Here is a 46,005-nt window from a genome sequence, read left to right on the forward strand (position 1 = left end):
CGACGGGCGCCAGGAGACCGGCCGCACCGGTGGCCGGGTTGCCGCGCAGCACCCGCTCGGCGACGTCGAGCGGCAGGTGGGACGGCACGTCGTCGTGCGGACCCGGTTCGAGCCCGGCCTTCTTCCACGCGGTCTCGATCGCCGAGCCGATCAGGTTCAGGTCGCGGGGCATCAGCCGCTGGTTGTGCAGGTGGGAGCCGCCGATCCGCAGCGGGTTGATGTCGACCTGCCCGTAACGGGTGCCGAAGACCGGGCCTCCCATGAGGGCCCGGTCGATGTAGAGGGGGCGCAGGGTGTTCGCGTGCTCGCGGTAGTAGTCCCAGGGGCCGAGCAGGTGGGTCAGCTCGTGGGCGAGGACGGCGAGGCCCTCGCCGGGCAGGTTCCACTGCCGTGCCTCCATGCGGCCGCCGGGCGCGAAGGAGAGGTCGACGAGGTGGACACCGTTGCTGGGGCTCTTGAGGTAGCCGTCCTCCCAGCGCTCCACGGGTACGTCGGCATCGGTGAACTCCACCGCGACGTGGAGCAGGTCGCCGTTGGGGAGCCGGTAGCGGGGGGCGTTGAGGTAGGTGTCGAGGGCGGTCCCGGCGACTCGCCGGGCGGCCTCGGCGAGGTGCTCCTGGCCGGGCCCGTGGAGCAGCTTGACGGGGAGGGTGACCTCGGCCCGGACGGATCCGTCGGGGAGCAGCACGCGACGCGCTCGGAAGGCGCGGCTCTCGATCGGTCCGAGGTAGCCGAAGCGCCCGTGCTTCTCCCGGCTCGGGGGCGGGACGTCGACGGTGCCGAGGACCACCCCTTCGGCGGTGTCGTTCCCGCGCCAGGTCTCGACGTGGGCGGCGGCCTCGGCGGCGGGCAGGTTCCGCCACGCCCGGACCGCCGCGTGCGGTGTGGCGCCGAGTGTCTTCTGGTGGACGAGGTAGTGGGCGAAGGAGTCCAGTTGCTCGGTGCCGAGGGCGTCGACGTTCCGGTCCCCTGCCCCTGGCCCGGCCAGCACGGCGAGGTCCGCGGTGGTGAAGCCGTGGTGCGCGAGGTCGACGCGGAAGGAGGCCGCTGCCGCGTCGATCGCCCGGGGGGCCGCGGCGTGCCGGGCGAGATGGTGTCCGAGCAGCCCTCCGAAGGGGACCAGGACGGCGGCGTCGACGGCCAGGTTCCGGGCGAGGGCGCGGGCCTCGCCGAGCCCGGCGCCGCGGCCGAGGGCGGTGGCGAGGCCGACGGCCTGGGCGAGACTGCCGTCGGCGAGGAAGTGGGCGGCGGCGGCGCGGAACTCCGCGAGGGTCTCCCCGCCCGTGGTGTCGGCGGCACCGGCGAGTCGGGCGAGCGCCTGGACGTCGACGCCGGCGGGGAGGTCGCCGAGGTGGTGCACGGACGCGAGGTACCAGCGGGCGACCGCCTCGCGCACGTCCTCGTCGGTGGTGCGGCCGAGGTGCTCGGGGCCGCCGTGGGCGGTGTGCCAGGCGCGGAAGTCGGCGAGGGCGGGGCCGTGGCCCGGCCCGGGGGTGGTCGCGGGGCCGGTTCCGGTGGCGGTGCCGATCTCGGTTCCGGTGCCGGTCTCGAGGCCGGTGCCGGTCTCGGTTCCGGTGCCGGTCTCGGGGCCGGGGGCGGTCCCGGGGCCGGTCCCGGTTCCGGTGTCAGGGCCAGGGGTGGTCTCGGGGCCGGTCCCGGTTCCGGTGTCAGGGCCGGTCTCGGGGCCGGGGCCGGTCCCGGTTCCGGTCTCGGGGCCGTTCACCGTGCCGGGGGGAAGGCCGAGGTCGTTCACGGCGGCCCTGATCCGCGCGGTGTCCTGGAGGTCCCGCAGCCGGGCGACGGCGTCGGGGTGGGCGTCGAACCAGGCGGTGCCGATCCCCTCCGGTCCGATGCCTCCGTTCTCCCCGACGGCACGGACGAGACCGTCGGCGTCGTGCAGGCCGTGCGCGCGCAGGAGTCGTTCCAGGTGGTCCGGCCGTGTGCGCAGCCAGTGCGCCGCGCTGCTTACCGAGGGCGACGGTTGGTGGACGGGCGCGGTGAACCAGTCCACCACCGCCTCGCGTATGCGGTCGCGATCACCGCCGCCGACCAGACCGGCGAGCGTGGAGCCCCGGCGGGCCAGATGGTCGTCGAGGGACGCCCAGAGGGAGCGGTCGAAGCCCAGTTCGGTCATGTGCTGGTCGAAGGCGGCGAGACCCATCACGGGCAGGCCCAACCGGGCTCCCAGACCGGCGAGTTCGTCGTCGATCACGACGGTGACGGTGGTTTCGTCGTCGGTCGCGGTGGTCTCGGTGGTCGCGGTGGTCTCGCCTTCGTCCCGGGTGGCCGGGGTGAGCACGTCGAAGATTCCCTGGGAGACGGTGTGGTCGTCCGTCGTACGGCCGGCTTCCCCCTCACCCGTCGTCTGGGAGGCCGTGCTCGGTGACGGCATCGGAGACGGAACCGGGTCCGGAGGGGAGGTCCGCGCGTGCTCCCGCGTCCCGGACTGCTCCTGCGGCTGCGCCGGGACCGGGGGCGGCGTCGCGGTGTCCGGCTGCGCCGGGGGCGGGGGCGGCGTCGGCAGCACCGTTCGGTGGTCGACGTACCGGTACGTCCTGCCCTCCGGGTCGGCCTTCAGGTGCAGCAGGACGCCCCGCTCCCTGTCCCCCGGCTTCGCCTCGCCGCCGCCCGGCAGGAAGGTGTGCAGTTTCCCGTCGTGCGCCACGGTCACCGGCACCTTCCACAGGGCCGCCGCCAGCGCCGGGTAGAGGTCCGCCGTGCCGTGGCCGGCCAGCGTCTCGCGGTCGCCGTCCCGGCCCGCGGAGATCTCGGCGAGCGTGCGGCGCTGCTGCTCCGTCAGCGCCTCCTTCATCGGCGGGACGGCCCCGTCGCGGTCCTGGAACTCCCGCCCGGCCTTGGTCGTCGGGTCGAGGAGGGACAGCAGCCCCGCCCTGGTGACGTCCTCCGCGGTGAACGCGTCCGCCAGGTCCGGCGGCGCCATCGCGGCCAGCTCGGCGAAGCGTCTGGGCGTCTCGTCCGGTGTCCGCAGTTTCCCGGCCAGCTCCTGCCACAGCTCCAGGCCGTTCGCCCCGGCCCGATCGGGGTGCACGCCCCGCCGGAACCCTTCCGCCAGGGCGTTGAAGAACCCGCGGCCGTCGTTCTCGACGTCCACCAGGGGGTGGGTCGTCCCGTCGATCGTGATCGTGACCGGGGTGCCGCCGTCCTCGTTCTCCGAGAACTCCTTCTTCTCGCCCTCCGGCTCCGCACCCGGCTCGTCCTCGTGGCCGTACTTCTCCCTGAACCTGTCGGCCGCGGCCTGGGCGGCCCGGGTGTCCTGGATGTCCGGCCCGTCGCGGAAGATCGGGTCGGTCAGCCGTCGGATCTCGAAGTACTCGCTACGGGCCTTCCGCACCGCCTCCGCGAGGTCCTCCAGCGGCTTCACGAGCTCGTCCGGCGGCGCCGTGAGCTTGTTCAGTTTCGCCGTGAGGGCGGCCAGTCTCGCCGTGGACTCGTCGAGCCTCGCCTGATGGAACTCGCGCTCCCCGGGGTCGGAGCGGAGGTCGCGTTCGATGGCGTCGTGCTCCTCCTTCAGTTGCTCGTGCTTCTCCCGGTACTCCTCGACGCTGTCGAGTTCCTCCCGCAGCTTCCGGCGCTCCTCCCAGTACTTCTTGTCGCTGTCCTCCCACGCCTTCTCGGCCTCGGTCACCTTCTGGGCGGCCTTCTTCTCCGTTTCGACGAGCTGCTCCAGCTCGGCCCGGTCGTCCTTGCCGGTGGTCTCGGCCTTCGCTCTGGAGAGCCGGTCCAGCCCCAGTTCCTTCACCCGCTGGTCGCTCAGCCAGACGAGGACCGTCGCCTCCGTCTTCCCGGACTGCAGGGCGGCCGGGGCCGTGAACGGCCGGCCGACGGCGCTGTCCTTGAGGTGGCGCTTCGCCTCCGCGGCGAGGTGGAAGGTGGCGGGGACGGCGTACAGGTGGCCGTGCCCGGCGGGCGGCTTGAGGTTGAGCCGGGACTGCTCGGCCTGTCCGATCCGGTGCGTCTCGCCGGCGCTGTTGCCGACGCCGGCGCCGGAGACACCGGGGGTGACGAGCAGGTTGGCACCGGCGACCGCGCTGCCGGCGGCACCGGGCCCCGCCGTCCAGGTCAGTCCGGTCCCGTCGGACATCTCGCCGCCGGTGCCGGTGCCGGTCAGGTCGTCCAGCCGCACCTGGCCGCTGACGGCTATGCGGCGCGCGTTCGTGAAATCGAGGTGGGTGGCCAGGGTGAGCGTGGCCTCGACCCCGCCGACCAGGCTGTTGTCGGAGACGGTGACGGTGTGCTGGCCGCTCTGGGCCGCGCCGGAGGACAGCGCGGCGGTGAGGGAGGGGTCGTTCAGGGCGGTGCCGAGCGCGTCGGCGCCGGAGCCGCCGGGCTTCACGAGGCCGCTCGCGCGCGTGGCGTGGTTCAGCGCCTCGGTGAGCGCGTCGCCCTCGTACGGGGACTTCGGAGGGTTGCCGAGGTCGTTGCGGTGGGCCCGGGAGACGAGCAGGGTGCCGAGGTTCTGCACCTGTTCCGCGCCGATGACCTCGTGGATGTGCAGGCCGCCGTCGCCCTTGCGGGCCTTTTCGTCGTTCTTCTTCGTGGTCTCGGCCAGCAGGTCGGCGGGGCCGGCGCCGCTCTTCGGCGGATCGACCGTCACCGCGGCCTTCGGCCGCAGGCTCGTGGGCGGCGCCGGAGGAGTCGTCGGAGGCGTCGTCGAGGACGATGCCGGGGATGATGCCGGAGACGACGCCGGGGGGCCGTCCCCGTCGCCGTCCGGCTCCAGCATCAGGTACGACTCCGACGTGGTGACGGTGGCGTTCCAGGTGACCGGGTCGATGACTTCGCTGCCGTCGGCGTAGGTGACGGTGACGGTGGTCTTCCAGTCGGTCCTCAGCACCGCCTTCGGGCCGGGAAGGGTGGTGACCTGGGTGGTCACGCCGGAGACGGACTCGGTCGCGGTGACGGAGTCGCCGGAGCCGGCGCCGGCTCCGGCGGTGGGGCCGCCCGAGCCGCTCGGGACGCGCACCAGTTCACCGCCGTTGACGCCGTGCGCGCCGGTCCTCGACGAGGAGACGGACTCGTCCTGGGCCGTGCCGCGGTTCGCACCGAACTCGTGGTCGCCGAACAGGGTGTCGACGATCTCGGGCTTCCCGACGCGTTCGTGCCGGACGGTGATGGACACGTCCCTGCCCAGGACGTTCAGCGTCCGGACATGCGCGAGGGCGGAGGTGCGTCCGCGGGCCGTCAGCGGGCTTCCGCTCTGGAGGGCGGACCGGCCCGCGCGGGCGGACACCATGGCGTTGATGGTGTGCCGGGTCTGCTCGGCGATGCCCGCCCGGTCCAGGGCCTCCCCGAGTTTCTTCAGCCCGGCGGCGTCCTGCGGCGCGGTGTGCGCGAAGGCGCCGCGGCCCGCTCCGGCGAGGTCGTGCCGGTGGCGCCATTCCTCCTTGGCACCGGCGTCGGAGGCGGTAGTGACCTCGGCGGCGGTGGCGGAGCTCTTGGCGGCGGTGGCGGAGCCCTCGGTGGCGGTGGCGGAGCTCTTGGCGGCGGTGGCGGAGCCCTTGGCGGCGGTGCCCGTGCCCGGCACCGGGCCCAGACCGTCGTCGATCAGCTTCGCCCTGATCGCGTCGCGTTCCCTGATCAGACCGACCCAGCCGCCCGGCTTCCGGATCACCGGCGAGGAGTCGGCGCGGTGGCTCCCGAAGGGGCGGCCGAAGAGGCCCAGCGACCTGTGACGGGTGTCGATCCGGTAATCGGTGTCGCCGACGACCAGGACCCACCGGTCGTTGCCCAGCACCTGGTTGAGGTCGCGCGTCGAGGTGACGGCGGTCCCCTTGGTCGAGGTCCGGAACTTCTGCAGCCAGGTGTTGGCCGTTCCGCCCTGGCCGGTGAGGTGCGTGGCGCCGGCCGTCTCCCCACCGGCGAACATGCCGGTGGTGCCGAACGAGCCGCCCCACGATCCGCTCCGCGAGTAGCCGAACGCCTGCTCCAGCGCGGTGTTCATCTCGGGCGACGCGGTGAACGAGGTGCCCACCACCGTCAGGTTGTGGCGGGTCCCGGTGAGCGAGACGGACTCGTCCCCGGCGAAGAAGGTGCCCTTGTCGTGCAGGTTGCCGACGCTGTGGCCGCCGGTCGAGAACACCTGGTCGGAGAAGGCGGTGAGGGAGTGCTGCCCGAAGGCCCGCCGGATCCGCTCGGACATCACCGCCCCCGCGTCGGTCAGCTGCCACGCGTTCCCGGACGTCTTCCCGGCGAGGGCGAGCGCCGGGCCGAGCAGGTTCTGATCGGCCCGGACCGAAAGGGTGATGGCGGTCAGCCCCTCGGAGAGGATCGTGTCCGGCTCCGGGATCTCGACCCCCGACGGCTCGCCGGCCTGCGTCTTCCCGGTGAACCGGTCCCGGTCGGCGTCCGACATCCCACTCGCCCTGGACAGGGCGTCGGGCACGCCGAAGGTGAACGCCACCCGGTGGGAGGTGAGGGGGACGGACCTCTCCCCGTTCCGGACCTCGCCGATCCCGCCCAGTCCGGCCTGCTCGCGCAGCCACTCCACCGCCCGCAGGTGCGAATCCGCGCCGTACCGCGCCAGGGCCCGCATCCCGCCCAGGGTGAGTGCCTGCATGAGCGGCTGCGGAAACGCCGAGCGCTGGATCTCGAACGTCAGCTCGCCCGTGAAGTCGTAGTGGTCGGTGCCGGGGCCGGGCACGAACAGGTCCTCGCGGGTGGCGGTCCCCCCGGACTTGACCTGCCGGGTGGTCGTTCGGCCGCCGCGCGCGCCGATACCGCCGGTGCCGGTGGTCTGCGGTGCGCCCAGGGCGTCCTTCGCGTTGTCCCGGGCGGAGAAGGTCGCCTCCAGGCCCAGGTTCCAGGAGTGCGTGACCTGGTGGGCGGTGTCGAACCGTTCGCCGCCGCCGGTCGCCTCGGTCGGGGTGCGGCGGTTGCTGCCCGCGTACGTCGGACTGTTCAGGTCGGCCCGGATCGTCAGCGTGTAGCCGCGGTCCCTGGTGAACGACGAGCCGAGCAGCGGGACCCGGATGCCCTCGGCGGTGGCCGCCTGGTGCATGCCCTCCCGCAGCGCCTGGTCGGACAGGGCCGTCATCAGGCTGCGGGCGTTCGCCACGGCGAGGGCGGAGGTCCTGCCGCGGGGGAGGATCCTCTTGAACCAGGGGCGGTGCTGTCCGGCGGCTCTCACCTCGTCCCGGGTCGCGAGGGGCAGGCCGGGGTCGGCCTTCTTCAGGTCGTCGAAGAGGGAGTCGAAGAGCTTCTCCTCGGGGGTCCGGACGTCGTCCGCCGCCGCCTGCGGATTCCGCCGGGGCGTGTCGACGTGGATCGCGCCCGGCCGCCCCGGCCCGAGCAGGGTCACCTTCCCGTCGCCCCAGTAAGCGGGCTTCTTCGGTTCGTTGACGCCGGTGCGCAGGCCGTCCTGGTTGTCCCAGCCGGCCAGTCGCTGCGCCTCGCCGAGCGGCATCCGGACCAGGCTGCCGACGGTGAACGTCTCGTGCGCGCCGTCCGGCATCCGCACCGTGACCTTCGACTCGCGCAGCACGAGCACCGTCCGGACGTCCTTCGGGGAACGCTCGGCGTGCTTGACGCCCGCGGTGCCGCCCAGGTTGGCCGTGTTACGGGAGGAATGGCTGTAGCCGAAGGTCAGGCCCGCCTGGACGCGGGGCGCGGCGACGGCGTCCGAGAAGCCGGTGGGGTCCAGCTGGGCGCCCGCGAACAGGGTGGCGTCGAGGCTGTGGTCGCGGTGGACGCTGCTCTCGTTCTTCTGCGTGAACTGGCCGGTGTCGCGCAGTTCGAAGTCGGTGCCGGCGTCGATCACCCAGTGCCGGTGGGGCACCGGCCGGTCGACGGTGACGGTGCCGGACGCCGATCCGTCGGACGTGTGCAGGCGCAGCGGCGGTACGGGGGAACGGCCGTCGAGCTGGGTGAAGTGCTCGGCCGAGAAGTGGTCGACGACGGCCTTGTAGGTGGTGCTGCCGACCGGCGAGCCGGTCTGCTGGAGCACCCAGTCCGTCATCGCGTCGAGGTGGAAGTACGCCTCGGTGTGCTCGATGCCCGCCCGCTCGCCGGACTCCGTGGTGAACGTCAGCGGCACCCGGTCCTTGCGCGGGTCGGGCCGGGTGCTGGTCGTGTGCGACTCGGGGACGCGGACGATCAGGCCGCCCTTGACGGTGTGGGTACGGACCTCCGGGGGCTCGGCGGACTCGGTGGCGGGGACGTCGTGGAGGGTCAGTTCGTACGTGACGTCGGTCTTGAGCTCGACGGACGCGCCGTGGCTGCGGGTCTCGCCCTGCGCCAGCAGCTGGGTGGTGAGGTTGTGGTCCCGGCCGGTGGTCATCGCCGGGGTGACGGTGATCCGCCCCACCGCCCCCGCGCCGACCACCGCGGCGGAGACCGGCGCCCGGACGGTGCTGGACTCGGAGTAGGACGGGCCCTCGGTCTGCTGGGAGCGCTGGACGGTGTCGAACTTGACGGGGGTGGCGGGGGCGTCCTTGTCCGGTGGGGCGTCCTTGTCCGGCGGGGCGTCCTTGTCCCAGGCTTCCCGCCGGGGGAGCGCCTTGACGCGCAGCTCCTGTGCACGGCCGTCGGTGGTGGTGACGGCGAAGCGGCGGCCGTCGCCGAGGAAGGTGTGCGGCTGCTGCGCGAGGGCGAGAGCGAGGGCTTGCGGCTCGTGCAGGGTGACGTCGGCCTTCTTCACCAGCTCGTCGGCGAGCTGCGCGGGGTCCTTGCTGCCGTGGTCGAGCCGGACGGCGAGGTGCCCGCCGACGGCGCCGCTGAAAGGGGGCTTGTCCTCGGTGCCGTCGAGGTAGGCGGAGACGTCCTTGAGGAAGTCGGGGACGGGGGTCTGCGTCGTCCCCTCCGGCGTCGTCGCGGCGTTCGGCCGGGCGCCGCCGGTGTTCCCGGCGGTGACGTCGTCGCCGTTGTCGCCGCCGTTGTCGTTCCCGTTGGCGTCCTCGGTGGTGGTGACATCGGTGGTGGTGACATCGGCGTCGGCGTCGTTGGTGCCGGCCGGGGCCGGGCCGCCGAGTTCGGTCAGCTCGATGTCCTGGGAGGCCGTCTCCGGCACGGACGCGGATGCCGTGGTGGGGGCGGGGGTGACCGTGGGCGTGGGGGAGCTCGTCGTGGTGACGACGGGCTCGGTCCGCGTGCCGAAGCCCTCCTGCGCGGTCGGCTCCAGGGGGCTCGGGGCGCTGAAATGGCGCATCCCCGAGGAGGGGCCGGGAACGGGCGTGCTCGATTCCGTGGGCCGCGGGGCGAAGGACTTCTGCGCGGGCGGCGTGCCCGGTCCGTTCCCGGGCCCGGACGGTGCGGGTGTCCGGGGTGTCGGCTGCGTCTGCGTCTGCGTCTGGGGGGTCGGCTGGGTCTGCGTCTGGGGTGTGACGTGCGTCTGCGTCTGGGGTGTGACCTGCGGCTGCGACTGGGGCGTCGGCTGCGTCTGCGTCACCACCGGCGAGGGCGCCGGGGAGGCCGTGGGGTCGGTGGACTCCGGGGAGGCCGTGGGGCCCGTAGTACCCGGGGAGGTCGTGGGGTCCGTGGGGGCCGTGGACGCCGGTGGCGTCGTGGGTGCGGTGGGCACCGTCGTCTCCGGCTCCGCTTCGGTGCCGGTTTCTTCGGTCGCCTGCGCGGTCTCGGTCACCTGCGCGGTCGTGGTCGTCTGCGCGCTCTCGGTGGCCACCGTGCCCCGTCCGAGCGGCGCCGAGGGGTCGTTCGGCGTGATCTTCGGCCCGTACTCGCCCGGCATCTTGTCCAGGGAGTCGAATTTCGCGTGGACGTCCTTGAAGAAGTTGGCGATCGGCGAGTCCGACCCGGCGAGGAGGGGGTGCACGATCGTGTGCCGTATCGCGTGGCCGAACGCGGTCGGCACGACGCCCGAGACGAACGTCTGCCAGCTGGTGGTGAACTCCCCCTGGGTCATCAGGTTGTACGTGCCCTCGGCCAGGTTCTGGGCGCCCGCCTCGACCAGTGCCGACGTCCCGTACAGGCCCGCCGCGTAGCCGAACTTCTGCATCCTGGTCAGCGTCTCGGACATCGTCTTGGAGCTGAGGGACTTCGCCACGTCCTGGGTGATGGCGTGCGACAGCGTCTTCAGGGCCGCCGCGTCCACCTGGCCGCCGACGCCCTTCGCCAGGTCCTTGGCGATCTTCTCGGACACCTGGTCCACGGACGCCGCCGTCGACCAGTGCTTGTTGAGGGAGCTCGCCCAGGTCTTGCCGACGTTCCGTGCCGCGTCCCCCTCCAGCCCGTTGAACCCGTACTTGGCGAAGGCGTTGCCGACCTTGTCGACGAAGCTGTCCGAGACCAGTTTCCCGGTGCTCTTGTTGAGGTTCTTCGCCAGTTCCCCGTCGGCTCCTCCGAGGAGGTTGCCGAGCGTGTGCGCCAGCCCCTTGTTCGCGGCGGTCTTGCCGGCCAGCGTGTCGAGGTGGTTGCCGATCTGCGTGCCCAGCCACTTGGCCGCGTCGCTGCCGACGAGCTTGCCGATCTGCTTGCCGAGCGCGCCGCCGGCCAGGCTGAAGACACCACCGAACACGCCCTGCACGGCACCGAATCCGAGCGCGCTCTTCGTCGCGTTCACGTCCCACTCGTCGCGGGTGCCCTTCTTCATCTGGATCAGCTGGACGATCACGTCCATCGCCCCGCCCATCGTGACGCTGATGGCGGTGTGGATCAGGATGCTCTTGATCAGCGCCTTGATGACGGACTGGGCGACGACCTTGAGCGCCACCTCCGCGGCGGCCACCGAGGCTTCGGCGACCGCGTTGATCCCGGGTATCCACCACACCGCCGCCAGGAACGCCAGCTCGGCCATCAGCTGGATGACCTGGCCGAGGATCATCCACTTCGCGTACTCCGCCTGGGTGGCGGTGTCCCGGGCGATCTTGGCGAGGTTCTCGGCCTGGGCGGCGCAGCCGGTCAGGACCGACTTCTCGCCGCCGCCCGCCAGGTAGTCGGCGTACTTGGCGAACTCCTCGGCGGCCTGGCCGGAGAAGTTCTCCTTGATGTAGTTCGTGGCGCTGGTGAGGTAGGTCTGGAGTTCCTCGAAGTTGCCGACCAGCGCGTCGTAGTGGTCGGCGGCCTCCCGCAGCAGGTCCTCGTCGACGGACGGCCACTTCTCGCCCGAGAAGACCATGAGCAGCGTCTGCGCCTCGGGGGACGGGGTCAGCACGGGCGCCGCCGCGTGGTGGTGCGCGTCACTTTTCCCCTCCGGCCGCCTTCCAGTGCCGGGCCAGCAAGGTGGCCTGGTCCTCGGCTTCGCCGAAGATCTTCTTCACGTCCTGGCCGTTCTGGCCCAGCTGGGTGACCAGGATGTCCAGCATCTTCAGGGTGTCGGTGAGCGGCGGCATGCCCACCTTGATCTGCTCCAGGTACTGCTTCGACGACTCGTCCTCGCCGTCGCCGCCGCCGCGGGTGTTGAGGTCGTTGACGGCTTCGGTGTTGGCGTGCCCCTCGGCCAGGGCCGTGCTGAGGTTCTCGTACTCGGTGAACCCCTGCCAGGTGGCGTCGCCGGCCTTCAGTTCGTTGCCGTCAGCCATCGTCCCCGCCTCTCCGGGGCGCGGGCGTCTGACCGAGGTGCTTCGTCATCTCCCGGATCGGGGCGAGGAGTTCCTCGACGGGCGAGCCGGCCAGCATCGACCGGCGCATCTCCGCGCCCCTGCCGCGCAGCGGCTCGAACGCCTCGCGCGCGGCCTCGGCGCTCTCGGCCTGCGCCCTGCCGATCAGCTCCACCAGGACCTTGCCGAGGCGTGCCTGGTCCATCCGACGGTAGTCCTCGGTGTGGAACTTGATCTCGCGGACGTCGCCCTGGGCGCCGACGGTGACGCTGATGGCGCGGTCCTTGGAACGCACCGTGGAGGTGCGGGCGGCCAGTTCGCGCTGGACGGACGCGAGCTTCTCGGTGTGCTCGCGGACCTGCTGCTGCATCTCGTCGAACTGTTCCTGGAGCGTCGAGCCGAGGATCGACTCGAACTGCTCGCGCGCGGAACGGGGGCGCGGCGCGGAGCCCTCGCCCCGGACGCCGCCGTCGTTCTGCTCCGCCATCAGCCGATCACTCCCGTCGAGGTGCACTCCTGGGTGCCCCACGTCTCCTCGTCCTCGTCCAGGTAGCTCTTCCGCTCCCGGTGCTGCTCCTGTCCCGCCGGGGCCCCGCCGCCCGCGCCGGGCGGCGGCGTCATCGGCGGAGAGGACGAGGTGCGCGGCCCGCTGCCGGTCCCCTCGGTGACCCTGACGCCGGGCTCGGCCGAGGCGGTCCTGACCCGGCCGGCCGGTGGTTCGACACCGACGGGGCCCTTGCCGTTCTTGCCGAACGTGTACTCGGAGAACGTCCCGTCGGGGTTGCGGACCTTGAACACGCCCTTGCCCTGCTGCGTTCCGCCCTCGCCGTTGCCACGGGTGCCGGGGTGCTCGCCGGACAGCCGGGAGGTCTCGCGGAGGCGTGCCAGCGCCTTCTCGTTGTCGCGCCGCTGCTGCTCGGCGCGCCGCTGTGCCTCCTCCTGCTGCTTGAGCCGTTCCTGGTACGCCTTCTGCTGCGCCTCGGCCTCGCGGCGCAGCGCCTCCTGCTGCTTCTGCTGCTGCTGGAAGGCGCCGGGAGGAGCCTTGTGGACCGACCCGTCGGGGTTCTTGAGCGTCTTGCCGTCCGGGCCGGTGACGGTGCCGTCCTTGTTGATCGTGGAGCCGGGCGGGAGGTGCGTCAGGCCGCCGCCGGGGCCGAACACCCCCGGGCCGGTGACGTCCTTGTCGGTGCCGGTGCCGGTGCCCGTGTCGAGGTCCCCGAGGCCGGTGTTCCCGGTGTTCGTGCCCCCGTTGCCGGTGACGCCCTTGCTGTCGAAGACTCCCGGACCTTCGGCGCTCAGGTTCTTCAGCCGGTTCTCCAGCGCCGCTCCGGGGCCCTCGCCCCCGGTGCCGTTCTGTTCGAGGGTCCCACCGCCCCCGCTGAACTCTCCCTCGCTGTCGCCGCCCAGGAGCTGGTTCTCGTCACCGGTCCCGCCGATGCCGGGAGCCTTCTTCGTCGGATCGTCCGGGCCGCCCTGGGGGTTCTTCAGCCCCTTGAGCAGGGAGGCGATGGCGTCGGCCGTCGGGTTCTTGCCGTCGGCGAGGTTCGGGCCGCCCTGGCCGGTGCCGGCGGGGGCGTCCCAGGTCGGTTTGTACGGGGGGATGATGGCATCGGTTGCGTCGGTGTAGGCCTTGCTGATGGCGGTCGCCGCGGCGGATGCGGGCCGGTCGAGGCTCTCGCCGACCTGAGCGAGCCAACGGTCCTTGGCCTTCTGCTCGAAAGCGGTCCAGAAACCCGGCGCGTTCGGGTCGCCGAGCGTCGCTGTCGTCAGCCAGCCGTTGTTGAACGTGTAGGCGCCCTCCCCGAACTCCTCGCGGAACAGGTCCCCCAGGATCTGGGCGGGCCAGGCGTTCTTCTCCGTGCCGTACTTCAGGAACAGGTCGTACAGGCCCCGCAGCTCGTTGGTGGCCACGGTCCGTGCGTCGTCGATCTGCTTGGAGGGGTCACCGGGGTTGATCATCTGTGTATGCAGGTCGCCGAACTGGTTCGCAACGCCGATGAGCATGCTGCGGAACTGTCCTGCCGCAGTGCCCTGGAAGTCGGAATCGGGGACGTCGATCTCCTCGGCCCAGCCCTTGATCCTGTGGAACCAGTCCTTCAGGAACCGCTGGACACCCTTGACCGTGTTGCTGGCGTCGTCGAAGCTGAGCAGCGCGAAGACGGAGTTGCCCTCGTTCGAGAGCGCCTTGCGGAGGGTTTCCCTGGCACGGAAGTGCCACAGGTAGACCGCTTTGTCCCGGGGCAGTGGGTCCTTCAGGTCCGGGCTGATGTTGAAGCCGACCTGGTAGTTGACGAGCAGGATCTCGTTCAGGTACCACGTCTTGTGCCAGCCGAACTCAAAGCCCCCGGGTGCGCCGACCTCCCCCGCCGCGTGGTGCCAGGGATTCACGTAGTGATTGGAGATCCACTGCAGACCGGTGACGTCCGTCCGCTTGGCCGGAGGGGTATCGGATTCGGCGAAGAGGCCCAAGAGTTCCTCCCAGTTCGCGTTTGCCATCCTTCCTCCCTGAACTCCCGGCCTGCTCCGCCGTCTCGACGCGCGGTCAACTACCTGTGCTGGTCGGCTGGTTGCCCGCTGTCGGCTGTGTGTTCTTGCCGCTGCCGCTGAACAGGGCCAACGGCTCCCTGAGGTCGTCCATCATCGACTGCAGGGCGAGGTCCTTGGCTTCCTGCTCGCCCTGCTGAGTGATGTGGTTGACCCCGATCACCTTGTCGGAGAGGACCTTCATCCCGTCCTGCAGACCTTCCAGGATCGTCACCATGTCCGTGGCGAACTTCTTGAAGTCCTCCCGCAGGGCCTTCGCCGAGGTGACCACCGAATCCGGGTTGCCCGTGAGGAGCTCGTCGTACTCGCCGGATCCGCCCTGGCCGCCGTAGCCGCGCAGCTTCTTGATGTACGGCTCTTCCCTGAACTGCTCGAGGAACAGTCCGTTGATCTTGTCCCGCGCGAAGCCCTGCAGGTACTCCGCCGAGACCTGGTAGGTGGAGGTGGTGTCCTCAGCCACGACTCACCCCCGTCAGCTCGCCATGATCTTGGCGCCCTGGCCGTCGTGCTCGTGATGGGTGCTGCCCATGTTGTTCAAGGTCTGGTGGCCCTGGTTGAACGCCTCGTCCATCCTGCTGATCGCGGCGTTGAGCTGTGTCTGGACCTCGACCCAGGTGTTGGCGCTGTCGCCCTTGGCGTTCACGGCGAGGTCCTGCACGCCCACGATCAGCTCCTCCAGCGCGTTGCGCATGTTCGCCGTGAGCTGCTGCATGTCGCTGGTGGCATCGGCGAGGCCATTCCAGTTGATCTTGATGTTGCCGGACACGGCGTGCCCCTCTCCCGTACGACGGATGTGGTCGGATCAGCTGCGGTCGGGGACCCTGATCAGTTGCGGTTGAGGACGTCGAGGATGCCGTCCGAGACCGCGGTGCTGTCGAACCCGCTCTTGGCGTGCTGGAGGGCGGCTTCCTCACCGGCGTCGAGCACCTGCTGCTGCTGGTTCAGCTTGTTCCAGACGTCGTCGACGGAGCGCATCGCCGCGGTGTAACCCTGCTGCCATGCCACGAACTTCTGCCGGAAGATCTCCGCGGAGCCGGAGTCCGTGTAGTAGTTCGCCTCGACGTTGGCCCTGATGCCTTCGGCCACCCCGCCGGCCTGCTTCATGAACCCGTAGTGCGTGTCCAGCGCGGTGACCGCCTTCTGCGCCGCTGCCGCGTCCTTGACAAGCTCGGACATCGCTGTCTCCCTCTGAGCCGGAACTCGGTGCATGGCGGGGGAAGGCATGGCTCAAGTGACACAGAGTTCACCCCAACCCCACGCGCATCAGTGAGATTAACTGCTGAATGATCACTTGTCGCCAGTCGCGCAGGGGAGTTATCGGCCCGCTGCCCCTTCTTTACTTTCCGGCGCCGCATTGTTCACGGATTCGTGTCCTTTTCGGGGGATCCTCCTCCCCGTTTTTCGTATCCGCGCCCGTCTCGCCACCCCCCGACACCGCGGACGGGTCCAGCACGGGACCGCTCGGAAGAAGGTTCAGCAGCCGGCCCGGAACGTCGACGGCCGTGCCCGCCCGGTATCCGAGTTGCTTCAGCCCCGCGGCGGTGACCGGATAGGAGACGCCCGACTCCGTGACCAGGTACAGGGAGTCGCCCGTACCGGCCGACGAACGGGCCCGGACCAGGGTGCCCGCTCCCGGGCGCACCCACGTCCGGTCCACCGGGACGCACGGTGCCGTCACCCCCGACTGGGCGGTGGGCGCCGAGCCGGGCACCTCGGCCGCCGGGACCAGGGCCACCGTCGTCGTGTGCCCCTCGGCGGACGGCGTCACCCGGGCACAGACCTGCTCCTGCGCCGGGTCCACCGTCGTCACCTCCGGCACCGAGCCGGGCAGTCCGGCCGCAAGCTGCTGCGCCGCCGACGCGGGGGCCTGATGGGCCGCCAGGTCGGCCGGACCGATGGCCCGTTCCACCACGGCCCGGCCGCCGTACGCCTGCTCCTGGGTGCGCGGATCGCCGTGCAGCAGGCGCCGGGCCAGCCCGGTCAGCGGCACCAGCCCGTCCGTGCGCAGCACGTAGTGCTGGCCCCCGGCCGAGAACAGCTGCCCGACGCGTGTGGCGTCGCCCGCGAGTGCCGGTCCGGGGCGGCCCCGCCCGGCGATCTCCGGCGGCGCCAGCCCCGGGCCGGCGTCCAGCGCCGTCAGGAACGACGCGCTCACCGGTACGGGCGTCACCCCCGCCCAGCCGAGTGCCGCAACCGTCCCGTGCCGGGTGTCGACGCGGAACCGGCGTCCCTGCCAGACCAGTTGCTGCCCCTCCCCCGGCGCCGTCACCAGCACGCCGCGGTCGGAGCCGAGCCCGTCCCCGGCGTCCGCCGGCCCCGCCACGACCACGCTGGTCAGCGGCTTCGCACCGCCCGTCGCGTCGGCCGGCCGCACTCCGGCGCACACCGCCCACGTCTCGGGGCCGGGCGCGGCCGGCAAGCCGTCCGGGGCGCCCACGATCCCGATGGGGGCGCCGCGCGGCGCGTCCTCGATCGACCGCGACGCGGCCTGTTCGACCGTCATCCGGTCCCCGGCCACCAGCCGGGCGGACGCCTCGTTGAGCACCGGATGGAGCGTCCCGCCGACGTTCAGGTAGCGGGCGCCGGTGTCCTTCACCACGACCAGCGCGCCAGGTGTCCGCCAGGACGTCCCGCCCCCCGGTCTGATCAGCCCGTACAGCACCGTCACCACGCAGGCCAGCGCCACCAGGAGCGCCCCCCACCGCATGCCGCGCCAGGTCCGCGCGGTCGGTGTGTCCGGTGCGTCGGGGTCGTCCCTCAGCAGGCCGCTGGCCAGCCTGCCCATCACGTAGAGGTGCGCCTGCACCTGGTCCTTGCGCGACTGCACCGGCATCAGCGCCTCACCCCTGGATTCCGCGCAGCGCGCCGAACACCCCGGCGAGCAGCACCGCGAGCGGCAGCAGCACCAGCGCGCAGAGGGTGTGCAGGAGGTCGGCGATCCGGCCCCAGTAGGGGACGAGCCGTCGGCCCGGCACCGTCCACGCGGCGATCGCGGTGGCCGCTGCGAGGGCGGCGACGGCGGCGGTGACCTCCAGCCGCCCCGGCATCCCCAGGTCCGTCGCGCGCACCACGGCCGCCAGGGTGATGCCGTACGCCCCGGGGACCGCCATCGCGAGCCGGTGCCACACCGCGCCGACCACCCTGACGTGCAGCAGCAGCAGCGTGCTCAACACCACGGCGAGCAGCGGGGGCGTCCAGCCGTCCCCGGCGGTGAGCAGCACCGTCTCGCAGGCGGCGGCCACCAGCCCGAGGGCGGTGTACATCCCGGTCAGGTACCGGTCGGCCAGCTCGGCGCGTTCGCGCACCTGCTGGGCGGGGAACGGCTCGATGCCCTCCTGGAGTTCGCTCGCGTTGGACGGCAGCGGCGGCATCCGCATCCCGGCGAGCCGGAAGCACAGGCCGGGCACGAATCCGCCCGCGAGCACGGTCGTGACCGCCAGCCACCCCGCGACCTGCGCGAACGACATCCCGGCCAGGGCGATCGCGCCGGCCGCCACCGTGAACACCGCCACCGTGAACGCCCCCAGGAAGAGCGGTGCGAAGGCGCCGACCGCGGCCAGGGCGACGATCGCCGCGCCCGCGCCCGCGGCCCCCCCGGCCAGCAGCCGCGGGCCGAGCATGTCCTCGCCGTACCCGGCGACCGGTACGAGTGCGCCCGCGACGGCCAGGTAGGGCACGGCCAGCACGCCGAGCACGGCCCCCGCGCCCGCGTCACCGACCGCCCGGGAGGCGGCCAGTCCGCCCGCCACCAGCAGCGACGCGAAGACGGCGGCGGCTGTGGCGCGCCAGACGGCCTCGCCCGGCAGCAGGACGGTGATCAGCCCGGCGGTCAGTGCCGCCACGGTGAACCCGAGGAGCAGGCGGCGGGTCAGCTCGGGCCGCCAGGTGTCGGAACGCGCGCGCAGCGACTCGCCGATGCCGTCGACGAGGTCGTCGTAGTCGACCTCGGGCAGGGACTCGTGGCGGGCCCGCAGGTAGAGCGTCTCGCCGTCGCGCAGCTCCAGGGCGGCCGGGGTGCGCTCCTCGTCGAGCGGGGCCGCGCCGAGCCGTTGCAGGCTCCAGCCGCCGTGTTCCAGGCCCTGTTCGTCGAGGTCGCCGCCCGCGTACTCGACGAGTACCGGCAACAGATCCGCGAGAGGGACATCGACGGGTATGCCCAGTTCGAAGGTTTTTTCCGGGCTCCTGATGGTTATTCGGCAGAGCCCGGCGGTCTTGTCGCTCACGGTGCGCGATTCACTCCCGCCATTTTTTCCGATCGGGATTCGCCCCGGGATCGGCTGCACATTATCGTGAAGATCGTTACGACTGTAAGGTCGTCCGACCGCACGGCAATCGGCGCCCTGAACGCCGATATCGCATCGCCGACACATCGATCCGGGAGCCGGTTTGAGCACCGTCACCTTTCGGCGGCCTCCGCGCCGGGTTGGCCCGGCCATGCCCGACGGCGAGCTGACGCTGCAGGAGCCCCCCTCACTGCCGGAGCCCCAGGGCGCCATGAGCGGCATCGTCACCTACCTGCCGATGGCGTTGAGTTCGCTCGGCATGGTGCTCGTCTTCATCCGCCCCGGGCAGGGCAACGGCGTGCTGATGTGGGTGGCGATCGGCATGATGGGCGCCTCGGCCGTCGGCATGCTGGTCGCCCAGTTCCTCCGGGCCGCCGGGGACCGCAAGCGTGCGCTGCGCGCCGAACGCCGGGACTATCTGCGGTACTTGACGACCAGCCGGCGCCGTGTCCGCAAGGTGGTCGAGCAGCAGCGGCGCGCCCAGGAATGGCGCCACCCGCTCCCCCAGGCGTTGTGGTCGGTCGCCCGCACCGGGCGGCTGTGGGAACGGCGCGCCACCCATGACGACTTCGGTGAGGTGCGGATCGGCACCGGCGAGCAGCGGCTCGCGCTGACCCTCTCGCCGCTTGCCACCAAGCCGGTCGAGGACCTGGAGCCGCTCTCCGCGCACGCGCTGCGCCGCTTCATCCACACCTATTCGACGGTCGGCGACCAGCCGGTCGCCATCCGGCTGCGGTCGTTCTCGCGGGTGCTCCTCACCGCGAAGGAGGAGCACCGCGACGCCTCCCGGGCCGCGGTCCGGGCGCTGGTCGGCCAGCTCGCCGTGGCGCACGCCCCGGAGGACCTGGCGATCGCCGTGGTGGCGGACGGCGACGCGCTGCCGTCCTGGTCGTGGGTCAAGTGGCTGCCGCACGTCCAGCACCAGTCCGACGTCGACGGGGTGGGCTCGGCCCGGCTGGTGGCCGAGACGGTCTCCGAGCTGGAGCCGCTGCTCGGCGAGGAGTTCGCCGGCCGGCCGCCGTTCGAGCCCGGAGCGGAGCCGAGCCGTGACGAACCGTTCACCGTCGTCGTCCTGGACACCGCGTCCGTACCGCCCGGGGCCCGGCTCGCCGAGTCCGGTTACCGCAACGCCGTCGTCGTCGACGTCCGCGGAACGCTGGACGGTGCCTGCCCCGCCCGCGGCACACTGCGCCTGCGGGTCGAACCGGACGCGCTGGCACTGCTGTCCACCGCCCCGGACGGCAAGCCCACCGAGACGGACCTGGGCCGGCCCGACGCCCTCGGACCGCACGCGTCCCGTGCCCTCGCCACCGTCCTCGCCCCCTACCGGCTGGGCGCCGCGGCGCGGACCGAGCGCCCGCTCCAGGAGAACATGGAGCTGACGGATCTGCTCGGCATCCGCGATCTGCACGCCGCCGATCCGGCCGGTCTGCACCGGCCGCGCAGCTCCGCGGAACGGCTGCGGGTCCCGATCGGCATCGGTGCGGACGGCTCGCACATCGAACTCGACCTCAAGGAGTCGGCACAGGGCGGCATGGGCCCGCACGGCATGCTGATCGGCGCCACCGGTTCCGGCAAGTCGGAGCTGCTGCGCACCCTGGTGCTCGCGCTGGCGCTCACCCACTCCTCCGAGACGCTGAACTTCGTCCTCACCGACTTCAAGGGCGGCGCCACCTTCCTCGGCCTGGACCGGCTGCCGCACACCTCGGCCGTCATCACCAACCTGGCCGACGAGGCCGCGCTGGTCGAGCGGATGAAGGACGCCCTGCACGGCGAGCTGGTCCGCCGCCAGGAGGTGCTGCGCAAGGCCGGGAACTACGCCTCCGTCCGCGAGTACGAGGAGGCGCGGGCGAACGGCGCCGCCCTCGACCCGCTGCCCACCCTGTTCGTCGTCGTCGACGAGTTCAGCGAACTGCTGGCCGCACACCGCGACTTCCTCGACCTCTTCGTGATGATCGGACGGCTCGGCCGCTCGCTCTCCGTGCATCTGCTGCTGGCCTCGCAGCGCCTGGACGAGGGCCGCATCAGCCAGTTGGAGAGCCACCTGTCCTACCGGATCGCGCTGCGCACCTTCTCGGCGATGGAGAGCCGGGGCGTGCTCGGTGTCCCGGACGCCTACGAGCTGCCCCCGCAGCCGGGCAGCGGTCTGCTGAAGAACGACGTCGGCGCGCTCACCCGGTTCAAGGCCGCCTACGTCTCCGGCCGGTACCGGGTGGTGCGTCCCGCGATCCGGCAGGCGGTGGTCGCCGGGCAGGTGGTGCCGTTCGAGGCGGGCTGGGTGGCGCCCCGGGCGCTGCCCGACGTCGGTCCGGAGACCGAGCCGGACACGACGGAGGAAGAGGAGGGGAACACCTCCGGTCCCAGCCTGCTCACCGTCGCCGTCGACAGGCTGGAGCGCTCCGGTCCGCCCGCCCACCAGGTGTGGCTGGCGCCGCTGGACGAGTCCCCGACGCTCGATCTCCTGCTGCCCCCGCCGGGGGCGCCCGGCGGGAAGTTCCTCACCGTCCCCGTCGGCGTCATCGACCGCCCCTTCGACCAGCGCCGTGACGAACTGGTCGCCGACCTCTCCGGCGCGGGCGGCCACGTCGGCATCGCGGGCGGCCCCCAGTCCGGCAAGTCGACCCTGGTCCGCACCCTGATCACCGCGCTCGCCCTCACCCACAGCCCGCGCGACGTCCAGTTCTACTGCCTGGACTTCGGCGGCGGGACGCTCACCTCGCTCGCCGGGCTGCCGCACGTCGGCGGCGTCACCGGGCGCCTCGACCCGGAGCGGATGGCCCGGACCATCGCCGAGGTCGGCAACGTCATCACGCACCGCGAACTGCTCTTCGCCGAGCGGGGCGTGGAGTCCATGGCCGACTTCCGGCGCCGCCGTGCCGAGGGCGAGTTCCCGGACGAGGCGCACGGCGACGTCTTCCTCGTCGTGGACGGCTGGAACACCATCCGGCAGGACTTCATGGACCTCGCCCCGGCGTTCAACCTGATCGCCTCGCGGGGCCTCAACTTCGGGGTGCACCTGATCGTCGCCTCCGGCCGTTGGATGGAGATCTCCGCCGCCCTCCGCGACCAGCTCGGCACCCGCTTCGAGCTGCGCCTGGGCGACCCCGTCGACTCGATGGTCAACATGCGGGCGGCGGCGACCGTCCCGACCGTCCCGGGCCGCGGCCTGACGGCCGACCGCATGCACTACCTCACCGCGCTGCCCCGTACGGACGGCGACCCGCGCGCGGAGACCGTCGCCGACGGCGTCGCCGCGCTCGTCCGGCAGGTCGCCGCCGAGTGGGACGGCCCTCCGGCGCCTCCCGTGCGGATGCTGCCGATGAACCTCCCGGCGGACGCACTGCCCGCCGCCGACGGCGACCTGCGCGTCCCGCTCGGCCTGGAGGACCAGCGGCTCGACGTCTTCCACCACGACTTCGAGGAGCACCCGCACCTGGTGGTCGTCGGTGACGTCGAGTCCGGCAAGTCCAACCTGCTCGCCCACGTCGCCGACGGCATCCGCGCCCGGTACACCCCCGACGAGGCGCGGATCGTCCTCGTCGACTACCGGCGCGGTCTCGCCGAGGCCGTCCCCGACTCCCACCTCCTGGGCTACGCCACCGGCGCCGGTCTGCTGGGGCAGATGGTCGACGGGGTGGCGCGGGCGATGAAGGAGCGGGTCCCGGGTCCCGACATCGCCCCCGCCCGGCTCAGACTGCGCGACTGGTGGAGCGGACCCCGGCTGTTCCTCCTCGTCGACGACCACGAACTGGTCTCCACGAGCGGCCTGTCGGGCGGCGATCCGTTCGCCCCGCTCCACGAGTTCCTGGCCCAGGCCGACGAGATCGGACTGCACGTCGTCGTCGCCCGCAGCGCGAACGGCTCCGGCCGGGCGATGCTGTCCGACCAGTTGCTGCGCCGCCTGGTGGAGGCCAACACGCCCGTCCTGCTGATGAGTTGCCCACCGACGGAAGGCCAGGTGGTGGCGGGGACGAAGCCGCGTATCCTGCCCGCGGGGCGGGGCCTGTACATCACCCGCCGCCGCACGGCGCAGATCCAGACGGCACACCGGTCCTGACGGCCCGGCCCCGCCCGCCGCGCCTCCGCCCCCGGTGCTCCGCCGTCCCCTGCGACGCGTCGGCGGCCACGACCGGCGGGACCGTGCCCGGCCCGGTTCCCGCGCCACCGGGTGGGCCGGGGCCGGGCGCCGGGGCGCCGGGATGCCGGGATGCCGGGATGCCGGGGGTCGGCGCGGGATCCGGCCACGACGACGCAGAGACGACGCAGAAAGGAACGCCATGGCCCGCCAGACCACCGTCGCGGACCCGTACCAGGGCATCACGTCGGCCCTCGTCGCCACGCGTCCGGGAGGCGTGATCCGCCTCCGCCCCGGCCGCTACGACGAGTCCCTCGTCATCACCAAGATGGTCACGATCATCGCCGACGACCCCGACGATCCGCCGGAGATAGCCCCCCGCTCGGGCACCGCCGTCCAGATCGTCGCCGAGGCGGTCAAGCTCTCCGGGCTGGTCCTGCGCGGTGGTGACGAGGACGCCCCCGTCGTCGACGTCCCCCGCGGCCAGGCCGCCCTGGAGAACTGCCGGGTGCACGCCGACTCCTGGACGGCGCTGCTCTCCCGCGAGCGCGGTTCCCTCGCCATGCGCGACTGTGTCATCACCAACCCGGCGGGGGCCGGGTTCGTCGACCTGTCCCCCGAGCCCAGCGTCGTGGAGCACTGCGTCTTCGAGGACCTCGGCAGCTCCGGCCTGGTGCTCGGCGAGGAGTCCGCACCCGCCGTCCGCGACTGCACCGTCCGCGACGCCCGCGGCAACGGCCTGCTCGCCAACGGCCGTGCGGGCGGCACCGTCCAGCGGCTCACGGTCGAGGGCACCCCCAAACCCGGGGTGGCCCTGGAGGAGCAGGCCGGGACCCGCCTCACCGACGTCCGTGCGGTGGGCTGCACCATCGGCTTCCACGTCTCCTCCACCGCCCGCCCCGTCCTCACCGGCTGCTGCGCCGTCGACAGCACCACCCACGGCGTGCTGCTCTCCGCCTCCACCGCGCCCGCCCTCGACAACGTGGAGGTCCGAGGTTCGGGCGGCAACGGCATCGTCGCGATCGACCGCGCCCGCGGGGTCCTCTCCGACTGCCTGGTCGAGGGCTCCGTCGCCGCCGGGATCCTGGTCCGCGGCGGCGCCGAGCCCACCGTGCAGCGCACCCTCGTCACCGGCGGCAACGCCGAGGGCGTCCTCCTCGACGCCGACAGCGCACCCCGCGTCGACCGGGTGACGGTGCACCGGCCGGGGGGTCACGGCATCGTCCTCGCCGGCGGGAACCGGGCCAGGCTCCGCGACGTGGAGATCGTCGAGGCCGGCGGGCACGGCCTGTACGCCCGCGACGGCGCCCGCGGACGCGTCGAGCGGACCACCGTCGCCGATGCCGCCGGGTGCGGGGTCCGCGTCGAGGGCGCGAGTCCCGCGTTCCAGGACGTCGCCGTCCGCGGCAGCGGCACCACCGGGTTCGCCGCCGCCGGGAAGTGCGACCCCGAACTCGTCGACGTCCTCGTCGAGGACTCCGGCGCCGACGGCGTCACGGTTACCGACGACGGCGCCGCCCTGACCGCCGTCCGGACCCGGGTGCTGCGCAGCCGCGGCCACGGCGTGCTCGTCGGCACGGACGCCTCCGCCGAGCTGACGGAGTGCGAGTTCGCCGACGGCGGGGCCGACGGCGTCCGGATCGCCACCGAGCGCCCCGTCCGGGCCGCGAGGTGCGCCGTCACGGGCAACGCCGGCGCCGGGGTCCGGCACACCGTCCCCGACGGCAGCCTCGCCGCCGACGACCTGACCAGTGCCGACAACGGCGAGCCGGACGTCCTGGGCGGGCGCGACGACGGCGCCGCCGCACCCGAGGCCGGGACCGCGGGCGACGGACCCCTCACCGGCCCGCTCGCGCAGCTCGACGAACTCGTCGGGCTGCGTGCCGTCAAGGAGCAGGTCGCCACCCTCGTCAACCTCAACAAGCTGGCCCGGCGCCGCCGCGAGATGGGCCTGCCCGTTCCGGCCACCGCCCGCCACCTGGTCTTCGCCGGGCCGCCCGGCACCGGCAAGACCACCGTCGCCCGCCTCTACGGCTCGATCCTCGCCGCACTGGGCGTACTGCGCTCCGGACACCTGGTGGAGGTGTCGCGCGCCGACCTCGTCGCGAAGATCGTCGGCGGCACCGCCATCAAGACCACGGAAGTCTTCGAACGGGCCCTCGGCGGTGTGCTGTTCATCGACGAGGCGTACACCCTCACCGCGGACGGCGGCAGCGGCCCCGACTTCGGCCGGGAGGCCGTCGACACCCTGCTCAAGCTGATGGAGGACCACCGCGAGGACGTCGTCGTCATCGCCGCCGGGTACTCACGGCAGATGGGGGCCTTCCTGGAGTCCAACCCCGGACTCGGGTCCCGGTTCAGCCGCACCCTGGAGTTCGAGAACTACTCGGTGGACGAGCTCGTCACCATCGTGCGGCGCCAGGGCGAGCGGAACCGGTTCACGCTCGGCGAGGACACCGAGAAGGCGTTGGCCCATCACTTCGGGCGGATGCACCGGGACGAGTCGTTCGGCAACGCGCGCACCGCCCGCAAGGTGTTCGAGGAGATGGTGGACCGTCAGGCGCTGCGCCTCGCGGAGTCTCCCGACATCACGGAGGAGGACCTGACCGTCTTCGTCCCGTCGGACGTCGGCGAGGAGGCCGCCCGTGCCGTCGCGGGCGAGAGCGGCGCGGACGGCGGACAGTCCGAACGCCTCACCCGTGTGCTCGCGGAACTGGACGGTCTGATCGGCCTGGACGGCGCCAAGGCGCAGGTCCGCGACCTCGTCAACCTGCTGTCGGCGGCGCGCCGCCGCAAGGCCGCCGGGCTGCCCGCCCCGAGCGTCGCCCACCATCTGGTCTTCACCGGGCCGCCCGGCACCGGCAAGACGTCGGTGGCCCGGCTCTACGGCGAACTCCTGGGCTCGATGGGTGTGTTGCCGCGCGGCCAGCTGGTGGAGGTGTCCCGGGCCGATCTCGTCGGCCGGTACGTCGGCCACACCGCCCAGCTCACCAAGGAGGCGTTCGCCCGGGCCCGGGGCGGCGTGCTGTTCATCGACGAGGCGTACACGCTCACGCCCGAGGGCGGCTCGGGGTCCGACTTCGGCCGGGAGGCCGTCGACACCCTGCTCAAGCTGATGGAGGACCACCGCGACGACACGGTCGTGGTGGCGGCGGGCTACGAGGGCGACATGGAGCGCTTCCTGGGCTCCAACCCGGGCCTGGCCTCCCGCTTCGGCCGCACCATCGCCTTCGCCTCCTACGACGCCGACGAACTGGTCGAGATCGTCCGCCGCCAGAGCGTCCGGGACGGTTACGAGTGCCCGCCCGCCACGTTGGAGGCGCTGCGCCGGCACTTCGCCGGGGTCGACCGCGGTCCGGGCTTCGGCAACGGGCGCTACGCGCGGACCGTGCTCGAACGGATGATGACCCGCCAGGCCGGGCGGCTCGCGTCCGTCCTGGACGTCGACACGGACCAGCTGCGGCTGCTGCTTCCCGAGGATGTGACGGTATGACGGACGACGGCAGGACGACGGGAAGGCTCCGGAGCACCGGGCGGTGCGCCACCTGCTTCGAGAGCTTCGACCCGGCCTGCCCGCGGGGGAGGCTGGACGAGGAGACGCGGGAAGTCCCCCGGATCGCGGACGCACCGGCGAAACCCCTGCCGCCCGCGTCCCACCCCCGGACCATGGCCGCCCCCGTCGGCCCCGCTGACGCCGCTGACACCGCTGACGGCACTGACGGCACTGACGGCACTGACGGCACTGACGGCCACGGAACCACCACCCGCCCCAGGGTCCTCGTGCAGCCGCCCGCCGATCCCCGCCCCGGAACCAGCGACCGGCCGACCGCCCCCACCCGGCCCGGCACCACCCGGCCCGGCACCGCTCCCCGGACAACCGACTCGGCTCCGTCCGGAACCGCCGACCGACCCGGAACCGCCGCACGGCCACCCGCCGCGCCCCGGACCGGAACCGCCGATCCGGCCGACCGGCCGGCCGCCGCCCGATCCGGGGCCTTCGCCGCGGGGCCGGACCGACCCGCGCCGTTCCCCGGCGTGCGCGGGACCGGGCGCCCCTCCGCTCCCGTCCGCGACCCGCGCCGCCCACGCACCGACACGACGAGCGGTTCGTCCCCGTGGCAGGAGCTCACCGCGCCCCGCGCGACGCCCGGCACGGTGTCCCCGGCGCCGGGGCCCGGCGCGTCGGGCCGTCCGCGTACCGCCACGCCCGGCACCGCCCCCGCCCGCGCGCCGCGTTCCGGCGCCGCCGCGCCCGGCAGGGCCGAGGCCCCGGCGACGGAGGGGGGAACCTCCCGATGACGTGCGCTCCCCACCGCCCGCAGCCGCCGTCCCGGACCGACGGTGACCGGCACGGTCCGCGGCCCCGGGCGGGCCGGCTTCCCCGCAGGACCGCCCGTACCCTCGGCACCGTCCTCGCCGCCCTCACCGTGACCGCCCCGCTCGCGGCGGCGTCCCCCGCCGCGGCCGACACCGGCCTGCCCCGGATCACCGCCGCCCCGCCCCGAAGCGGCGGATGCGTCGAACCGTCCAAGCAGCATCCCGTCGGTGTCCCGTGGCCGCAGCAGTACATCGCCCCGTCCCGCGCCTGGGACACCACCCGTGGCGCGGGCGCCGTCGTCGCCGTCGTCGACACCGGTGTGGACGCCACGCACAGCCCCGCCCTCGCGGGCCGTGTCACCCCCGCCACCGCCGCCGCCGGCACCGACTGCATCGGCCACGGCACGTTCGTCGCGGGCCTGATCGCCGCCGCGCCGCGCCCCGGCACGGGGTTCGCGGGTGTCGCCCCCGAGGCCGGGATCGTGGCCGTCCGTGCCACCGCGTCGGACGGCAGCGCCACCGCGGACAGCGTCGCCGCCGGGATCGAGGCGGCCGTCGCCCGCCGCGCGCGTGTCATCGCCGTACCGATCGCCCTGCCCAAGGGCAGCCCGGCACTCACCGCGGCCGTTCGCGACGCGGGCCGCCGCGGCGCGCTGGTGATCGCCCCGGCGTACGCGGCGGGCGGCACCCTCACGGGTTCCGGGGACGCCCCCGCACCGGCCGCCTACCCGGCCGCGCTGCCGGACGTCCTGGCCGTCGCGGCGCTCGGTCCGGGCGGCGTCCCCGACCAAGAACTCGCCCCCCGCACCGCACCCGACCTGGCCGCGCCCGGCAACGCCGTGATGAGCATCGGGCCGGGCGGCACGGGCAACTTCACGGGCGACGGAGCCGAGATGGCCACGGCGTTCGTCGCGGGCACCGCCGCGCTCGTCGTCGCCACGCACCCCGACCTGACACCTGCCGGGCTGACCGATCGCCTCACCTCCACGGCGTATCGCATCCCGGCCGGCAGGACGCTGGTCGGCGCGGGCACCGTGGACCCCGCGGCGGCCGTCACCGCCCCGGCCCCCGCCCCCGCGCCCCCGGCCCCCCGCGACCGGGCCGGCCTCCGCCTGCCGCCTCCCGAGGCCCACTCCGGCCGCACCACCGCCATCGCCGTCACCGCGGCCGCCGGGGTGGCCGTCCTCGTCACGGGCTTCGTCGCGTTCACCCTCCCCCGCGCCCGTCGCCGGGGCTGGCGCCCGGGCGGTCCGACACCCTGAGGACGGCCCCGCCCGGGGAACGCGCCCCTCACGCGTCCGGCACCCGGCGCACGCGCCCGTGCCCCACAGGCCCACAGCGCAGCGCGGCCCTGTGGGGCACCCGGTTCCCCAGCGCTCCGGCCCACGAGGCAGCCACCGTCCCGTCCCACCGCCGCGGGCGCCTCGCGGCTGTTCCCGGCGGCCCGCGAGCAGGGCGGGATCCGGCTGGAGGCCGGGATCGCCCTCGTCCCCACCGGGCGGGTGCGTCCGGCCGCCGAGCGGACCGGGCTGTCACCGTCCGAGGCCGACACCGCCACCGGCTCCCACGCCTCCGCCCGGCCGGACGGGCCGAAGGCGGTGACACTGGCCACGGGCGGTGTGGCGCTCGCCGGTTTCCGGTCACCTCGCATCCGCCGGCCGCCCGGGCAGTCGCCCGTCCGGGACCCCCGCCTGTGCCGCTCCGGCGGGCCGGCCGGGCCGACGGGTCGACGGGTCGAGCGCGGGAGGAGACACGGGTGACCGAGGACGAAACCGGAGCACCAGCGGCCGCGGACGGACGCAAGCGCCGGAACGAACACCGGGAACACGCGGACTACACCGGCGGCGTCTACGGCTCCATGCTCGCGGCCTCCGTCGTCATCGGTGCCGGCTCCTGGGGCTCGTTCCCCCGCGGCGAGCTGGTGCTGCTGCTGTTGCTCACCGGCCTGACGTTCTGGATCGCGCACGTCCACGCCGAGCTGTTCGGCGCACGCCTCGCCCGGCACACGCCGAACCGCCGGGTCGTCCTGCACGTGTGCCGTGACGAGTGGCCGATCGCCGAGGCGTCCGTGCCGCCCGCCGCGGCCGTCGCCATCAGCCCCTTGCTGGGACTGGACGTCTCGGGCGCCCTGTGGCTGGCGCTGTCCGTCGCCGTCGCCGGACAGGTGGGCTGGTCCGTCGCCGCGGCACACCACGCCGGTGCCTCGCGGCGGCTGATGGCCGTCACCGCGACGGTCAACGTACTGCTCGGCCTGGTGATCGTCGTCCTCAAGATCGTACTGACCCACTGATCCGGACCGGGGTCACCTGTACCGGTGTACCGGGTGGGGCCGCCGGGCCGTGGACGATGCCCTGAGCCCGCCGGTGGAGGAACGGCTCGTGCGCTGCGGGTTCCGGGCCGAGGGGCATCCGCCTCCGTCGCCGCCCGTGCCGCGGCCGTCGGTATCCGCCCGTCCGGTTGACCCACCAGGGGGAAACCCGGGCCCCACGGACGTGAGCGGTGGCTGGAAATCATCCCTGGTGAACAGACTGAGGAGCACGTCTGTGCTCGTCGCCCGGAGCGGGGTACCCCAGCGGCGCGCGAGTCCCCCTCTTCTTCAGGAGGCACCCCTCCCATGACGTTCAACCCCTTGGAGCAGCGGGGCATCCCGCTGGACCGCCAGGTGCGCAACTGGCGCGAGCTGAACGTGGATCCGATCGACCCGGACCACTGCGACCCGTACACCCGCTGCCGGATCATCACGATGAACGGGATCGAGGTGGAGGCGATCCTGTTCAGCCATCAGCTCGCCCGCCACACCGCGGACCCGGAGATCAAGCGGCAGCTGGCCCGCACCCGGTACATCGAGGCGCAGCAGCAGAAGGTCGTCAACTGGCTCCTGCCCGGCGTGTCCTCGGTGCTGGAGACGACCATCGCCTACGAGCAGGTCGCCGTGGACCTGACGGCGTGGGTGGCCCGGATGGAACCCGACCCGTACCTGAAGCAGGCGTACCAGTTCGGTGTGCTGGAGGACTTCGACCACCTGTACCGGTACGCGAACCTGTACGAGATGATCGAGCACCGCAAGGCGGAGTCGATCGTGGACGGCCTGACCGAGGTCATGCCGGGCCGGCCCACGCGGTACCACCACCGGGACGCGTACGACAACGTCCGCGACCCGTACGACAAGGACCGGACCGACCCGCTGTCGAAGCTGCACGCGCTGACGATCATGTCGGCCGAGCAGCAGACCATGAACTTCTACATGAACACCGGCCCCACCTACATGGAGCCGATCGCCCGTCAGCTCTACCAGGAGATCGGGCTGATCGAGGAGGAGCACGTCACCCACTACGAGTCACTGGTCGACCCGGGCGAGACGTGGTGGGAGCAGCTGGTCAACCACGAGTACAACGAGTGCTACCTCTACCACTCCTTCATGGAGCAGGAGAGCGACCCCAAGGTGAAGGCCATCTGGGAGCTGCACCTGAACATGGAGCTGGAGCACCTCCACGCCGCCTGCGACCTCATGCGGCGGCACGACGGCCGCGACCCCGCCTCCGTGCTGGCCCCCGAGCTGCCCAACGTGCTCACCTTCGAGCCGAACAAGCAGTACCTGCGCGAGCTGCTGGACACCCAGATGGACCTGACCACGCTCGGCGCCGGTTACGTACGCGAGGCGCACGAGCGGTTCGAGAGGATGCAGGAGCAGATCCACGGCGGCGAGGCACCGCCGAGCGACCGGGTCATGGCGGAGCACGACGCGATGTTCGGCCGCGAGTACCGCGTCCAGTCCGAGGGCGAGCACCCCGACCCCGCCCAGCGCGAGAAGTAAGGGGGCCGAGATGTCCGAGCTGCACACCCCGCAGGCCGGGGACGACCACGCCGAGGACGACGACGTCGTCTCCCTGCTCATGCGCCAGCACGGTGACATCCGCAACCTCTTCGACGAGGTCGAGGCGGCCCAGGGCGAGGAGCGCCGCGACGCCTTCCGCCGCCTGGTGCGCCTGCTGGCCGTGCACGAGACCGCGGAGGAGGAGGTCGTGCACCCCTTCGCCCGGCGCGGCTTCCCCGGCGGCGAGCAGGTGGTGGAGGAGCGCCTCGCCGAGGAGAGGGCGGCCAAGGAGACCCTGGCGGCCCTCGACGAGATGGACACCGACGACCCGGAGTTCATGCCCCGGCTGCTCCAGCTGCGCAAGGAAGTCCAGGAGCACGCCCGGGCCGAGGAACGCTACGAGTTCACCCATATCCGCCGCAGCACCGACGCCGCCAACCTCTCCGCGATGGCCAAGGCCATCAAGGCCGCCGAGGCGATGGCACCCACCCGGCCCCACCCGGGCGTCGAGTCCGGGGCGAAGAACATGGCCCTCGGTCCGGTCGCCGCCCTCATGGACCGCACCAAGGACGCCGTGCGCAAAGCCATGGGCAAGTAGGTCCGGGAACGAGCGTCATGCCCCGGCCGAGCCGTGCGCCCGGCCGGGCCGCGCGGCGTTCACCACCCCCGGCCCCGGCCGCGGGGCACGGGCCCCACGTCCGCCCGGCGGCCGGGGCGGGCCGCCGCGTGGCGCTGCCCCGGGCCGGGGCCCGAACGGCCGGCCAGGGCATCGGCGACCAGCCCGGTCGCGAAGGCGTACACCGCCTTGTGCAGCAGGTCGACCGCGAGTTCGCGGCGGGGCCAGGTCGAGGGCGGTGCACCGACGCCGGTGGCGTTCTCCAGGATCTGGTCGTTGGTGAGGCGCACGACGGCGAACTGCGCCGAGGACCACGCTCCGCGCAACCCGGCGTGCGCCATCACCGACCGCAGGACGCCCAGGGCGGCGCCCTGCCCCACGTGCATGGCCAGGTTGCGCCGCACCGGCTGACGGTCCGGGTGCTCCGGCAGGCCGGTCAGGCGCTCCAGGGTGCGTGCGGGCACATGGGAGTCGGGACGCCCGGTGAGCCGTTGCTCGGCCTTCTCCCCCAGGGTCATCACCAGCACCCCGGCCGTCCCGGCGATCAGCCCCTGCCACAGTGCGCGCTTCATCATGCCGCCCCGAGTACCCGCCCTCCGGCGTCCCGTACGCCCCGTACATCGCGTACGTCGCCGTTTCGTCGCGGGGGACGCGGAAACCCGCCCCGCGACGGTGATGGCCAGGTTCCAGCGGAAGGCCACTCATGCAGAAGACGTTGTGGATGCTCCCGGTCGTCGCCGCCGGGGTCGCGGCGACGCGGAAGGCCGGGACGACGCACCGGAGCGAGGACCGGGCGCCCACGGCGTACGACATGTTCGAGCACAAGACCGACGGGGGCGTCCGCGCCGTCATCCGCCCCGGGTCCTGAGGGGCCGCACGGTCGTCGGCCGCACCGCCCGTCCCGTGGCCGGCCGCCTGGTCAGACGGCGCTCGGCACCGGCTCTCCGCCCTCATGGGGTCGGCGCGCGGGTCGGCGGGCCGCTGTGGCGGGGCGTCCGTACGATGGGGCGCGTGCCCAGGAGCATCCGATCGAGCAGCCGCCCTGCCGGGCGGTTGTTCGTGCTGCTGGTGCTGGCCGTGCTGGCCGGGGTGCTCGGCATGCACGGTCTGGCTCCCGGGGTGACGCCGACGGCGCACGCGGACGCCGGCCACAGGATGGCGACGACCGCGGCGGACGGCATGCCGCACGCGGGCGGGGCCTGCGCGCACACGGGCGGCGGACCGAGTCACCTCGATCACGCCGACGGGACGTGCGCGGCCGCCGGGACCGGTTCGGCGTACACGCCGCCCGCGCTGACCGGCGCCCCGCTGGGCACGCCCGCGGCCCCCGCGCCGGCCGCGGCGTTCTCGGGATCGCCCCATGACGGGCGGGCACCGCCCGACCTCTCCGAGCTCCAGCTCCTGCGGATATAGAGCGGCCCGCTCGGCACCTCACGCCCGGTGATCTCCCGTGGTCCCGGTGGTCTCCGTGACGGTGCCGTGCCTTCGCACGCCCTCATCCGTTCCACCGCGCGCCGCGAACGGCGCGCGTGAAGGAGTCGCACCACCATGAACCGCAAGCGTTCTCTCGTCCGTCACAGTGCCGTCCTCGTCGCCACCGGTGCGGCGACGCTCGTCCTCGCCGCCTGTGGCGGTGACGGCGACGGCGGCAGCCCGGCCGGACACGGCGGCCACGACGCCGCCACCTCCGCCCCGGCGTCCACGTCCGCCTCCGCCTCCGCCTCGCAGGGGCGGCACAACGCCGCCGACGTGGCCTTCGCGAAGGGCATGATCCCCCACCACCGCCAGGCCGTCGAGATGGCCGGCCTGGCACCCGACCGCGCGCAGTCGGCCGAGGTGAAGAAGCTCGCCGCGGACATCAGGAAGGCCCAGGACCCGGAGATCAGGACCCTGTCCGGCTGGCTCGCCTCCTGGGGCGAGCGGGTGCCCGCCGAGGACGCCATGGACCACTCCGCGCACGGCATGGACGGCATGATGACGGCCGACGAGATGACCGAGCTCGAGAACTCCTCGGGCAAGGCGTTCGACACCGCCTTCATGGAGATGATGATCAAGCACCACGAAGGCGCGGTCGAGATGGCGAAGGCCGAGCAGGCCGCCGGCTCCCACGAGCCCGCCACGAAGCTGGCCGGAGAGATCATCACCTCGCAGAGCGCGGAGATCGAGCGGATGAACAAGCTGCTCGGCAAGGACTGACCGCGTCACCTCCGTACGGGGCGGGCACCGCTGGTGCCCGCCCCGCCCCCTTCCCCGCACAGGCCGGACGGTCCTCCACAACACTGGCCATATACCCCTGGGGGGTATATGGTTCCGAGGTGTGGGGCCCCAGGGGCTCGCTGGACATCGAATGGGGACGAGGTCATGGACCACAGCACGCACCACTCCGGCACCGCGCACGACCACACCGCACCCGCACCCGCACCCGCAGACGGCCACGGCCACGGCCACGGAGAACACCACGGCGACCACAGCGGCCACGGCCACCACCCCGGGCACGGCCCGGCGTCCTGGGCCATGGCGGCGAAGGCGACGCTGCACTGCCTGACCGGATGCGCCGTCGGAGAGATCCTCGGCATGGTGATCGGCACCGCCCTGATGTGGGGCAACGTCCCGACGATGATCCTCGCCATCGCGCTCGCGTTCCTCTTCGGCTACTCGCTCACGCTCCTCGCGGTGCGCCGGGCCGGACTGGACCTCAAGGCCGCGATCAAGGTCGCGCTGGCCGCCGACACCGTCTCCATCGCCGTGATGGAACTGGTCGACAACGGGATCATCGCCCTCGTGCCGGGTGCGATGGACGCGCACCTGTCGGACGGGCTGTTCTGGTACGCGCTGATCGGCGGACTCGCCGTCGCCTTCGTGCTCACCACGCCGGTCAACAAGTGGATGATCGGCCGCGGCAAGGGCCACGCCGTCGTCCACGCCTACCACTGACCGGCACCCTCATCACGCCGGGCGGCCCCCCGGAGCTTCTGGGGGGCCGCCCGGCGTCGTACTGCCGTCGTGTCAGTGCGCGTACGGCCCACCCGCTTCCCCCTCGTCCGCGCCCGGAGGACGGGCGTGGGCGCCGGCCGGGCGGTGGGGCGGGGCCGCGGCGCGGTCGATGGCCTCCTCGACGGCGCCGATCCGGTCGGCGAGCAGGCCGAGCGCCGCCACCGCCCTGCTCAGAGGGTCGTCCTCCGGCCCGCCGAGCGCCCGGCCGCGCACGTGGGCGGCCTTCACCTCGGCCCAGCGCGCGGCCTGGGCGGGGGTGAGCGTGCCGCGCAGTTCGGCCAGCTTGAGGAGGTTCGCCTCGGCCCCCGTGGTGAGGGTCTGGGCCTCGGCCCGGTAGTGGTCCTCGATCAGCGCCGACAGCTCGGCGTCGTTCATCACCGGCTGGATCCGCTGGGCGATCTTGCGCATGTTGCGGTACGACCCCTGCAGCCGGAAGGGCGGCTCCGTGCGGGCGTCGTCCGTCCGGGCGGCGGAGTCGATGTACGCGGCGTTCACGGCGAGGACCGTGGCGCGGGCGGTGAGCAGGTGGCGCAGGACGGCGAGGACGCGGTCCAGCTCGGCCGGGGCGTAGGGGTGGGCGAGCCGGTCCGCGCGGGCCGCCCGGTCGCCCTCGGCCAGGCGCAGCAGCAGGTCGAGGTCGGCGCGGTCGCGGCCGGCGAGCGGGGCGAGGACCGGGTTGGCGGTCAGGGCGTTCTCGACGAAGCTCAGCGCGAAGACGTGCTCCTTGCCGGTGAGGACGTCGCCGAGGTTCCACACGTCGGCGCGGTTGGCGAGCATGTCGGGGACCTGGAAGCGGCCGCCGGACTCGGTGTAGGGGTTGCCGGCCATGCACACGGCGAAGCGCTTGCCGCGCAGGTCGTAGGTGTGCGGTTCGCCGTCGCGGACACCGTCGACGCGACGGGTGGCGTCGCACAGCGGGATGAACTTCTGGAGCAGCTCGGGCGAGGTGTGCTGGATGTCGTCCAGGTACAGGAGGGTGTTGTTGCCCGCCTCCAGCGCGAAGTTGATCTTCTCGATCTCCTGGCGGGCGGTGGCGTTCGGCGCCTCGGCGGGGTCGAGCGAGGTCACGGCGTGGCCCAGCGCCGGACCGCTGACCTTCACCAGCATCAGGCCGAGGCGGTCGGCGACGTACTCCACGAGTGTCGTCTTGCCGTAGCCGGGCGGGGAGACGAGCAGGAGGAGGCCGCCGCCGGCGGAGCGGTGCGCGGCGTCCGCGGTGCCGAGCTGCTTGGCGAGGCTGTCGCCGATCAGCGGGAGGTACACCTCGTCGATGAGCCGGTTGCGGACGAAGGCCGGCAGCACGCGCGGGCGGTACTCGTCCAGGCGCAGCCGGGCCCGCTCGGCGGCCAGCAGCGTGCCCCGGCGCCGCTGGTAGGCGCGGTGGCCGGGCAGGTCGTGGGTGCGGAACGCGCGGGTGCGGGCGAGGAATTCGTCGAGGCGCAGCGGGAGGGTGCCGCCGGTGACGCGCGGGTGCGTGCCGAGCAGGCCGCGCACGGTCTCCGTGAGCGGGGCGTCGTGCGGGTAGCGCGGCAGGTCCGGGCAGAGTTCGGCGGCCACCGCCTCGGCCAGGTCGCCCGGCGTGGTCTCCGTGCCCGTGGACGCCGTGTACGCGGTGAGCCAGGCCTCGACCAGCTGGCGGCGCGCGGACAGGTCGCCGAGGGCGGCGAGGTCCTCGTCGTAGGCCGGACCGCCCACCGTGCGGCGGAACTTGTCCAGCAGCGTGCGGGTGCCGACGCCGAGGACGAAGCCGTCGGGGCCGGCGGTCAGCTCCTCGAAGAGGTACTCCGCGGCCGCCTCGCCCCGCTCCCCGCCGATGGCCGACGCCAGCTCCCGCCGCAGGTCGGCGATGGCGGGCGCGAGCCCGAAGGTGTCCCGGGCGCGGGCCAGGGAGAGAGCGCGCCGCCGCCAGTCGTTCCGGGCCCCGTCCGTCGTGCCGTGCGCCCAGAACAGCTGGGCGGCGGCACGGGCGGCGGGCTCGTGGCGCAGCGGGCCCGCGCCGTCGTGCAGGCGCAGCAGGGCGGCGAGGATCAGGGTGGCGTCGTGGTCGTGGACGCCCCGCTCGTAGCCCTCGTCGTACGCCTCCCGGGCCGCGCCGCGCACGAGGGCGGCCAGGTCGTCGGTCTGGGCGAGGACGGCCGGGCCGTGTTCGTCGAGCAGGCGGGCGGCGAGGTGTTCGGCGCGGTAGACCTCGGGCGACTCGGACGGCAGCAGCCGGTCCCAGTAGGGGCGGGTGGCCGCGAAGTCCGGGTCGGTGACCGGGGAGCGGTAGTCGGTGCCGGTGACGGCGAGGGCCAGGCCGTCGCCGTGCGGGACCAGGGTGAGGTCGAGGGACTGGGGGGAGACGGCGAAGCGGTGGCCGCCCAGGAGCAGGGTGCGGCCGTCGTCGGCGTACAGGTCGGTACGGTCGCGCAGGGCGCGGGACGCCTCCTGGCGGGCGGCCTCCAGGCGGCCGTCGAGTTCCTCCGCGCGCACCGGGTCGCCCAGTTCGCGCAGCTCCGCGGCGGTGCGGCGGACCTTGACGGGCATCGGGTCGGAGGCGAACCAGGTGGTGACGGCGTCCGCGTCGGCGAGCGTCGCGGCGCGGCGCACGACGGTGCGCAGGACGCGGTCCGCCGAGTCGGCCAGGCGTTCGGCGCGGCGGGCGCGGGCGTCGGCGAGGGACTGCTTGCGGGCGGAGAGCGCCTCGTGGATCTCGTCGCGCTTGTCCGCCAGTTCGCCGAGGAAGTCGTCGAACTCGGCGAACCGGGACTCCAGGTTCTCCACCTGGACCAGCAGGCGCGCGAGCTGCTCGTCGCACGCCTCGGGGGTGTCGGCCACCGCGAGGGCGCCGGTGACCGTCTGGCCGAGCAGCGCGAACTCGGCGGCGAACCCGGCGCGGCCCTCCTGGTCGAGCAGGGCGCGGCGGCGGGCGCCGAGGACGGCGCGGGCGCGGTTGACCCCGGCGAGGGCCTCGGCGACGCGCTCCAGGACGGCGGTGCGGACGGTGGCGTCGCCGATGTCGAGCCCGGCGACGACCTCGGTCACCGTGCCGAGCCGCTCGGCGAGTTCGTCGAGGCGGGCGGTGAGGGGCGCGGCCTCGGCGGCGGTGCCGATCGCCCCGGCGTCCGCGACGAGCCGTTCGACCTCCGCGTGGTGCCCGGCGAAGGCGTCCTCGCGGGCCAGGTGGGCGACGGCCCGCTGCCCGAAGGCGGCCAGGTCGGCCTCGGCGCCGGCGGCGAGGTCGTCGATGCGGGCGGTGTCCGCGTACCGCATCTCCTTCAGGGTCAGCAGGTGCCCCTGCGCCCGGCGCAGTTCGGACAGGCCGGTCACCCAGGCGGCGGCACCGCGCGGCGCCTCGCCGCGCAGCCGGCGTACGACGGCGGCGAGCCGGGAGGCGGCCTCCTCGAGCGCGTCGGCCGCCTGCCGGGACATGGCCTGTACGTTCTCGAACTCGGCGAGCACCTGCTCCGCGGTGTCCCGCACCTGTCCCAACGGGCCGGCCAGGTCGCCGACTTCGGGATCGCCCAGCCAGTGGTGGGTGTCGGCCGCGCGGACGCAGGCGGCGGCGAGTTCCGCGTACATCCCGCCGGTCGGGGTGGTCTCCGTGGCGGCGCGGGTCACGGACAGGCAGTCGGAGATGCCGCGGACGAGGTCGGCGTTGCCGATGCGGGCCAGCGGCCCGTCGCCGGCCGGGCGGGCGGCGGCGTACGTGTCGGACAGGTACGGGGAGGTCCACCGCTGCACCGCGTGCACCCGGGCCGGCTCGCCGCCGTCCTCGGTGCGCAGCAGGGTGAGGGTGCCGTCGTCGAACAGCGCCCAGCCCCGGCAGGACAGCGGGGCCGCGGCCTCCTTGCGGATCAGGTTGTACGGCAGCAGCAGGGTGCGGCCGTGCGCGGGGGCGTGGAACGCGTACAGCACGTCCTCGCCGTTCGGCGCGCGCACCTCGCGCTCGAACCGCAGGCCCGTCGTGTCGATTTCGTACGTGCGGTGGGCGCCGGTGGCCAGGCAGTGACCGCCGGGGAAGATGATGCCCTGGTCGTCGGGGAGGCGGCGGCAGGCCTGCCCGATGCCGTCGAGCCGGACCACCGTCCTGGTGAGGGTGTTGAACACCAGGTACCGGTCGGCCTCCTCCTTGTAGGGGCGCACGCGCAGCAGGATCAGCGCGCCCACGCGGGCGTGGGCGATGTCCGCGTCGGCGAGGGCCTGGAGGGGTTCGGCGACCGGTTCGGCGTGGATGCCCTCGGCCGTCTCGGTGTCGTCGTCCACCTTGACGGTGAGGGCGCCGCCGACGGCGGAGACGAAGACCTCGCCGCCGACGGAGACGTGCGGGTGGCGGCCGAGGACGTGGTCCTCGCGGGTGGCGGCGGTCCACGTGAAGTCGTGGGCGGCCGGCAGGACGTGGTCGCGGTCGCCGCGCGCGTCCAGGAACGTCGCCCGGTCGTCGTCGGTGAGGGCCCAGCGCAGGACGCGGATGTCGTCGGCCTTCTCGCCGGTGCGGAACACGGCGAGGAGCCTGCCGTCGACGCGGCGCAGCCGCAGCAGGGTGGCCTCGCGGTAGTAGCGGTACAGGGCCGCGAACTCCCGGACGAAGGCGGGGTCGTCGAGCAGGCCCGGCACGGCGTCCTCGGGCAGCCGGTTCAGGTCCCGGTCGTGCAGCGCGAGGACGTCGCCCACCGAGGGTTCGGTGCGGGTGGCGAAGGCCGTGTTGAACCCGAGGAGCAGCGTGCCGCCGACGGCGACGACGTCCTGGGGGACGCAGGGCCGTTCGGTGCGCAGCCGCTCGGTGCCGGCGAGTTCGAGTCCCGCCGAGCCGAACTCCGCGACCCGGCGCCGGTTCAGCGCCTCGGTCCGCCGGGCCAGTTCGGCGGCCTGCGCGGCGAGCCGGTCACGGAGCACCTCGTAGGTGCCGGTGTCCAGCGCCTCGCCGGAACCCCCGTGAGGGCCGGTGCCGGGCGTGCCGGTATCGGCCGTACCGGTGCCCGTACCCGTACCCGTGCCCGGTGTCCGGGGCGTGCCGGTGCCCGGTGTCTGGTGCGCGCTGGTGTCCGCCCCGGTTGCCATGGGGCTCCTTTCCGCGAGTGGGCTCCGGAGCCGCCGCTCCCGTGGGGCGGGCGGCTCCGGAGGACGACGTGGTCGGGCGCTGCCGTCAGGCCCTGGCGCTGCCGTTGAGGGACGTCAGCGGGGCGTCCGCGAGCCCCAGCTCCCCCGCCCTGTCGAGCAGCTTCTGCACCTGGCCGGCGTGCACGTCACCCGTCTTCATCAGCTTCATCAGCAGGGCGGAGACGGTCAGGTTCTGCACGTCGGCCGTGGAGACCGAGCCGAGGATCCGGCCGAGGTCGTCGGCGAGGTTCGACGTGCCGTCCAGCCACGGCCCGGCGAGGGCCTGCGCCGTCTCGGAGTGCCGGACGAAGCCGTCGACGCCCTTGCCGAGCGCGATGGAGGACATCAGGCGGTCGAAGAACACCGACTCGCCGCCGACGATGTCGATGTCGGCGTTCTCCAGCCCGGTGGCCAGCACGGTGGCCTGCGCCTCGGCGACCTGGCGCTGGACGTCCAGTCCGGCGAGCCGGATCTCCTTCTCCGCCGCCAGGCGCAGCCGGTACTCCTCGTGGGTGCGGGACGCCTCGTCGAGCGCGGCCATCGCCGCCGCCTTCTCGGTCAGGCCCGCAGCCTCGGCCTTGAGCTTCTCGCCGATGCCCTCGGCCTCGGCGAGCGCCTTCGCCCGGGCGCCCTCCGCCTCGGCGCGCATCCGGGCCTCGGCCGCCTCGGCCTCCGCGCGGCCGGCCTTCTCGATGACCTCGGCCTCCTTGTCGCGGACCTCGACGGCGGCCAGGCCCTCGGCCGCGCTCTCGGCCCGGGTGGCCTCGGCGAGCTTCAGCTTGGCCCGGGCGTCGAGGTCGGCGCTCTTCAGCCGGGCCTCGGCCAGGGTCAGCTCCTCGGCCGCGCGGTGGGTGGCGGCCTGCTCGGCGGCCTCGGCCGCCTTGATGTCCTTGACCAGCCTCTCCTGGGCCTCCGCCTCGGCGGCGATGATCACGGCCTGCCGCTGCCGCTCCGCCTCCTCGACCGCGCGGAGCTTCTTGATGGACTCCTCCTGCTCGGCGACCGTACGGTCCACGGCGACCCGCTCGCGGATGACCTCGGCGATCTCCCGCTTCTCCGCCTCGACCTCCTTCTCGGCCGCGATCCGGGTCAGCTCGGTCTCCCGCTCCCGCGCGATGACCTCCAGCATCCGGTCCTTCTCGATGCGCTCGTTCTCGATGGCGATGACCCGTTCCCGGTTCTTCGCCGCGACGGCGACCTCGCGGGCCTGGTTCTCGCGCTGGACCCCGAGCTGCTCCTCGGTGCGCAGGAAGGCGCCCTGCGCCCGCAGCCGCTCCTCCTCCACCACCCGCGCGGTCTCGGCCTCCTCGCGGGCCCGCACGGTCTCGATCTCCCGCTTCTGCTTGATCTCGGCGTCGACCTGGCGGCGCTCCAGCTCCAGGATCGCCTCCCGGGCGTCGACGTTCTGCCGGGTGATCTCCTTCTCCTCGGTGCGCTGGGCCTCGTTGGTGCGCACGTGCTCCACGGCCGTCAGTTCCGTGATCTTGCGGATGCCCTGCGCGTCGAGGACGTTGGCCGGGTCGAGCTGGGACAGCGGCGTCTGCTCCAGGTAGTCGATCGCCGCGTCCTCCAGGTGGTAGCCGTTGAGGTCGACGCCGATGACCTCGATGATCCGGTACCGCAGTTCCTCGCGCTTGGTGTAGAGGTCGGTGAAGTCCAGCTGCTTGCCGACGGTCTTCAGCGCCTCGGAGAACTTCGCGTGGAACAGCTCCTGCAGGGTGTCGCGGTCGCTCGCCCGCGCCGTGCCGACCGCCTGGGCGACCTTGATGACGTCCTCGACGGTCTTGTTGACCTTGACGAAGAACGAGATGCGGATGTCCGCGCGGATGTTGTCCCGGCAGATCAGGCCCTCCTTGCCGGCCCGGGTGATCTCGATGGTCTTCACCGAGATGTCCATCACCTCGGCCCGGTGCAGCACCGGCAGGACGACCTGGCCGGTGAAGGTCACGTCGACCTTGCGCATCTTGGAGACGATGAGCGCCTTGCCCTGCTCCACCTTTCGGAACAGCCGGGAGACGACGAGTACGGCGAGCAGGCAGAGGACGACGAGCGCGCCCACGCCCACGGTCATGGCATTCATCAGCACGTCCTTGGCGGCTAGGAAGGACGAGCCCGCTCAGGGCTCGGAGGTGTCACAGCGGCGGCCGGTGCGGCACGGCGCCACGGAGTTCAGGCGGCCGTCCGGGACGGCCCGCGTTCGTCGGGGAAGAGCCGGCGCCACGGCCGTACGACGAACCGGGGCGCACGCCGTGCGGCGGACCGGGGCGCACGCCGTGCGGTGCCGGGCGCGGCGGCGAGGACCGCGGGCGCGGCCGGCGCGGGCGCGAGGGCCGGAGGGGCGACGGGACGGGGCCGGAGACCGGCGTCGAGCGCGCCGGACCGGGCGGATGCCGTCGGCATCGGGACCGGGGCCACGGCATCGGTGTCCACGGACCGGCCGGGGCAGCGGGCCCCGGCGGCGTCTCGCGGAGCGGCGGTGCGGAGGACGGCGGGAATCCCGGTGGTGGCTTCGGCGTGTGCCCGCATGTCGTACCCCCCGTGATCCTGCCCGCGTCCCGCCCGCGGCGGCGACGGCGTGTCCGGGCTCCGGCGGAGCACCTGCCGGTGTCCGGCATCGGAGCCGTCCCACGCGCTCCCCTCGCCCCCATCCTGCCGACCGGCACACCCCGCCGCATTGCCGACTTCCGGCAGTCTTCGCCCGCGTCTTCATGCCGGAACCCGTCGGTGCGTTCACCCGAATGGCCCGCACCCGGTCGCCGCATCCCGGTCGCGGGCGAAGACTCGTAAGTCCCCGCGCACCGTGGGTTCCGAGGGACGGAGCACGACCATGGCCAACGCCACCCACAACACCGGACGCCGGTCCGGAGGCAGCGCCTGGGCCTCCGGCGGCGTCGTCTTCGCCGGTGTGCTGATGCTGATCGAGGGCCTCTTCGGCGTCTTCAACGGCATCGCCGCCATCGCGAAGGACGACGTCTACGCGGCCGTCGGCGACTACGTCTTCAAGTTCAGCCTCACCTCGTGGGGCTGGATCCACCTGATCCTCGGCATCCTCCTCGCCCTCACCGGCCTGGGCATCCTCAGAGGCGCCGCCTGGGCACGGGGCCTCGGCGTCGGGCTCGCCACCCTCGCCGTGATCCTGCAGTTCATCTGGCTGCCGTACCACCCGCTCTGGGCGATCATCTCCATCGTCATCGGCGTCTTCGTCATCTGGGCGCTGTGCACCGACCACGGCCGCGCGTCGTCGGTCTGAGCGCCGGCGACACCGGACCGGATCTCCGGAGCCGCTTTCCAGGTACCCCCTAGGGGTATAGAGTCGGTGGTGTCGGGAGGCGCCGTGGAAAGCGCGCCTCCCGTGCTGCCCACCTGCTCGCCGACCCCGAGGGAGACGCCATGACCGCCGACCAGAACAACTCCGGCTCCTGCTGCACCACCGACGGCTCCTGCCACTCCGGCGCCACGGCGGAGAGCGGCCGGGAAGCCGCCGTCACCACCGTCTACAAGGTGACCGGCATGACGTGCGGACACTGCGAGGGCGCGGTCTCCGAGGAGATCTCCGCGCTGGCGGGCGTCACCGCGGTCAAGGCCGTCGCCGCCACCGGCGAGGTCACCGTCACCTCCACCGCACCGCTCGACGAGGACGCCGTCCGCGCCGCCGTCGACGAGGCGGGATACGAACTGGCCGGCACGGCCTGACCCGGTCCGGCCCGCACCGACGGCCGGCCCCGCCACCACCGTCGGCCCGCGTCCCCGCCGTCAGCCCGCGTCCCCGCCGGGCGGCTCGTCCCGCGCCGGGGTCTGGCCCACCGTGAAGCCGATCACCGACCCGCCCCCCTCCCGCCGGAAGGCGAACGGCGCTCCGCCGTGCGCCAGCGCCACCTCCCGCACGATGGACAGGCCGAGGCCCGAACCGGGCTGGGAGCGGGCGTCGGCGGCGCGGTAGAAGCGGTCGAAGACGCGGACCAGGTCGGCGTCGGCGATGCCGGGCCCGCGGTCGCGGACCTCGACGCGGATCGTGCCGGGGCGGGCCGGACCGGCGACGGTGACCTCGATGGGCCCCGTGCCGCCCCGGTCGAACTTCGCGGCGTTCTCGACCAGGTTCGAGAGGGCGCGGGTCAGCATGAGGGGCCGCCCGTCGGCCGTCGTGTCGCCGCAGGCCCGCACGCTGATCTCGCGCCCGGTGCGGCGCCGGGCGTGGGTCGCCACCTCGTACGCGATCTCGCCGAGGTCGACCGGCCGCACCGGCTCCGTCCCGGACTGGCCGGCCGCCAGCTCGACCAGCTCGTTCACCAGGTCGGTCAGCTCCCGGGCCTCCTGCCCCAGGTCGGCGACCAGTTCCTCGCGCGCGGCGGGCGGCAGCTCGTCGATCCGGTGCAGCAGCGAGATGTTGGTGCGCAGGGAGGTCAGCGGGGTGCGCAGCTCGTGGCCCGCGTCCTGGACCAGGCGCCGCTGGTCCTCCTCCGACTGGGCGAGCCGGCCCAGCATGCGGTCGAAGGCCCGGCCCAGCCGGCCCACCTCGTCGTACCCGGTGACCGGGACCTGGATGCCGAGCCGGCGGGTGCGGGCGACGTCCTCGGCGGCGGAGGTCAGGGCGATCAGGCGCCGGGTGATGCGCCGGGCCAGCCACCAGCCGCACAGACCCGCGGCGGTCACCACCGCGGCCATCAGCACCAGCGTCCGCCGCTGCAGGGCCCGCAGCAGATCCTCGGTGTCGCTGAACTCCTGCGCCACCTGCACGGCACCCCGGCCGTCACCGAGGGCGACGGTCGCGATCCGGTAGACGTCGTGGCCGACGTCCACGTCCTTGTGCTGCACCATCCGCCCGGCCACCGCGGCACCCGCCGTCCGCCGGTCCTCGCCGGTCACCGGCAGCCGGCGGCCGGCCGGGTCGGAGACCTCCCCGTCCGGCCCCAGCACCTGCACGTCCGTACGGGCCGGGCGCACGATGTCGTGGCCGGGCGCGGACGAGAAGAAGTCGCCGGGCGACATCGGCCGCTGCCGCACCTCGGCGCGCAGGTCCTGCACCACCTGCTCGAAGACGGACTCCTGGTCCACCCGCACCAGGCGCGCGGCGGCGTTGTACGACAGCACGCCGACGAGGACGGTGACGACGGCCGTGACCACCGCGAACGACACGGCGAACGTGGTCCGCAGCGACCACAGTCGCGCCCGCCGCCCCCGGCCACCCCCTCCGAGCCTGCCGCCTCCGCCCCGGCCGCCCGTACCGCTCCGGCCGCCCGGTCCGGCCGAGGTGCCCACTCAGCCCTCCCGCAGCACGTAACCCACCCCGCGCACGGTCTGGATCAGCTGCGGGGCGCCCGGCTGGTCGAGCTTGCGGCGCAGATAGCCGACGTAGACGGCGAGGTTCTTCGAACCGGGGCCGAAGTCGTAGCCCCAGATGCGGTCGTAGATCGTGGAGTGGTCGAGGACGATGCCCGCGTTGCGGACCAGCAGCTCCAGCAGCTCGAACTCGGTGCGGGTCAGCTCCAGCTCCCGCTCGCCCCGCCAGGCGCGGCGGGCCTGCGGGTCCATGCGCAGCCCGGCCGCCTCCAGACACCGGCCCTCGGGCTCCCCGCGGTCCGCACCCTGCCCGGACCCGTCCTCCCCCGCCGCCGAGGTGTTCCCGGCGGTCCCCGCCCCGGTGCCGTCCGCCTCCGTCCGGTCGGTGCGGCGCAGCAGCGCGCGCAGCCGGGCGAAGACCTCCTCGACGTCGAACGGCTTGACCACGTAGTCGTCGGCTCCCGCGTCCAGGCCCGCGATGCGGTCCGCGGTCTCCACGAGCGCCGTCAGCATCAGGATCGGCGTGCTGTCGCCCTCGGCGCGCAGCGCCCGGCAGACCTGGAGGCCGTCGATGCCCGGCATCATCACGTCGAGGACCAGCACGTCCGGGCGGCCGGTGTGGGCCTGCGCCAGCGCCTCGACGCCGTCGGCGACCGCGGTGACCCGGTAGCCCTCCAGGGTGAGGGCGCGCTCCAGGGCATGCCGGATGGCGCGGTCGTCTTCGGCGAGCAGAACAGTCCGGGGCACCCGTCCAGTCTGCCAAGGACGGGGACCCCGCGACCGGGCGGCCGGACTTCTTACCCAGCTCTCACCCGGCGGGCCGCAGCGCGGCGAGCCGTTCCTCGAAGGGGACGACCTGGGCGGCGTCGACGGCGACGGTCCCCGCGGTGTTCCCGGCCGGCTTCCGGGCCGTCGACGGTCCGCCCATCAGGGCGGCCAGTTCGCCCGCGGCCCGCTCGATGCGGCCGTCGAGTCCTTCGGCGCCCCAGTCCTCGGAGGCGGCGTAGACGCCGGTGGGGACGACGACGGCCTTCAGGTGGGCGAACAGCGGGCGCAGCGCGTGGTCCAGCACGAGCGAGTGCCGGGCGGTGCCGCCGGTCGCGGCGATCAGCACCGGTTTGCCGGCGAGGGCGTCCTGCTCGGTGGCGCCCAGGGCGTCGAAGAAGGACTTGAACAGCCCGCTGTAGGAGGCGGAGAACACCGGGGTGACGACGATCAGGCCGTCGGCCGCCCGTACGGCGTCGAAGGCGGCGGACAGCTCCCGTCCGGGGAAGCCGTTGGTGAAGGTGTGCGCGATCTCCACCGCGAGGTCGCGCAGCTCCACGACCCGCACCTCGGCCGGGGCCTGCGCGGCGGTGGCGGCGGCCAGCCGGTCGGCCAGCAGCCGGGTGGAGGACGGGACGCTCAGTCCCGCGGAGACGACGACGAGCCTCATGCCCGTGCTCCTTCCTGCGCGGTTTCCTGCCCGGCGTTCTCCGTGTTCGCCAGCAGCGAGGCGT

General features: G+C 73.5%; 27 protein-coding genes (1 of these 27 only partly in view). 12 read left to right on the forward strand and 15 right to left on the reverse strand.

From position 1 onward, the window contains the following. From ACIRFH_RS03815 to eccD, 9 genes are all read right to left on the reverse strand, one after another. A protein-coding gene (locus ACIRFH_RS03815; RefSeq protein ID WP_403516923.1) for a hypothetical protein crosses the window boundary here: on the reverse strand, positions 1–11,122 show its 5' portion. Its footprint begins 3,092 nt before the window's first position; the window shows 11,122 of its 14,214 coding nt (coding positions 1–11,122); it begins with the start codon at positions 11,120–11,122; its stop codon lies beyond the left edge, outside the window. Between the two features lie 25 nt (positions 11,123–11,147). Further along, positions 11,148–11,489, reverse strand: coding sequence for a hypothetical protein (locus tag ACIRFH_RS03820; RefSeq protein ID WP_403516924.1), 342 nt, complete (start codon positions 11,487–11,489; stop codon positions 11,148–11,150). After that, complete coding sequence (locus tag ACIRFH_RS03825; protein ID WP_403516925.1) at positions 11,482–11,994, reverse strand: YbaB/EbfC family nucleoid-associated protein; 513 nt, start codon at positions 11,992–11,994, stop codon at positions 11,482–11,484. Before ACIRFH_RS03825 ends, ACIRFH_RS03820 begins: the two co-directional genes overlap by 8 nt. Next, complete coding sequence (locus ACIRFH_RS03830) at positions 11,994–14,003, reverse strand: hypothetical protein (RefSeq protein WP_403516926.1); 2,010 nt, start codon at positions 14,001–14,003, stop codon at positions 11,994–11,996. Before ACIRFH_RS03830 ends, ACIRFH_RS03825 begins: the two co-directional genes overlap by 1 nt. A gap of 46 nt (positions 14,004–14,049) precedes the next feature. Beyond that, positions 14,050–14,511, reverse strand: coding sequence for a hypothetical protein (locus ACIRFH_RS03835; RefSeq protein ID WP_403516927.1), 462 nt, complete (start codon positions 14,509–14,511; stop codon positions 14,050–14,052). 12 nt (positions 14,512–14,523) lie between these two features. Further along, the gene (locus tag ACIRFH_RS03840; RefSeq protein ID WP_403516928.1) at positions 14,524–14,817 is read right to left on the reverse strand and encodes a hypothetical protein; all 294 of its coding nucleotides are present in this window, start codon (positions 14,815–14,817) and stop codon (positions 14,524–14,526) included. Between the two features lie 59 nt (positions 14,818–14,876). After that, positions 14,877–15,227 carry a hypothetical protein gene (locus tag ACIRFH_RS03845; protein ID WP_403516929.1) on the reverse strand — a complete coding sequence of 117 codons (351 nt, stop codon included), beginning with the start codon at positions 15,225–15,227 and terminating at the stop codon, positions 14,877–14,879. A gap of 160 nt (positions 15,228–15,387) precedes the next feature. Beyond that, positions 15,388–16,884 carry a type VII secretion protein EccB gene (eccB, locus tag ACIRFH_RS03850; RefSeq protein WP_403516930.1) on the reverse strand — a complete coding sequence of 499 codons (1,497 nt, stop codon included), beginning with the start codon at positions 16,882–16,884 and terminating at the stop codon, positions 15,388–15,390. 7 nt (positions 16,885–16,891) lie between these two features. Continuing rightward, positions 16,892–18,274 (reverse strand): type VII secretion integral membrane protein EccD, encoded by a 1,383-nt coding sequence (eccD, locus tag ACIRFH_RS03855; protein ID WP_403516931.1) that lies wholly within the window; start codon positions 18,272–18,274, stop codon positions 16,892–16,894. A gap of 211 nt (positions 18,275–18,485) precedes the next feature. Between eccD and eccCa the strand changes: the two genes are divergently transcribed. The 6 genes from eccCa (at position 18,486) to ACIRFH_RS03885 (ending at position 31,138) form a co-directional block, all read left to right on the forward strand. Continuing rightward, a complete protein-coding gene (gene eccCa, locus ACIRFH_RS03860; RefSeq protein WP_403516932.1) occupies positions 18,486–22,391 on the forward strand; it encodes a type VII secretion protein EccCa in 3,906 nt (1,301 codons plus the stop codon). 220 nt (positions 22,392–22,611) lie between these two features. After that, positions 22,612–25,902, forward strand: coding sequence for a right-handed parallel beta-helix repeat-containing protein (locus ACIRFH_RS03865; protein ID WP_403516933.1), 3,291 nt, complete (start codon positions 22,612–22,614; stop codon positions 25,900–25,902). Between the two features lie 802 nt (positions 25,903–26,704). Beyond that, the gene (locus ACIRFH_RS03870; protein WP_403516934.1) at positions 26,705–27,988 is read left to right on the forward strand and encodes a S8 family serine peptidase; all 1,284 of its coding nucleotides are present in this window, start codon (positions 26,705–26,707) and stop codon (positions 27,986–27,988) included. A 494-nt stretch (positions 27,989–28,482) separates the two neighbouring features. Further along, the gene (locus ACIRFH_RS03875; RefSeq protein ID WP_403516935.1) at positions 28,483–29,016 is read left to right on the forward strand and encodes a hypothetical protein; all 534 of its coding nucleotides are present in this window, start codon (positions 28,483–28,485) and stop codon (positions 29,014–29,016) included. Positions 29,017–29,340: 324 nt separating this feature from the next. Beyond that, positions 29,341–30,540 carry a hypothetical protein gene (locus ACIRFH_RS03880; RefSeq protein ID WP_403516936.1) on the forward strand — a complete coding sequence of 400 codons (1,200 nt, stop codon included), beginning with the start codon at positions 29,341–29,343 and terminating at the stop codon, positions 30,538–30,540. A 10-nt stretch (positions 30,541–30,550) separates the two neighbouring features. Then, positions 30,551–31,138: a hemerythrin domain-containing protein gene (locus tag ACIRFH_RS03885; protein WP_403516937.1), complete on the forward strand. Its 588-nt coding sequence runs from the start codon at positions 30,551–30,553 to the stop codon at positions 31,136–31,138. 59 nt (positions 31,139–31,197) lie between these two features. Here the strand turns inward: ACIRFH_RS03885 and ACIRFH_RS03890 are convergent, their stop codons facing one another. Next, on the reverse strand, positions 31,198–31,731 hold the full coding sequence (locus ACIRFH_RS03890; protein WP_403516938.1) for a hypothetical protein: 534 nt from the start codon (positions 31,729–31,731) through the stop codon (positions 31,198–31,200). A 128-nt stretch (positions 31,732–31,859) separates the two neighbouring features. Between ACIRFH_RS03890 and ACIRFH_RS03895 the strand changes: the two genes are divergently transcribed. The 4 genes from ACIRFH_RS03895 (at position 31,860) to ACIRFH_RS03910 (ending at position 34,090) form a co-directional block, all read left to right on the forward strand. Beyond that, on the forward strand, positions 31,860–32,024 hold the full coding sequence (locus ACIRFH_RS03895) for a hypothetical protein (RefSeq protein ID WP_403516939.1): 165 nt from the start codon (positions 31,860–31,862) through the stop codon (positions 32,022–32,024). 143 nt (positions 32,025–32,167) lie between these two features. Continuing rightward, entirely contained in the window at positions 32,168–32,569 is a 402-nt protein-coding gene (locus tag ACIRFH_RS03900; protein WP_403516940.1) for a DUF6153 family protein, read from the forward strand. 135 nt (positions 32,570–32,704) lie between these two features. Continuing rightward, positions 32,705–33,352: a DUF305 domain-containing protein gene (locus ACIRFH_RS03905; RefSeq protein ID WP_403516941.1), complete on the forward strand. Its 648-nt coding sequence runs from the start codon at positions 32,705–32,707 to the stop codon at positions 33,350–33,352. Positions 33,353–33,517: 165 nt separating this feature from the next. Next, complete coding sequence (locus ACIRFH_RS03910) at positions 33,518–34,090, forward strand: DUF4396 domain-containing protein (RefSeq protein ID WP_403516942.1); 573 nt, start codon at positions 33,518–33,520, stop codon at positions 34,088–34,090. A 72-nt stretch (positions 34,091–34,162) separates the two neighbouring features. Here ACIRFH_RS03910 and ACIRFH_RS03915 read toward each other — a convergent pair whose 3' ends face one another. Then, the gene (locus ACIRFH_RS03915; protein WP_403516943.1) at positions 34,163–39,190 is read right to left on the reverse strand and encodes a DNA repair ATPase; all 5,028 of its coding nucleotides are present in this window, start codon (positions 39,188–39,190) and stop codon (positions 34,163–34,165) included. 85 nt (positions 39,191–39,275) lie between these two features. Further along, positions 39,276–41,309, reverse strand: coding sequence for a flotillin family protein (locus tag ACIRFH_RS03920; protein WP_403516944.1), 2,034 nt, complete (start codon positions 41,307–41,309; stop codon positions 39,276–39,278). Positions 41,310–42,056: 747 nt separating this feature from the next. On the opposite strand from ACIRFH_RS03920, the gene ACIRFH_RS03925 reads away from it, so the two are divergent. Next, positions 42,057–42,479, forward strand: coding sequence for a hypothetical protein (locus tag ACIRFH_RS03925; protein WP_403516945.1), 423 nt, complete (start codon positions 42,057–42,059; stop codon positions 42,477–42,479). A 140-nt stretch (positions 42,480–42,619) separates the two neighbouring features. Beyond that, on the forward strand, positions 42,620–42,922 hold the full coding sequence (locus ACIRFH_RS03930; protein WP_403516946.1) for a heavy-metal-associated domain-containing protein: 303 nt from the start codon (positions 42,620–42,622) through the stop codon (positions 42,920–42,922). A gap of 60 nt (positions 42,923–42,982) precedes the next feature. Here ACIRFH_RS03930 and ACIRFH_RS03935 read toward each other — a convergent pair whose 3' ends face one another. From ACIRFH_RS03935 to ACIRFH_RS03945, 3 genes are all read right to left on the reverse strand, one after another. Continuing rightward, complete coding sequence (locus ACIRFH_RS03935) at positions 42,983–44,362, reverse strand: ATP-binding protein (RefSeq protein ID WP_403516947.1); 1,380 nt, start codon at positions 44,360–44,362, stop codon at positions 42,983–42,985. 123 nt (positions 44,363–44,485) lie between these two features. Next, complete coding sequence (locus ACIRFH_RS03940) at positions 44,486–45,253, reverse strand: response regulator transcription factor (protein ID WP_403516948.1); 768 nt, start codon at positions 45,251–45,253, stop codon at positions 44,486–44,488. Positions 45,254–45,314: 61 nt separating this feature from the next. Then, the gene (locus tag ACIRFH_RS03945; RefSeq protein ID WP_403516949.1) at positions 45,315–45,941 is read right to left on the reverse strand and encodes a CE1759 family FMN reductase; all 627 of its coding nucleotides are present in this window, start codon (positions 45,939–45,941) and stop codon (positions 45,315–45,317) included. Positions 45,942–46,005: the final 64 nt, after the last annotated feature.

Source organism: Streptomyces sp. NPDC093586 (assembly GCF_044764905.1).
GTDB lineage: Bacteria > Actinomycetota > Actinomycetes > Streptomycetales > Streptomycetaceae > Streptomyces.

Bases quoted from the DNA above. Each gene is read 5' to 3' on its own strand.
- ACIRFH_RS03925 (WP_403516945.1), top strand. From the start codon at position 42,057: ATGGCCAACGCCACCCACAACACCGGACGCCGGTCCGGAGGCAGCGCC.
- ACIRFH_RS03880 (WP_403516936.1), top strand. From the start codon at position 29,341: ATGACGTTCAACCCCTTGGAGCAGCGGGGCATCCCGCTGGACCGCCAG.
- ACIRFH_RS03895 (WP_403516939.1), top strand. From the start codon at position 31,860: ATGCAGAAGACGTTGTGGATGCTCCCGGTCGTCGCCGCCGGGGTCGCG.
- ACIRFH_RS03820 (WP_403516924.1), bottom strand. From the start codon at position 11,489: ATGGCTGACGGCAACGAACTGAAGGCCGGCGACGCCACCTGGCAGGGG.
- ACIRFH_RS03885 (WP_403516937.1), top strand. From the start codon at position 30,551: ATGTCCGAGCTGCACACCCCGCAGGCCGGGGACGACCACGCCGAGGAC.
- eccCa (WP_403516932.1), top strand. From the start codon at position 18,486: ATGCCCGACGGCGAGCTGACGCTGCAGGAGCCCCCCTCACTGCCGGAG.
- ACIRFH_RS03945 (WP_403516949.1), bottom strand. From the start codon at position 45,941: ATGAGGCTCGTCGTCGTCTCCGCGGGACTGAGCGTCCCGTCCTCCACC.
- ACIRFH_RS03905 (WP_403516941.1), top strand. From the start codon at position 32,705: ATGAACCGCAAGCGTTCTCTCGTCCGTCACAGTGCCGTCCTCGTCGCC.
- ACIRFH_RS03870 (WP_403516934.1), top strand. From the start codon at position 26,705: ATGACGTGCGCTCCCCACCGCCCGCAGCCGCCGTCCCGGACCGACGGT.
- ACIRFH_RS03830 (WP_403516926.1), bottom strand. From the start codon at position 14,003: ATGGCAAACGCGAACTGGGAGGAACTCTTGGGCCTCTTCGCCGAATCC.
- ACIRFH_RS03890 (WP_403516938.1), bottom strand. From the start codon at position 31,731: ATGATGAAGCGCGCACTGTGGCAGGGGCTGATCGCCGGGACGGCCGGG.
- ACIRFH_RS03845 (WP_403516929.1), bottom strand. From the start codon at position 15,227: ATGTCCGAGCTTGTCAAGGACGCGGCAGCGGCGCAGAAGGCGGTCACC.
- ACIRFH_RS03865 (WP_403516933.1), top strand. From the start codon at position 22,612: ATGGCCCGCCAGACCACCGTCGCGGACCCGTACCAGGGCATCACGTCG.
- ACIRFH_RS03825 (WP_403516925.1), bottom strand. From the start codon at position 11,994: ATGGCGGAGCAGAACGACGGCGGCGTCCGGGGCGAGGGCTCCGCGCCG.
- ACIRFH_RS03915 (WP_403516943.1), bottom strand. From the start codon at position 39,190: ATGGCAACCGGGGCGGACACCAGCGCGCACCAGACACCGGGCACCGGC.
- eccB (WP_403516930.1), bottom strand. From the start codon at position 16,884: ATGCCGGTGCAGTCGCGCAAGGACCAGGTGCAGGCGCACCTCTACGTG.
- ACIRFH_RS03930 (WP_403516946.1), top strand. From the start codon at position 42,620: ATGACCGCCGACCAGAACAACTCCGGCTCCTGCTGCACCACCGACGGC.
- ACIRFH_RS03920 (WP_403516944.1), bottom strand. From the start codon at position 41,309: ATGAATGCCATGACCGTGGGCGTGGGCGCGCTCGTCGTCCTCTGCCTG.
- ACIRFH_RS03910 (WP_403516942.1), top strand. From the start codon at position 33,518: ATGGACCACAGCACGCACCACTCCGGCACCGCGCACGACCACACCGCA.